Raw genomic sequence first — 57,112 nt, forward strand, 5'->3', positions numbered from 1 at the left:
CCAAAATCAGGAATCCCATAGGCATGAAATATCGATGCGAAACTCGCGATATGCACAGTGTTTGATATTTCTGACTTCGACTCAAAAACAAAATCAAAAGAACTGCCAACAAATCTGCCCCGGTTACGTTTATCATCGATAGAAGAACCGAAGGCTAGGCTTGTGACGAACAATCATATCAAATCAGCGACATGTTCAGTAATTGGCATAGCTATCGGTTTTTTTGTCGCGTCTTTCGTAGTTCGTTTCGTATCTTTAGAAACCCCGGTATATATGTGGGATTGGGGTTCATATTTTCGTCTCTACCAGAAATTTATGTCTTTGGTCTCCAATGGAGGAGATTGGATGACATGGCTAGTACAGTCTATCATTAACGACGACTACAATCTCTCTACACTACCTTTTCTATATCCATTCTATGTTTTCTTCGGCACGTCACGTATCGGCTATATCTTAGCTATCGTATTTACTTATATGCTTCCCGCAATTGGATTAGCATATATAATCTCGCGCTCATCAATTATCAAAACAGTTGAATTTCGACTACCATTGATAATCTCGTCATTCTCCATAGTGTTTTTTGCTCATCCACTTTGGTCGGCCACATTGAGAGGATACCCGGATATTGCGGGACTGATACCACTAGGTCTTGCAACTCTGCTTTTCAATACTTGGTTGCAACGCGGAGGACGTAATGCTGTCCTTTACGGTATTTTATACGGCCTTTTAGTTTGGCTCGCGTTTATGTTTCGTCGCTGGTACGCTTTCTCGTGTGTCGGGATTGGAGTGGCTACTTTTCTTATTCTCTGCCTTGAAATCTACTCATCACAAGAAAACAGAGCAGAATTATTAAAGCGTTCAATCACATTTGTGATATCCTCTTCTGCTGTTACTATAACTATCCTTTATTTTTTGCAGTTCGATATCGCGATCAGGTCAATAAGTACACCGCACGGACAGATGTTCTCTGCTTATCAAAGACCATTCTTGTTTCAGGCTCATCAGCTTATCATGACTCTTGGGTATCCGTTGTTTTTTGCGTTCATTGCTGGTGTAGCATTGGCACTGAAAAACAAGAACAAGACAATTTTATTTACTTCGATATGCAGCATATCAACTTATCTGATATTTTCTAGAACCCAAGCTCCTGGCTATCAGCACATATTACCTATCATTTTTTGGTCGTTGCCAGCAATGGCGTACAGCGTTGCCATATTGCTGTCTTGGGTTTGGCTAAGAACATCTTACGCCATTGCATCCGCACTATTGATCTATTGCGCCATCAATTTTTTTTCCGTCTTCATGCCGACTGTTAAAAAACACGTGGCTCCAATCTCCATACTCTTCAGCGCATCGGAAACGGCTCCTTTGGTTATGCCTGGATACAAAAACTTTCAGGCCATGATCAATGACCTAAAAGAAATCATACGTAACGATGACAAGGTTGGTATATTTGCGTCGAATGAAACATTATCTGATGCATTGGTTGAAGCTGCTGACTACAGTTTCCGTGACCATATTGCATGGGTCGCACAGATTGACCAACGAGACGGCTTCTGGCTGGACGGCATCATGGCAAAATACGCATTGACTACCAACGAGACGCTATACCACGTCAACCCAGATGGACAGCGTGTGATAGGACTTCCATCTGAACTATTACGAGGCGCAAAGGGGTTCGGGGCCAACTATACTAAGATTAGAGAGTACGCCCTGCAAAACGGCATCGTAGCGTTTCTATATGAGCGTAAAGTTCCGTACTCTCCACGCGAAGCTGAGGAGCTTACAAAGGAGTTCCAAGAGTTTTATCCTGAATGGAAATGGGATGGATATCGCTTTATTCTCACAGAGGTAGGTCAAAAGTTAAAGCGTGAGAAAGAAGAGGGTGGCTAGCAAACCAGCCATTCTTCTATTTCCTCAGAAACCTCGCGTAACAATAACCATCTATCAGCTTTCAACTGATCTTTGCGTATCCGCAATTTCCCGATTAGGCCAACAGGAGCCCCTTCTGGTCTTTTCTCACGCGGGACATATGGCGCACCCTCCCTGAATTCAGGGGGCATAACTCTCCTTTTGCCATTATTAATAATAGCATCTTTCGGAGGGGTGGCATCAACAGGGATGCTGTCCATATAGTAACTATGCTCAATTACTCGTTCCGCCTCAATCTCGCGATTTACCACAACGACCAGGTCTTTTGTTTGAGTGGTGAATTTCGCCGGAAGCTCTATTCGGCCAGGTAAAGCGTCTGATGCTAGGCCGTGTGGACGGGTTTGATTAAGATGAAAACCGCTGCGATTGGGACGATAGATCGGAAGTTTCTTCCTGTTTTCTCGCAGCGTAATGCGACACGTTTGAAGCGTTTGAGCTTCCCCATCATTTGTTCGATACGTGCGCGACCTCGGTAAAGTGCAACGGCAAAATATTTCGGAATATTGCGCCTGTTTGATCTGTAAGGGATCACAGGGATAGCCCCAGTTTTTCGCGCAGTCTCTCTGTTAACGTCGCTATCATAGCCCTTGTCAGCAATGATAGCGCGGTGCCTGATTTGAGGTCCAGTTTCCATGAGGCTTTTAAACTGTTTGCGATCGGAAGCTTCACCACCGGTCAGTTCAAACCCAAGGGGCTGACCATTTCGATCGGTTTTCAGATGGATTTTAGTTCCAAACCCTCCACGCGAACGCCCGAGCGCTTGACCTTTCTACCCCCTTTTGCACTGGCAGCAGAAACATGGGCGCGAATGACGGTGCTGTCAAACATAGCAATCAGATGAGCGCTTTCATCAAGCCCTGCCAAAATAGAAAACAGTCTTCGAAAGCACCCGCTTTACCCAAGCGATCAAAGCGCTTCCATATGCTGTTCCAATTACCATACCGTTCCGGCAGTGCTCGCCACGAGATATTGTGGAGGGTGAAATAATGTAGCGCTTCAAAGAATAGACAGTCATTTTTGGCTTTCGCGCCATCGGCTGGCAGACGGGCGCGGAAAACCTCCAGTGCCAGTTCATAGTCACTCTCTGTCATCTTGGTGCACATTGCCGACCTCCAAACACGTCGACAACATATGAATCACCTCAACTGATAATCTGGAACCCGAAAACCTATACCTGAGTCAATTCGTCCACATGGCCTAAACATAATGCAAACGGCCTCGCATCTGAAATCGCATGTATATAAAACTGCAAAATTCTCCTCCTTAATGTCCAATAGTCTATTCAAGGAGGCGGAAGAAAACCGTGACAAGTCCAGGACGTGCATATTCTTTTTTCCGCTTTGACTTGTGTAGGCGCCAATATTGCAGGAAGGCATAAACAGAGGCCGATGCCCATTAAATCCTGCTCCATTCCTCCATTTTCTCACTAATAATTTTCTTAAGAGTGGGAAACATAGGCGGTTGGGACCGGCCCGAGAGACGAACAATGCCAAATTGAGAACGATGTGAAACAGGTTTGATTGGAACCTCTACAAGCTGGCCCGAATCCATTAGCTCATGCGCTGGTGCAAGGACACCATAATAGACCGTTTCGCTATGTAATACAGTTTGCAGAAGCCCATCTATGGCATCTGAATGAAACGTTACACTCTCGTCCGGATGGGCTTGTGGTCCATACATAGCAACCATATTTCGTATCTGTTCAGGCGCGAGCATCGTGGTTGCCAACGGCCAAGGACCCAGATCAGAGAAGCTGACATTTTCACGTTTAGCAAGCGGGTGTTCCGAATTGGCAAGAAACCCGGCGCGCAATTCTGGCAGCAATTCTATGCTCAAATCTGCGGTAACCGGTACTCCTTTGATTTCAACGACAAGCATATCAAGTGTTCTATCGCGCAAAGCCTGAACCTGTAGCGGGATGGAGCCGCGCATAAGTAAAATATGCAATGATGGATTTGTTGTCGAAAACCGGCTGAGCAATGGAGCCGTCAGCAACGCGCTTGGCGTGGAGCCAAGACCAATTCTTATGCGTCCTGCGCTGCCTTCATGTTGTTGTTTGACAACGCGGTAAAGTTCTTCGGTTTCGAAAATCACTCTTCGTGCATGTTCAAGAACCACATGGCCGAAGGCGGTTACTTCGCAGCGTTTGCCAATGCGGTCGACAAGCTTCATGCCGAGTTCAGCTTCAAACTGCCCGATACTTCGAGAGAGGGCCGGTTGTGTCAGACTGATGTGCTCGGCCGCTCGCGTAAAGGAGCCTTTCTCCGCAAGAGCAATAAAATGTCGTAGCTGCTGGATGTTCACGTAATTTTCCTAAATTAACATGAGTATTATGCATGATAATCAAATTTACTATGCATTGGACAAATAGAAAAGCAACCCGTAGCTAGCGGAATAGAGAACAAAATCTATGGGGCAAATATGCAGGATATCAGAGAGCTGATCGAACGCGACGCTGGTGAATTTATTGCGATCAGGCGTGATCTGCATCAGCACCCGGAACTTGCTTTTAAAGAAACCCGAACTGCGGGCATTGTTGCTTCCCTTTTGGAAGGGTGGGGCTACACAGTTGAGCGCAATATCGGCACAACGGGGGTTGTCGGGCGGCTGCGTCATGGTGGTTCAACGGCGTCAATTGGACTGCGTGCTGATATGGACGCCTTGCCAATCTTTGAAGAAACCAATCTGCCCTATGCCAGTGTGAATGCCGGTGTGATGCATGCCTGTGGTCACGATGGTCATACAACAATGTTGCTTGCTGCCGCTAAAGCAATTGCTGAGCGTCGTAACTTCAATGGCACCGTGAATCTCATTTTCCAGCCGGCAGAAGAATATGGCCGCCCCGACAGTGGTGCAGCACGCATGGTTGCCGATGGGCTATTTCAAAAATATCCGTGTGATGCCGTTTTTGGTATTCACAATATGCCGGGCGTCCCACAGGGACAGTTGCAGTTTTACGATGGCGCGATGATGGCGTCTTCGGACAGCGTTTTTATTACCATCGAAGGCCGCGGAGGGCATGGCGCTCTGCCAAATAGAACAGCCGATCCGATTGTCGCGACGGCATCAATCGTTATGGCATTACAGACGATTGTGGCACGCAATGTTAATCCGCTTGATACGGCTGTGGTAACAGTCGGTGTTATGCAGGCCGGTGTAGCGAACAATGTAATTCCTGAGACGTCGAGAATAGAACTGACGGTGCGCTGTTTCAAACCAGATGTCCGGGATCTTCTTGAACAGCGGATCACCGATCTTGTAACATCACAAGCGCAGAGTTTCGGCGTGAAAGCCACCATTGATTATTGTCGCGGTTATCCTGCGCTGCTGAATTCTCCGAACGAGACGGAGTTTGCTCGTGACGTTGGAGAAAGCTTTGCTGCTGAAGGCAATTTCGTTCGTCAAACGACGCCGATGACCGGCAGTGAAGACTTTGCTTTTATGCTCGAAGAATGCCCCGGCTCCTATCTTTTCCTGGGCAACGGTGATCAGGCAGGCCCACAAAGTTGCGCTCTGCATAACCCCCACTTTGATTTTAATGATGCAAATATCGTCGAAGGTGCCGCTTATTGGGTCACGCTCGCAGAAGCGTTCCTGAATCGCAAAGCAGGCCACGAAATCTGAGTAGATTACTACATCCATTGGAGGACAATGATGAGCGCTTCTGCAATACACAGAGCGACCCCTGGGGCAGTCAATTCGATTGATCAGGAGTATAAGCCGCCGGTTAAGGCAATAGCTGCGGCAGTCGCAGGGAATGCACTCGAGTTTTACGATTTCATCGTCTATTCGTTTTTCGCAGTCTATATCGGGCAGACATTTTTCCCGTTGGGCAGTGAAACAGCCAGCCTGCTTGCCTCTGTCGCCGTGTTTGGCGTTGGCTTTTTTACGCGCCCGCTGGGCGGCGTTTTGATTGGTGCATTTGCTGATAAAGCAGGACGTCGTGCAGCCATGATTTTGACTGTGACCCTGATCACGGTGGGCACGCTTGGACTTGCGGCAACGCCGGGATATGAAGCCATCGGGATGGCGGCGCCAATCATCGTTTTGATGTGCCGCCTGTTACAGGGGTTGGCTTTGGGCGGTGAAGTAGGCCCTGCCTCGGCAATGCTGATTGAGGCTGCCCCACGCGAAAAACGTGGCCTTTACGCAAGCTGGCAGATCGCAAGCCAAGGCATCGCTGTTGTCGCTGGTGGTCTTATGGGCGTTCTGGTTTCGTGGTATCTGCCACATGAAGATCTGGTGTCCTGGGGCTGGCGTATTCCATTTCTGGTATCTCTCGCTCTGATCCCATTGGCAATCTATATCCGCCGTGCATTGCCTGAAACTCTGGAAAAGCCGAGCGAAAAAAGCGGGACACAGATCGTTACATCGGTCTTTTCTGATCATGGGCGTTACCTCGTTCTCGGCGTTCTGGCGATTATTTCGACCACCGTATCAACCCAGGTCGGTAACTTCATGACGACCTATGCGATTCAGACGTTGAAATTGCCTGCAATCCTTGCTCAGGCCGGAACTGTTCTCGGCGGAACGATGACATTTCTGTTTGCGCTGGTTGCTGGCTATCTGGCTGACAAATATGGTCGCAAGGGTGTCATGATCTGGCCCCGTATCATTTTGATGCTGGCAATCATCCCGTTGTTTTTCTGGCTCTCTGTATCCAAAGATGCGACAGTTCTGCTGATCGTGACCGCCTCTGTTACTTTGCTGACTGCAATGAGCGGTGCCGCGAGTTTGGTGGCTATTCCTGAGATGATGCCGATCGCCTTGCGTGCAACGGGTGTTTCCCTGATCTATGCGATTGGCGCGACGCTTTTCGGCGGAACAACACAGTTCATTATAACCTGGCTGATCGGTATTTTTGGTGCCGTTGCGCCTGCATATTATGTGGTTGCAACCAGTATCATATCGCTTATCGCAATGTTTATGATGCCGGAAACCCGTGACTTTGACGTAAAGCGGTAAGGCAACAACATCTAAAAATGGACAGAATGGCTTAGTTGGTTTAGCCATTCTGTTTCATGTGCTGTGATTATTCGTATGAGAAACGTCATCGCAGTTTTCCGATAGATATTCGTTATGCGATGCGACCTTCAAAGGTGTGGATTTGAAACAGCGTCTGCGCGCCGTTCTCTGCGAAATCGAGGCTGACCTTAAAACGGCGGGGGATCGTGGTAAGGTCGCCGACTATATCCCGCCTCTTGCACGGGTTGATCCTTCAAAGTTTGGCATAGCGATTATGCTGCATGATGGCACATTGATTTCTGCCGGAGATGCTAAAGAAAAATTCTCAATTCAGAGTATTTCCAAGGTCTTTGCGCTCACACTGGCACTTGGAAAACTAGGTGACAGTATCTGGAGGCGTGTCAGCCGTGAGCCATCCGGCGATCCCTTTAACTCAAGTATCCTGCTCGAACTGGAAAAGGGAATTCCGCGCAATCCGTTTATCAATGCCGGTGCAATTGTTATTGCCGATCTGTTGCTCAGCACGCATAAGCCCCGTGAAACCATTGGCGAGATCGTTCGTTTTGTTCAGTCAGCAGCAGACGATCATGACATCTATATTGATGAAAATGTAGCCAAGGCGGAAGACCTTACTGGCTTCAATAATGCTGCACTTGCCAATATGCTAAAGGCCAATAACAATCTCGATAATATACCGTCTCATGTGCTGGGTGTTTATCATCACCAATGTGCACTGGCGATGTCGTGTGAACAGCTCGTCCGTTCTGCGCTTTTCCTTTCCAGCTCCGGTCGAGACCCGATCAGCAAACACCGCATTGTCAGCGTCGAGCGTGCACGCCGCATAAATGCCCTTATGATGACCTGTGGCCATTATGACGGCTCTGGTGATTTCGCATTCCGGGTTGGCGTGCCGGCAAAAAGTGGCGTGGGTGGGGGGATTCTGGCGGTTGTGCCCGGTATCGCTTCAATAGCTGTTTGGTCTCCGGGACTCAACCAACATGGCAATTCATTATTGGGAACGCGTGCTTTGGAAATCTTGTGCTGGGACATGAATTGGTCGGTGTTTGGCGGTGTTTAAACGATTGTGATGGCAAGCACCCGATCTCGCCATCAACGTTCCGGACGATTATGTTGTGCGCGATATGCACTGACGCTTAGGTGAAAGTCATGCAGCGAAGGCGAACAACGGCGGCTTTCCCCTGTCTGAGCGTCCTGGCGCAGCAGATCGCCTGTTCACTTTGGTGTCCGAAGGATGTGGCCCATCCGCTCGCGTATAAATCGCTGGTCCAGTTCGAGATGATGAACCGAAAATTAGTGCCAAAAGCTCTTCACTAAACAGGGGCAAGCCCACAGAAATGCTCTGCACTTTTGCTGAAAATATTGCATATAAAAACAGCCGCCCTTGCGAGGCGGCTGTCATTCTGAAAATTCAAATTGCTATCATCGGTACGGCGAATAGCACTGCTGGCGAGGCCCATTATATGGCTGGAACGTGTTGTCCGAAGCGCGATAGGACTTATAGCGATTATAGCACCACTGAACATGGTTGTTGCTGTAACGATATACCGGCTGCGGTGCCGGCTGGTTCGCAATTGCGCCGCCAATGATTGCACCAGCGCCGAACGCTGCCAGCGGATACCACCAGCCATCATTGTGACGGCGGTAGCCGTTACGATAATGGTTATAGCCACGATGGCCGTTCCAATAACCCGGACGCGGGCGATGATTGTCATTCCAGCCGGGACGTGGGCCAGGACGGTGACCATTCCAGCCCGGACGTGGACCGGGGCGGTGGCTATTCCAGTTGCCGTTACCGTGGCGCCGCCAGCGATCATCCCGAACATTGGCAATGTTATCGCTACTGGCGATTTGTGCAGTGGGCAGGACCGGCGATGCGGAAACAGGAGCAATCGCCCCCACTAAAAATGTTGCGCCAATCAAGCCGACCATCATTTTTTTCAGTGAATTAATCATATTCTTCTCCACTTCAACTGCAAACATCATGATTGATGGTTGATGAACCTGCGCTGAATAGTAGGGATAAATATATAGCGGCCCAAAGGCCTGACAAGGAACCGCGAGAAATCTGCGCAAACCTTTTTGTGTAGATCTGCATAAGACGTTTTGATTGCAACAGGCTGTTGAGGCAGAGGCATTTTGACATCTGGCAGTATACCTACAAAAACGTCATATGCTGCGATCATGAAAGAAAGCTCTGCATCCCCCCTTCCCGAAAAATCCGGCGACGGATACCGCCCAACGCATTTTCTGCCCATATCGTCAAACGATCAGCCTGTCGATTGGCTGATCACTGACGGTTTAACGGATTACGAAGAAGCGCTCGCCTTTATGGAAGCGCGTGTCGCAGCCATTCGCGAAGGGACAGCAAATGAGCTGATCTGGCTTGTTGAACACCCTTCACTCTATACCGCAGGCACCAGCGCAAATTCCGAGGACCTGCTGACACCGGATCGCTTTCCAGTGTTCAACACCGGGCGCGGTGGCGAATATACTTATCACGGTCCCGGCCAACGGGTGGCCTATGTCATGCTCGATCTGAAGCGTCGCCGCGAAGATGTGCGCGCATTTGTGACGGCGCTAGAGCAATGGATCGTCGAAACACTTGCACAATTCAATATCAAAGGCGAACGGCGCGCAGATCGCGTTGGCGTCTGGGTTGTTCGCCCGGAAAAGCCTCTGCTTGCCACTGGTGGCATGTGCGAAGACAAGATTGCCGCGATCGGCATCCGCCTGCGCCGCTGGGTGAGCTTCCACGGCATTGCCATCAATGTCGAGCCGGAGCTCGAACATTTCGGCGGCATCGTACCGTGCGGGATTGCTGATTACGGCGTGACAAGCCTCGTCGATCTGGGGCTACCGGTGACGATGGGCGATGTCGATGTGGCATTGGGCAAAGCTTTCGAAAGCGTCTTTGGCCCTCGTCAGACCAAATAATCAGACGCTCTTCACGCGCCGCTCGCGCATAAACACATAGAAACCTGATCCCACGATAATTGCGATTCCGAACCATTTGGAGGGCGTTGGGAAATCGCCGAAGACAATCAAACCGACCAGAACCGCATTGACGATCTCCAGATACTGGAACGGCGCGAGCATCGACGCCGGTGCAAGCTTGAATGCCTGCACCACCAGAAGGTGACTGACAGTGCCGATTGTACCCAGCAAAAGCAGAAGCAGCCAGGGCTGTAGACTATGCGGCAACGAAAAACCTAAGTCTTGCACGCCCATAGCCGTGCCGAAAACCATAAACAGCCCCGCAATCAGCGATCCACCGATACCGGCGTAAAACTGCATCACGACCGGGCCTTCTTTCGCACCATATTTCCGGTTCAGGATCAGATAGATCGCAAAAGTTACAGCCGTTGCGAGAGGCAACAAGGATACTGCGCCGAAAATCTCGAAGCTTGGCTGAATAACGATCATCGTCCCGATCAGGCCGATACCAACAGCGCTGAAACGACGCCAGCCGACTTTCTCCTTGAGAAATACCGCTGAAAGCAGCGTCAGGATCAACGGCTCGGCAAAAAACACCGCCATGGCATCCGCCAGAGGCATATATTTGACGGCAGTGAAGAAACACGTTCCGCCAAAGCCCATCAGTGCGCCGCGCACAAGATTGCCGACAAGATGCGTGGTCCGCAGCGCTGCGATCCCGCCCATCACAACAAGGATCAGGAACATTAGCCAGGATTGAATGAAAAAGCGCATAAAGGTGACGGTCGCCGGCGGCATATTATCCATCATCGCAAGCCATTTGCCGATGGCATCCATAAGCGGCAACAGCAATACCGAGAGCACCATGATCGCCATGCCCTTTACATGCGCTTCTAAGCCGCCTGCCGCCCTGCCCTGCATCTCGCTACTCGCAATTTTCTCAACTCCATTGCGCTTACGCGAATGCCATGCCCGTTTCCATCCTAATTCGATTACGAAAAGCGCCCGGTTTGACTTTCGCCACGTTTCTGGTGCAAATCTGTTGCGCTGCGAGCAAAATCATTTGATAACTCCGGGCAAAAGCGGAACGTAAGGCGAACTTTGTTCGCATTGCGGGTATTCTCATGGCATTATCATTGTGATTCGCAGACAACTTATTTCGTGCCGTTCAGTGGGGACGGTTCTTTCGGTTTCAGACAGAAAGCTTTTCGGACAAAGATGGACGACAGCAACGATCTCTTTTCCAGAGTAGTCAACAATGCCCGTGAACGGCAGATGGAGCAGCAGCCCAAAAAGGCGCCTGCATCGACGCCTGTTGCGCCAACGGCGACGCCATCATCTGCACCGAAGCCAGCACCTGCTGCAACCAAAGCTCCACCTGTTTCATCAGGCGGCGATGATTATAACGCCTCCTCCATTCGCGTTCTCGAAGGCCTTGAGCCGGTTCGTCTGCGCCCCGGCATGTATATTGGCGGCACCGACGAAAAAGCCCTGCATCACCTCTTCGCAGAAGTCATCGATAACTCGATGGACGAAGCCGTTGCAGGCCATGCCAATTTCATCGAAGTCAGTCTTGATGCCGAAGGCTTCCTGACTGTGAGCGATAATGGACGCGGCATTCCAGTGGACGAGCATCCACAGGTGCCGGGAAAATCGACGCTTGAAGTGATCATGACCAAGCTGCACGCAGGCGGCAAGTTTGACGGCAAGGCCTATGAAACCTCCGGCGGTCTGCATGGTGTCGGTGTCTCAGTGGTTAATGCGCTTTCCGATGTTCTGGAAGTTGAAGTCGCCCGCAATCGCCGTCTTTATCGCCAGCGCTTCTCGCGCGGCATTCCACAAGGCGGCCTTGAAGATGTCGGCGAAGTGCATAATCGTCGTGGCACGCGCGTCCGCTTTCATCCCGACCCGGATATTTTCGGAAAGGCTGCACATTTCGATCCGCACCGGCTTTACCGCATGGCGCGCTCGAAAGCCTATCTGTTTGGCGGTGTTGAAATCCGCTGGAACTGCGATCCATCTCTTCTTGATCCAAAAAAAGAAACACCCGAAAAGGCTGTTTTCCACTTTCCCGGCGGCCTGAAAGATTATCTCGCAGCCTCACTGGGTAAAGAGCATCAGGTGACGCGCGAGATTTTCTCGGGCCGCACCGAAAAGCAGGGCGGGCATGGCGCCGTTGAATGGGCTGTGTCCTGGTATGGCGGCGATGGTTTTGTCAATTCCTACTGTAATACGATCCCAACCGGCGATGGCGGCACGCATGAAGCAGGCCTTCGCATTGCATTGACGCGCGGCCTTAAGGCTTATGCAGAACTGACTAACAACAAGCGCGCCTCAATCATCACAACGGATGACGTGATGACATCGGCTGCTGCCATGATGTCAGTTTTTATTCGCGAACCAGAATTTGTTGGCCAAACCAAAGACAAGCTTGCGACGGTTGAAGCGCAGCGCATTGTCGAAAATGTTATCCGCGACCCGTTTGACCACTGGCTGGCGGCTTCACCGCAGGAAGCTTCGCGCTTGCTCGACTGGGTTGTTGATCGCGCCGAAGAACGCCTGCGTCGCCGTCAGGAAAAGGAAACCGTCCGCAAGAGTGCGACACGAAAGCTGCGCCTTCCGGGCAAGCTTGCAGACTGTACGCAGAATGCGGCGGCAGGTGCAGAACTTTTCATCGTCGAAGGTGACTCGGCCGGCGGCTCCGCCAAGCAGGCACGCAATCGTTCCAATCAGGCGATCCTGCCACTGCGTGGCAAGATTCTCAATGTGGCCAGTGCTGGCCGTGAAAAACTGACAGCCAACCAGCAGATTGCCGACCTCGTACAGGCACTGGGAGCAGGTACGCGCAAAAATTATCGCGAAGACGATCTGCGCTATGATCGCGTGATCGTCATGACTGATGCTGACGTTGACGGCGCGCATATCGCATCGCTGCTCATCACGTTCTTCTATCAGGAAATGCCGGACCTCATCCGCAACGGCCATCTTTATCTGGCAGTCCCGCCACTTTATCGTTTGAGCCAAGGCGGCAAAGTCGCCTATGCGCGCGACGATGCGCACAAGGATGAACTGCTTCGCACGATGTTCACCGGGCGCGGTAAAATCGAAATCGGCCGTTTCAAAGGTCTTGGCGAAATGCGTGCCGATCAGCTGAAAGAAACGACCATGGACCCAAAGAAGCGCACGCTTCTGCGCGTTCATGTCGATGAAGATTACGTTGATGAAACGCGCAGCACTGTTGATGATCTGATGGGTACAAAGCCGGAAGCACGCTTCCGCTTCATTCAGGATCGCGCTGCATTTGTGGAAGAGCTTGATATTTAAGCTTTTCGCCAGCCAGATCACAAAAGATAAACGTCAGCGTGTTATGCACGCTGACGTTTTTTCTATATGTTTCAGCTTTTCACATCGATGCCGAGCTTGGTTTGAATGTCATCGATCGACTCTTTAACGAAGAATGTCAGATCAGTGCTCAGCGTCACAATACGCGTTCCGGTGCCATATGCATTGTAAGACAGGACGTGATTGAAGTTGACGGCAACACGCTCGCCACTGACATCCGTAAGCATAATCCACATAAGCCCCTCCTGCTGAAAAATGATTCCTTACAGAGGATAGGCGCATATGCCCAAATGACAATGAAACTTTACAAGACGATCCGCATACGGACTTTTTCAACCGTTCGGCCAAAGCACTCCGACCATTCTTCGCTGCGGTGATAGATCCTGAACCCTGCTTTTTCATAAAGCCCGATTGCTGGAAAATTATCGGCATGGGTGCCAATTTCGGCTTCCACAAAACCATCAAGAACAATCTGTGCCATCAGTGCGTCAAGCAGGGCGCCGCCCACTCCCTGACCGTGAAAGGCAGGGGCAATCCAAAGATCAGAAACATAGTTTGTTTTCGGGACGGGAGCGCCCCAGCCGCAAATCTCGCCGCTTCGCTCCGCCAACAGAACACCATCGGTATTTTCGCGCAAATCGCGAAGGAATTTGGACTGAAGTTCTGACCGTCTTTCATCCGTCAGAACAATCTCACGCGCTGCGGTTTGCCATGCGCGCACCGCAATTTCAGCCATCAAAACAAATTCGCCAGACATAGAGCGCTGTGCGTCCACTTGGACGCACAAAGGTCGCTCTAATTTTTTATATTCTGGCTTCGATCCTCTTGAAAATCGATCCCGATTTTCGGATCGAAGCCGGGCACGGCGAATAAGAGTTTCAGATTTTACCACCACTTCTTTGGCGTAAAGCGTCCCGCAGCCTGCTCGATTGCACTTGCTGCCTGGAACAATGTTTCTTCCTCAAACGGACGGCCAATCAGCTGAAGCCCAAGCGGCAGGCCCTGATCGTTGAGACCCGCAGGGACTGCGATGCCCGGCAGACCAGCCATGTTGAGCGTGATAGTGAAGATGTCGTTGAGATACATCTTGACCGGATCGTTTGCGAGTTCCTTATCGCCAATGCTGAATGCAGCAGAAGGCGTAACCGGCGTCAGGATTGCATGAACGCCGCTTGCAAAGACATTTTCAAAGTCTTTCTTGATCAGCGTGCGAACCTTCTGCGCGCGCAGATAATAAGCATCGTAATAGCCAGCTGACAGAACATAGGTACCAGTCAGAATGCGGCGCTTTACTTCCTTGCCAAAGCCAGCGGCGCGGCTCTGTTCGTACATGTCGGCAATATCCTTGCCCGGTACGCGCAGCCCGTAACGCACACCATCATAACGTGCGAGGTTAGACGAAGCCTCTGCAGGTGCCACAATATAATAGGCAGCAAGCGCATATTTGGTGTGCGGCAGCGATACATCAACGACTTCCGCACCCGCATCCTTGAGATACTGAACGCCCTGCTGCCAAAGCTTTTCGATTTCTTCTGGCATGCCATCCATACGATATTCTTTTGGAATACCGATTTTGAGACCTTTCAGCGATTTGCCGATCGCTGCTTCATAATCCGGCACAGGCAGATCAACAGATGTCGTATCTTTGAGATCAAGCGATGCCATGGATTTCAGCAGGATCGCAGCATCACGTACATCGCGAGCAATCGGACCAGCCTGATCAAGCGACGATGCATAAGCAACGACACCCCAACGCGAAACACGGCCATAAGTCGGCTTGATACCCACTGTGCCTGTGAAGGCTGCTGGCTGGCGGATCGAACCGCCGGTATCGGTCGCCGTAGCGCCTGCACAAAGATGTGCAGCAACAGCCGCCGCTGAACCACCCGAAGAGCCACCCGGCACCAGATCAACATCTGAGCCGTTTGCGCGCCAAGGGTTTTTCACAGGGCCATAATAGGAGCTTTCGTTGGACGAGCCCATGGCAAATTCGTCCATATTGAGCTTGCCCAGCATGACCGCGCCATCAGCCCAGAGATTGGCGGTGACGGTCGATTCGTATTCCGGCTTGAAACCATCAAGAATATGCGAGCAGGCCTGCGTGTGCACGCCTTTGGTCGCGAACAGGTCTTTCACACCAAGCGGAATACCTTCGAGAGCACCGGCCTTGCCTTCGGCAATGCGTGCATCCGATGCTTTTGCCATTTCGCGCGCCTTTTCAGGCGTCAAAGCGACATAGGCATTGAGCTTGTCATTGGCGGAATCAATAGCCGCAATATAGGCTTCTGTCAGTTCGGTCGCGGTGAAGGCTTTAGCCTTCAGCTTATCGCGCGCTTCGGCAATAGTCAGTGCGGTCAGTTCGCTCATCATCAAATCCTGTAAAGTCACGCCTCAGCAAGACGCTTTTCAAAAAAGGCGCTGTATTCGGAGTCAGGATAATCCAGAACCACTCCGCAACGCGCAAAACCCGAATTTTCATAAAGCCGCCAGGCCGGATCAAAGCCGGGGCCGGTACCCGTTTCAAGCACCAGCCGCGAAACACCCTTGGCTCTTGCCAGCTCGACAATTGCAGCGACAAGATGCGAGCCGATACGCTTGCCCCGGACTTCCGGGCGGGTGAACATGCGTTTGAGTTCTCCCACACCGTTATCGTGCATCTTCAGCGCACCACAGCCGACGGCCTTGCCATCTTCATCCCGTGCGACGAAAACCGTCGTATCCGGCTCAGCCATCTGTTCAACAGTCATCTTGAACTGGAACTCGAGAGGCGAAAGCGGCAGCATATGCGCGTTCAATGCTCTAACAAGATCACGCACATCATCCTGCAATGGGGTCTCGACGGAAACCCGAACAGCCATCGACTTACTCCACGACCTTTGGCACCACGAAGAAATTGTCTTCGGTCACAGGCGCGTTGGCAACAATGGCATTGGCGATATTGCCGTCCGTCACTGCATCTTCACGCAGACGCATCTTCATCGGCGTTACAGAAGTCATGGGTTCAACGCCCTCAATATCGACTTCGTTCAATTGCTCGACAAAGCCCAGAATTGCATTGAGTTCACCGGTCATGCGCTCGGCTTCGTCTTCATTGACGGCGATGCGCGCAAGATTCGCAACGCGCTTGACGGTGGAAATATCGACGGACATCCTGTTCTCCGCAAATTTATAATTTAGGGCAGCGAACCGCCACCCTGAAAAGGTTCTTTTACCGGCTATAGCGGTGCAGGTTGGGAAGCGCAACATTTCTTGCGCTTCCATCCGCAGTTAGAACGTGTGGACAGTGCCGGCGTCAGCGACAAGCACCTTCGTTTCTTTATAGTCAGACATTGCCGCAACAAACTTGTCTGCGGTCTTTTCAATGAATGGGAACGAGGCGTAATGGCATGGCAGAACGGTTTTGAAATTGAAATAGCGCTGGCACGCAAGCGCTGCCACAGCACCACCCATCGTAAAACGATCTCCGATAGGCACAATGCCGATTTCTGGCTGGTGCAGTTCATTGATCAGCGCCATATCGGAGAAAATGTCCGTGTCACCCATATGGTAGAGTGTCGGCGCATCCTCAAAATGGAATACCAGACCGTTCGGATTACCCATTGATTGCGTGATGCCATCTTCAGTCATCATGGCGGAAGAATGCAGCGCATTCACAAACGTTACGCTGAACCCCTCGCGAACAATGGTTCCCCCTGTATTACCCATGCTGAATTTTTCCAAACCTTGGCGGCCAAGCCAACCGGTAATTTCGGGGTTCGCAATCACAGTCGCACCGGTTTCTTTGGCAATCTCAACAGTGTCACCAATATGATCGCCATGACCGTGGGTGAGCGCGATATGCGTGACGCCCTTGGTCGCTTCTTTGAAATCAATGCCTTTAGCGCCTGGGTTTCCATGAATGAACGGGTCGATCAGAATGACCGCCTTATCTGTCTCAACGCGAAAGGCAGCGTGGCCCAACCAGGTGATTTTCATTGTGTTTCTCCTTGCGGCTCGATTTTCAGTTTCAAAACAGATATTACGGCTCAATTCCATCAGGCAATATGAAGCCTGATCAAAATACTATGAGGACCTATGGCCGTCGTTGAGATCGAAGACATTTTGGAAATTCTGCAACCCGGCCAGACAATTGCCGGGCTTGATCTTGGCACCAAAACGATTGGCCTTGCTGTTTCCGATCTTGGCTTGTCATTCTCCCATCCCCGCCCCGTTATAAAACGCACAAAGTTCACAATCGATGCACAGGTGCTGTTAAAAGCGCTCGAAGCAGACAAAGTCGGCGTCATTATTATTGGCCTGCCGATGAATATGGATGGCTCAGCCGGGCCCCGCGTTCAGGCAACCCGCGCCTTTGTGCGGACCATGCAGCCGCTGACCGATCTGCCCTTCGTGTTCTGGGACGAGCGCCTGTCGACGGTCGCCGCTGAACGCGTGTTAATCGGTATGGATGTCTCTCGCGGGAAACGGGCCGAACGCATCGATTCGGCCGCGGCTTCCTTCATTCTGCAAGGCGCGCTTGATCGTCTGCACCTGCTTCGCTCATCGCCTTATGATGATGACGATCACGACGCCGGATAAAGCTGATCAAGGATCCGATTGGCGTCGTGGCGCGCATCCAGCATGCCATAGGTTGAGCGCCATTGTCCGCCCAGACGGGTTTCAATAAAGGCGTCTGCAATATCATCAGCCCCGAGATTTCGCAGTTCGGCTGCAGCTGCGGCATAGGCAAGCTGCTCTGTCAGAAGACGCGCAACACCCTGATCGGATTCGGTCAATTGCAAAGCAGCCTGAAGCACATCAATGGTACCCTGCCCGCGCACGCCAAGCTTTTCGCTAATCCAGTCCAGCACTTCATCAAATAAAGATGGGGCACGCGACAGCACGCGCGCCACATCAAGCGCCATGACATTGCCCGAGCCTTCCCATATTGCGTTGACTGGGGCCTCGCGATAGGCGCGCGCAAGATTGCCATCCTCAATATAGCCATTGCCGCCGAGGCACTCCATCGCTTCGTAAAGCAGTGACGGGGCAATCTTGCAGACCCAATATTTAACAACCGGTGTCATGCAGCGTGCAAAAGCCGCTTCCGCACGGTCCGTTGCAGCCATATCGAATGCGCGCGCAAGGCGCATGGAAAGTGCTGTCGCACCTGCAACATCCAGCGCCATATCAGCAAGAACCCGGCTCATCAGCGGCTGTTCGATCAGAGGCTTATCGAAAACAATGCGATGGCGGGCATGGTGAATAGCCTCCGCCAACCCCGAACGCATCAGACCGGCAGAGGCAACCGCACAATCCAGCCGCGTCAGCGTCACCATATCCATAATGGTTTTAACGCCTTCGCCGGGATTACCGACCAGATGACCGATAGCGCCATCAAATTCGACTTCTGCCGAAGCATTGGACTTATTGCCGAGCTTGTCTTTGAGACGCTGGAAGAAAAAGCCGTTGCCAGCCGCCCCATTGGTCAATCGCGGCAGCAGGAAGCATGAAAGCCCCTCCTCCGCCTGCGCAAGCACCAAAAATGCATCGGACATGGGCGCGGACATAAACCACTTATGTCCGCTCAATGTATAAGTGCCATCCTCATTGCGTTCGGCGCGGGTCGTGTTGGCGCGAACATCGGTACCGCCCTGCTTTTCGGTCATGCCCATGCCAAGCGTGATACCCTGCTTGTTGAATGCAGGCTTTTGCGAGGAATCATATTTGCGCGACAAAATCTGCGGCGACCATAGCTTGTAAAGATCAGGCGAAGCCATGACAGCCGCAAGCGACGCATTGGTCATCGTCAGCGGACAAAGATGCCCGGCTTCAAGCTGAGCAGTCAGAAAGAAACGGGCAGCGCGCGCCTGATGGCGGCGTCCGGCTTCTGCAGGATTGGCCTCCCAGATCGAGCAATGCAGGCCCTGCGCAATCGAACGACGCATCAGCGCATGATAGGCCGGATGATATTCCACCAGATCAATGCGACGCCCCTGACGGTCATGACTGCGCAGCTTTGGCAGTTCCGTATTGGCAAGACGCGCAAGATCCTGCGCTTCTGCCGACATGACAAAACGACCGTTGCTCTCCAGATCGGAATGCAGTTCTTTTGGGAAACGTGCTGCAATCTGCATGAGAAGCGGATCGCCCAGATATGCATTCGTGCCCGTCATAAACGGGGTCTGGTTGGTAACTTCATGCGTTTTCACAGGCTGATCCGTTTGGTTTGTTCAATTCAATGATCTCAATACAAGCATTTTAATGCCTGCTGATTTAACATTCTATGCTTTCTTGCGTTCCAATTTCCTAACATTTTCGCACACACATGCAATTTCTGCGCAAAACAACACAGGTTTTTCTTTGTGAATCGGCCAAAGCCATTATAAGGGCGGTTACTGTCCAGCTTTCGCGGCTCTAAACGCCGGTTCTAAACGCCGGTTCTAAACGGATGACTTGCCATGACCCAACAACCGGCCTCTCCGATTTTTCCTCATCGCCATCTGCTTGGCATCAAGGGGCTATCGCCCCTGGACATTAATTGTCTTCTTGACCTTGCAGATCAGGAAGTGGCTGTTTCCCGACAGTCCGAGAAGAAAAAATCCGTGCTGCGTGGTCGCACCCAGATCAACCTGTTCTTTGAAGCATCGACGCGAACGCAATCATCGTTCGAACTCGCCGGAAAACGGCTGGGCGCAGACGTGATGAACATGTCGGTCGGCAATTCGTCGGTCAAGAAGGGCGAAACGCTCATCGACACAGCCATGACGCTGAACGCCATGCAGCCGGATATTCTGGTCATACGCCATGCATCTGCGGGTGCAGCCGCACTTCTTGCGCAAAAAGTCGGCTGTGCTGTGGTCAATGCAGGCGATGGCGCGCACGAGCACCCGACACAGGCACTGCTTGATGCGCTGACAATCCGCCGTGCCAAGGGTGACATTGGCAATCTTATCGTTGCCATTTGCGGTGACGTACTGCATTCGCGCGTTGCGCGCTCAAACATCCTGCTGCTCAATGCGCTTGGCGCACGCGTCCGCGTTGTTGCCCCGTCAACCCTGCTGCCTGCTGGCATCGCTGACATGAGTGTTGAAGTTTACAACACGATGGAAGAGGGTCTCAAAGACGCCGATGTCGTGATGATGTTGCGTCTGCAACGCGAACGTATGGCGGGTTCATTCGTGCCTTCAGTGCGCGAATATTTCCACTTTTATGGCCTCGATAATGAAAAGCTCAAATATGCCAAGCCTGACGCTCTGGTTATGCATCCCGGTCCGATGAACCGCGGCGTCGAGATTGCATCCGATGTGGCAGATGGACCGCAGAGCATGATCCAGCAACAGGTTGAAATGGGCGTGGCTGTGCGCATGGCAGTGATGGAAGCTCTGCTTGATCCGCGTCGCGCAGAAACCGCAGGAGAACGCGCATGAGTGCGATCCTTTTTGAAAATGCCCGCATTGTTGATCCATCGCGCGGGCTGGATGAACACGGCAGCTTGCTCATTCAAGATGGCAAGATCACCGCAAGTGGTGCTGATGCCCGCAATCAGGGCGCACCGGAAGGTGCGGAGGTCGTCGATCTGAACGGCATGGCAATCCTGCCCGGCCTGGTCGATTCGCGCGTCTTTATCGGCGAACCGGGCGCTGAACATCGCGAAACGATTGCTTCTGCCAGCCGTGCCGCCGCAGCGGGTGGTGTAACCTCCATCATCATGATGCCGGATACCGATCCGGTGATCGATGATGTAGCGCTGGTCGAGTTCGTCAAGCGCACGGCGCGCGATACCGCGATCGTCAATGTGCATCCGGCAGCCGCCATCACCAAAGGCTTGCATGGCGAGGAAATGACGGAAATCGGCCTGCTGCGTGATGCCGGTGCGGTTGCCTTCACGGAAGGCCGCAACACGCTTATCAATACACAATTGATGCGCCGCGCTCTGACCTATGCGCGCGATTTTGATGCGGTGATTGCCTGCGAAACCCGTGACCCCTATCTCGGCGCCAATGGCGTGATGAATGAAGGCCTTTTTGCAAGCTGGCTCGGCCTTTCGGGTAGCCCACGCGAAGCAGAAGTCATCCCGCTGGAGCGTGACCTGCGTTTGGCCGCTCTCACCCGCAGCAAATATCACGCAGCCCAGCTCTCCTGCGCCATGTCTGCGGATGCGCTTCGTCGTGCGAAAGACCTTGGCACCAAGGTAACAGCCGGTGTTTCAATCAATCACCTGTCGCTGAATGAAAACGACATTGGTGAGTTCCGCACCTTCTTCCGTCTGTCACCGCCTCTGCGCAGCGAAGAAGATCGTCTGGCGATGGTTGAAGCAGTCAAAAATGGCACAATCGACATTGTCGTTTCGGCACATGATCCGCAGGACGTTGACACCAAACGCCTGCCTTTTGCCGATGCTGAAGCTGGCGCGATTGGTCTGGAAACACTACTGGCGGCGGCGCTTCGCCTGCACCACAACGACAGCATTCCGCTGCTGCGTCTGGTAGAAGTGCTCTCAACCGCTCCTGCACGTATTTTCGGGCTGGATGCCGGCACATTGATGCCCGGCGCAAAAGCCGATCTTGCAATCGTCGATCTTGACGAACCATGGGTGGTTCGCGAAGAAGACCTGCATTCGCGCTCGAAGAACAGCTGCTTTGAAGGTGCCCGCTTCCAGGGACGCGTGAACCGCACTATAGTCGGCGGCAAAACAGTTTATTCAGTTTAAAAATTTCAGATCAGCCGTCTTGATTTCAGGCGGCTTTTCTTCTCAACTGGTTTTAATAAAGTGCATATGGGGAACTTCATGACCGAAACAGGTCTGTTCAGTCTGGTGTCGCTGGGGACACTGATTTTCGGTTACATTCTCGGCTCCATTCCTTTCGGGCTTGTTCTGACCCGGCTTGCGGGTCTGGGCGATGTGCGTGCAATCGGGTCCGGCAATATTGGTGCAACCAATGTTTTGCGCACCGGCAACAAAAAGCTCGCAGCCGCAACACTCATTCTTGATGCGCTCAAAGGCACCGTTGCGGTGCTGATCGCATGGCGGTTTGGCGAAGCGGCTGCAATTGCCGCGGGTTTTGGTGCCTTCATCGGCCATCTTTTCCCGGTGTGGATTGGTTTTAAGGGCGGCAAAGGTGTCGCAACCTATCTCGGCATTCTGATCGGTCTCGCATGGCCCAGCGCACTGGTTTTTATCGCGGCATGGATCATCACCGCCCTTCTCACCCGCTATTCTTCGCTGTCAGCACTGGTGGCAAGTCTTATTGTTCCGATTGTGCTTTATATGCGTGGTGATCCGGCAATTGCCGGCTTGTTTGCCGTCATGACATTGATCATCTTTATCAAGCATCACACCAACATCTCGCGGCTTTTAAGCGGCACCGAGAGCAAGATCGGCAAAAAGGGATGACAGAAAGCGCGAATTCGAAAAATGGAATTCGCCTCTCAGATCGGCAGCGGCTCAACTGGCTGCGTCTTATCCGCACTGACAATATCGGATCGGTGACGTTCCGTGATCTGATTTTGTTTTGCGGATCAGCCGCCAACGCGATTGAACGGCTGCCAAGCCTCAACATTCGTGGCGGCGGCTCGCGAACTATACGCGTCACACCGCTCGAAGATGCCGAGCGTGAGCTTGAAGCCATTGAGCGCATCGGCGCGCGTCTTGTTGGCATGGGCGAACCCGACTATCCGCAACAATTGAAAAACTGCGAAGCGCCTCCTCCGCTGGTCATCATCAAGGGTGATGTCAATGTGTTTCGCAAACCGCCCATAGCGATCGTTGGCTCACGCAATGCGTCAGTCGTCGGCGCACGTTTTACCGAAAAAATTGCACGTGATCTGGGTGATGCAGGTTTCGCTATTGTCTCCGGCCTTGCACGCGGCATTGATGCCGCAGCGCATAAGGCAAGCATGCAAAGCGGAACGGTGGCTGTGCTGGCTGGCGGCCTTGATAAGCCCTATCCACCCGAAAACCTGCCGATTTATCGTGCCATTCCTGAACATAGCGGCGCGCTGATCACCGAAATGCCCATGGGGGCTGAACCACGCTCGCGTGATTTCCCGCGCCGTAACCGCATTATTGCAGGCCTTTCACTCGGTCTCATCGTGGTTGAAGCAGCGGAGCGTTCGGGTTCGCTCATCAGTGCCCGTATGGCTGGTGAAATGGGCCGCACAGTCTTTGCCGTGCCCGGCTCACCGCTTGATCCGCGTGCACGCGGCACCAATGCGCTTTTGAAGCAAGGGGCAACACTGGTAACGCATGCCGATGATGTCATTGAAGCCCTTGCTCCGCTGACAGGCGGCGAAACTATGCGCAACAAGACGGATCAACCTGATCTTCTCAAACAGTTTGAGGAACCACCAGAGCACCGTCAGGCAGCAACCACGGATGAAGAGCGAGACATTCTTATGAATGCGCTCGGACCGGTCCCTGTCGATATTGACACGCTTGTCAGACACACGGGCCTGGAATCGGGCAATGTACAATTCATTCTGCTGGAACTCGATCTTGCCGGGAGGCTATTACGGTATCCCGGCAATCAGGTGGCGCTTATGCCTCAATAAAAATAAACGGATAATTATTGAGCATTCTCGCAAAGGCGGCGCTCGTCCCGCGCTTCCTGCAATGCCATATCCATCATATATGCCAGCATATGCTGATTATTTTTTTTGGCCATAATGATCAGTTCTTCAAGCATCTGTTCAATATACATGATTATCTCCCCGCGCGTTGCTATCCGTTGAACCATTCTTGCCCCCAAGATCGTTCGGTTTCATGCTTATGAAAACCACCCTTCTGGCGCTTGCCCGTTGGATATACCCCAACGCAATACTATCATTTGGTTTATAATTAACAAAAGCAATTTTAAGTTGTATTTATCGATTTTTCGCTCGTCGCTCTTGACCAAACGCAAACCGCTGTTCATGTGAAAGGCAAATATTTGAACGCGATAAAAGGATAATCCATCCGTAAGCATCGCGAATCTGGGCAGTTTTAATGAACGTCGTCGTAGTCGAATCGCCTGCCAAGGCAAAAACCATCAATAAATATCTAGGCTCGAACTATAAGGTTCTGGCCTCGTTTGGTCACGTGCGAGATCTACCAGCTAAGGACGGATCGGTCCGTCCGGATGAAGATTTTGCAATGTCATGGGAGGTAGACAGCAATTCCTCCAAGCGTCTGGCAGACATTGTCAAAGCGCTCAAAGACAGCGATGCATTGTTTCTTGCAACTGACCCTGATCGCGAAGGGGAAGCCATTTCGTGGCACGTGCTGGAAGTTCTTAATCAGAAGAAAGCGCTCAAGGGCAAAACGGTCAAGCGTGTTGCATTCAATGCGATCACCAAAAAGGCCGTTCTGGATGCTATCGCCAATCCACGCGATATTGATGAGCCGCTGGTCGATGCCTATCTAGCGCGCCGTGCCCTCGACTATCTGGTTGGCTTCAACCTCTCTCCGGTTTTGTGGCGCAAGTTGCCCGGCGCGCGTTCTGCGGGCCGTGTGCAGTCTGTGGCGCTGCGTCTGGTCTGTGATCGCGAATCCGAGATTGAACGCTTCATTCGTGAAGAATACTGGAATATCGCTGCTGCGCTTAAAACCCCGCGCAACGATGCTTTCACTGCGCGGCTGACCGTTCTTGACGGCAAAAAAGTCGGCAAGCTCGACATCAAGAATGAAGAGCAGGCAACTGCCATCCGTACCATGCTGGAAGGCGCAAGCTTCAAGGCCATCTCTGTCGAGGCCAAGCCAACCAAGCGCAATCCCGGTCCTCCATTCACCACTTCAACACTTCAGCAGGCCGCATCCGGCCAGCTTGGCTTCTCGGCATCGCGCACCATGCAGGTTGCACAGCGCCTTTATGAAGGTGTGGATATTGGCGGCGAAACTGCGGGTCTCATCACCTATATGCGTACCGACGGCGTACAGATGGCTCCAGAGGCGATCAGTGCCGCCCGTGATGCTATTGGCAACAATTTCGGTGCAAAATACGTTCCCGAAAAACCGCGCTATTACTCCAGCAAGGCCAAGAACGCACAGGAAGCGCACGAAGCAATCCGTCCAACGGATTTCTCGCGTCATCCAAAGGAAGTCCGCCGCTATCTCGACGAAGATCAGGCACGCCTTTATGAACTGATCTGGAAGCGCGCCATTGCCAGCCAGATGCAGGCTGCCGACATTGAACGCACGACCGCCGATATTGAAGCCATTAACGGCGCAAAATCGGCGATGCTGCGAGCCAATGGTTCGGTTACGAAGTTTGACGGCTTCCTTGCTGCTTATACAGACCATCGCGAGGAAGAAGACGAGGACGAAGATAGCGCAAAGCTGCCTGAAATCCGTTCTGGTGAGGCCATTTCACGAGAAAAAATCGATGCGACCCAGCATTCGACCGAACCGCCGCCACGCTATTCGGAAGCTTCGCTTATCAAGAAGATGGAAGAGCTTGGCATCGGCCGTCCATCGACCTATGCCGCCACGCTCGCAACGCTGCGCGACCGCGAATATATCACCATCGACAAGCGCAAGCTTATACCGGAACCCAAAGGCCGTCTGGTAACATCGTTTCTTGAAAGCTTTTTCAAACGCTATGTCGAATATGATTTCACGGCGGATCTCGAAGAAAAGCTCGATCTGATTTCCGACGGTAAGCTTTCCTGGAAAGACGTGCTGCGCGATTTCTGGCGCGATTTTTCCGGCTCTATTGATGACATCAAGGAACTGCGCGTTACCAACGTGCTTGATGCACTCAATGAAGAACTCGCGCCGCTCGCCTTCCCTGATCGCGGCGATGGCAGCGATCCACGCACATGCCCAACCTGTGGCACCGGCCAACTTTCGCTCAAACTTGGCAAATATGGTGCATTCGTTGGTTGCTCAAACTATCCTGAATGCAAATTCACCCGCCAGCTCGGCGGTGACGGCAATGGCGAAGCAGCAGCTTCTGATGAACCGAAGTCGCTCGGCAAAGACCCGTTTACCGGTGAGGAAATTACGGCACGCACAGGACGTTTTGGCCCCTATATCCAGCGCGGTGAAGGCAAGGAAGCCAAGCGTGCCAGCCTGCCTAAAGGCTGGTCAGTTGATACAATCGATCATGAAAAGGCCGTGGCACTGTTGTCGCTTCCACGCGATGTTGGCCAGCACCCAGAAACCGGCAAGATGATTTCAGCAGGCATCGGGCGCTATGGGCCTTATGTCAGCCATGACGGCACCTTCGCCAATCTCGAAAACGCCGAAGAGGTATTTTCAGTTGGTCTTAATCGCGCCGTTGCGGTTCTTGCAGACAAGCAATCCAAAGGCCCCGGTCGCGGACGCTCGACACCGGCAGCCCTTGCAACGCTTGGCGATCACCCCGATGGCGGTCCCATCACCGTGCGCGATGGCCGTTATGGCCCTTATGTCAATTGGGGCAAGGTCAATGCCACACTGCCAAAAGGCCAGGAGCCGACCAGTGTGACACTGGAAGAAGCGCTCGCTTTGATTGCCGCCAAGGCTGGCAGCACCAAGACCAAGAAGGCGCCGGCCCGCAAAACCGCCGCAAAAACTGCGACCGCTGAAAAAAAGACAGCAACGAAAAAGACCGCCGCAAAAAAGCCTGCTGCAAAATCAAAAAGCAAGGCGAAAGCGGCAGAGGAGTAAGACTTGGCACGCCGTTTCCCCAAATCCGATACCGGACGATCCGCACGGACCGAACGGCGTGCAGCAACAGCAAAACGCAACGAGGCAAAGTCGGCTGATCCCATTGCTCATTTGCCGACGCGTCAGGACGTCCTCAAATTCATTGAAGAAAACCCGGACCGCGCTGGCAAGCGTGAACTTGCCAAGGCGTTCAATATCAAGGGCGATGCACGGGTTTATCTTAAAAACCTGCTGCGAGAACTTGCAGACGATGGATTGCTCGAAAAGCGCGCACGCCGATTGTCCCGCCCCGGTTCTCTCCCCCCGATCGCCACGCTCCACATCACCGGCCGCGACAATGATGGCGGCCTCGTTGCCCGTCCGAGCGACTGGGATGAGGCCGAATATGGCAAGCCGCCTGTCGTTCTGATCCGCCGCACACGCCTTAACAAATCATCCGATGGACCGACGGTTGGTGTTGGTGACCGCGTCTTGGCGAAGATTTTCCGCAACAAGGAAAATGAAGGTCCGGAATATTCGGCCCGCGTCATCAAGGTTATAGACCAGAGCAGCAATGCGGTTCTCGGCGTTTTGCGCCGGCTGAGCAGCGGCGAGTGGCGGCTTGAACCCGTTAACCGCAAGCAGCCGGAAGTGCAGCTTGACCCGCAATCGCTGCTCGACGCCAAAAGCGGCGATCTGGTCGAAGTCGAACTTCAGTCTTCACGCCGCTACGGTCTACCGAGTGGGAAGGTGCGTCAGGTCGTAGGCTCTGTCGATAGTGAAAAAGCGCTTTCGATGATCGCGATCCATGAACACGAAATTCCGCATATCTTCCCAGAAGACGTGATCCGCGAAGCCGAAAATGCCAAGCCTGCAACGCTGGAAGGCCGCGAAGACTGGCGCAAAATTCCGCTCGTCACTATTGATCCGGCCGATGCAAAGGATCACGATGATGCGGTCTATGCCGAGCCGGATACCGACCCGACCAATCTGGGCGGCCACGTCGTCATCGTGGCGATTGCCGATGTTGCAGCCTATGTGCGTCCCAATTCAGCACTCGACCGTGAAGCATTGAAGCGCGGCAACTCAGTCTATTTTCCCGACCGCGTTGTGCCGATGCTTCCAGAGCGCATTTCCAATGATCTGTGCTCACTGCGTGAACTGGAAGATCGCCCAGCACTTGCTGTGCGCATGGTTTTCGACGCCAATGGTCACAAGAAGTCTCACAAGTTCCATCGCATCCTGATGCGTTCGGCTGCAAAACTCGCCTATGCGCAGGCACAGGCCGCGATTGATGGCGCAACCGACGAGAAGACCGCACCGATACTCGACATGATCCTCAAGCCGTTGTGGGCTGCATATGGCGCTCTCAAACGCGGTCGCGATGCGCGTGAACCGCTTGAGCTGGATTTGCCTGAGAAAAAAATCATTCTGGCACCCGATGGCAAGGTGGACAAAGTGGTCGTGCCTGAACGGCTTGATGCGCATAAGCTCATCGAGGAGTTCATGATTCAGGCCAATGTTGCAGCGGCAGAAGTGCTTGAAGCGCATCGCCAGCCACTGATCTTCCGCATTCACGATGAACCCGCCCTTGCGAAGCAGGAATCCTTGCGCGAGTTTCTGCGCACGCTTGATATGAACCTGGCCAAAGGCGCCGCTCTCAAGCCGGCACAGTTCAACCGCATTTTAGAGGCTGTTGAAGGCACGGATCATCAGGATCTGGTCAATCAGGTTGTGCTGCGCACGCAAAGTCAGGCGATTTACAGCCCTGATAATATTGGTCATTTTGGCCTGCATTTGCATAAATATGCGCATTTCACTTCGCCCATCCGCCGTTATGCCGATCTGATCGTGCATCGGGCTTTGATCAAGGCTCTGAATCTTGGCAAGGATGGCCTGACCACCGATGAAGAAGCCCAGCTTGAAGAAACAGCAGCACTGATTTCATCCACGGAACGCCGCGCGATGCTTGCCGAGCGCGAAACCGTGGACCGTCTGATCGCACATTTCCTCGCCGCCCATCTGGGCGATGATTATGAAGCCCGTGTTACCGGAGTGACGAGGGCCGGATTGTTTGTGTCTCTTGCGACATATGGCGCAGATGGGCTTGTGCCTATTTCAACTTTGGGTGATGAATACTATCTTTACGATGAAGCCAATCATGCAATTGCCGGTGAAAGAAGCGGAAAAGGCTTCCGTCTCGGTGATACGGTGACGGTAAGGCTTGTGGAAGCGCTCCCTGTTGCGGGGGCACTTCGTTTTGAGATGGTTTCGGAACCGCATTCCCTGCCGATGTCGACGCGTTCGCATCATAAGGCAAGCAAAGGAATGCGCGGGCGCAAAGGAAAACCTTCGGGCGTTTCGCGCTCTAAGAGCAGAGGTCGCAGATGAGCATGCTAGAGGCCAGTTCCACAGACAGTCCAGTTCAGGTTTTCGGTGGCGAAAGCCCGAAAGCCGCACGACCGAGCCGTGATTTGAAGCAAGCCATGTGGCGTGGCTTCAAATCCCGCTGCCCGCATTGCGGCGAAGGAAAGCTGTTTCGTGCGTTTGTGAAACCGGTCGACCATTGCTCCGTCTGCGGTGAAGATTACACAGAACAGCGCGCCGATGATCTGCCGGCCTATCTGACGATCCTCATCGTCGGCCATATCGTGGTTGCGGCTTTCATGGGCGTGGAAGCCACCACCAATCTATCGCTGTTGACCCATATGGCCATATGGGGGCCGATGATCGTTCTGTTGAGCCTGCTCCTGCTACAGCCTGTCAAAGGCGCGACAATCGGGCTGCAATGGGCTTTGTTCATGCACGGATTCGGTGGACACGGCGAAGGCGATTACAGCGACGTCACATAACAAGCGGTTCTACCGTGACAGCCTGCGCCCCTTCAAAGCCGACCTCTCCCAAGCCAGCATTGCGGCCCTGCGATGCCGCATCCTTGGTGTTGATTGACCGCACAGGCAACACACCGCGTATTCTTATGGGGCGGCGCCACCCCAGTCTGGTTTTCATGCCGGGAAAATTCGTCTTCCCCGGCGGCAGAGCCGATGCGGAAGATGGTGCCATCGCCGCCGCAAGCGAACTGACAGAGGATGACACACAGAAACTGCTTTCCGGCATGGGTGCTCGGGCAACATTGCGTCGGGCACGCGCGCTTGGGCTTTGTGCCATCCGCGAAACATTTGAGGAAACGGGGTTGCGGATTGCACGCCGCGTCACAGCCGAAGCCACAGCCGAAGCCTCGTCTCGCAAACAACTGTCATCAAACACCATAATAATGCCTGATAATAAGGATTGGTGTGCATTCCTTGAGCGTGGCGCATTGCCTGCACTTGGCGATCTGCGCTATTTCGCCCGTGCTGTGACACCACCAGGCAATATTCGTCGATTCGATACGCGATTTTTCATCGCATTTCGCGACAGTTTACCGGGACTGGAAAGCTCAGCACTTGTCCCAAGCGGAGAATTGGAAGATTTGGATTGGGTCGCCATTGATGATGTTGATAAACTCGACGTTGCCCGCATTACGCAAGCCATTCTGAAGGAAGCACGAATGCTGCTCTCGCAAAGCCGGTTTGACCTGCCCGTCACTCTTCCTGTGGCGCAATACAGCAAGCGGCATGGCCGCTTTGTGCGTGAAGTGATCTGACCTTATGAATAAAGAAATCTATCCTGCTGAGAGCATTCCTCAGGAACCAAACGGCAGGAACCCTCAGGGGCAGTTGCATTGGCGCTCGCTTGCCGCAGCGATCGCTACGATCAGCGCTATGGGTGCCGCTATCGGGCTTGGCATTCCGCTTTTGAGCGTGCTGCTTGAAAGCCGCGGCTATTCCGCCAGCCTTATCGGGGCAAACACTGCTGTTGCGGGCCTTGCATCGATTGTTGCAGCGCCGCTTGCCGCACCGATTGCTGCCCGCCTTGGTGTGGCCAAGGCCATCGTGTTGATGCTGGTCATCGGCAGCATCGCTTTTGTCGGATTTCACTTTCTGCAACCGCTTTGGGCATGGTTTGCTCTGCGAATCGTGCTGCATTTTGCGTTGACGGTGCTGTTCGTTCTGTCCGAATACTGGATCAATGCCTCCGCACCGCCCGAAAAACGGGGATTGGTGCTCGGAATCTATGCGACATCGCTCTCGCTCGGTTTCGCATTTGGCCCCTGGCTGTTCTCGAAAATTGGCAGCGCCGGTGGCCTGCCCTTCTATGTCGGCTTCGCAATCATCCTGATTGCTACAATTCCGGTGCTTATTGCATGGCGCGACAGCCCGGATTTTGAGGAAGGTGAGCACGTTCCCTTCCTGCCCTTCATTTTTGCTGTTCCCACGGCAACAATGGCCGTGTTTGTGTTTGGCGCCGTTGAAACGGGCGGCTTTGCGCTGTTTCCGGTGTTCGGCGCAAAGGTCGGCTATACGGAGGGTGATGCAGCGCTCTTATTGACCATGATCGGGCTTGGCAATGTGCTTATGCAAATTCCGCTTGGCATCGTCAGCGACCGTATTTCCGACCGCCGTAAACTGCTGCTGTTTTGTGCCGTAACCGGGCTCTTGGGCATGATCGCGCTGCCTTATCTTATGAGCAACTGGTATCTGATGGCAGGGGTTTTGTTTCTATGGGGCGGCGTTGTCGCCGGACTCTATACTGTTGGCCTCGCCCATCTCGGCTCTGAACTCACCGGACGCGAACTCGCATCCGCCAACGCCGCCTTCATCTTTTGCTATGCCATCGGCATGTTGGCAGGGCCACAAGTGGTCGGTGTGGGCATGGATGCCATGGGTACAAAGGGTTTTCCGCTCACTCTTGGCATGTTTTTTGCGGCTTTCGCACTCTTTGCTGCGATTAGGCTTGTTCAAAGAAAGAAGCGGGGTTGACTTTTCCCCCTTAATCCGTAGTGTCGCGCCGAATTTCCGCTTCTGGCCAACTGGCGAGACTCGCAGCGGTTTAATCATGAAAGAGCAGGTATTTCGATATGGCCAAGGCTACGACCATCAAGATCAAGCTTTTGTCGACCGCTGACACCGGCTTCTTCTACGTAACGAAGAAGAACAGCCGCACGATGACGGATAAGATGACAAAGACAAAATACGACCCGATTGCGCGCAAGCACGTCGAGTTCAAGGAAACGAAGATCAAGTAATTCGTTTCCGACGCCAGTCCACTGGCAGGAATCAAAAAGCCGTCTCTTTCGAGGCGGCTTTTTTGTTGGCTTTTATTCAATATCATGCAGCCGACAGGACAACCCTGTTGCGGCCTTTTTTCTTGGCCTCATAAAGAGCTGCATCGGTGCGTGCGAAAAGCGCTTCAACACTATCCCCCCCCATCAGCCGCAAGGCTGCAATCCCGATGCTGATCGTCATGGTGATCTCATGCTTGCCGCGCGCAATCACAAAAGGCTTCGCAGCGATTGCCTCACGCAGACGCTCCGCGACGGCCGCAGCAGATGCAAGATCCGTATCGGGAAGCACCACAGCAAACTCTTCGCCGCCATAGCGACACATTACATCCATGCCGCGAATTTGCGTGCGCAACCGCGATGAGAATTCACGCAGTACATCATCACCGCCATCATGACCGTATTTGTCATTGACGCGCTTGAAATGGTCGAAGTCCACCATGATGACTGATAATGGCCGCTCACGCCCCATAGCGCGAGACAATAGCACCGGCATGTGGGTATCCAGATAACGGCGGTTATGCAGCCCAGTGAGGCTGTCCGTGACCGCCATGGTGATTGTACGGTTCAAGCTCTGCCGCAAAAGATCATTATAACATTTACGTTTGATCTGCGTCCGCAGCCGCGCATAAAGCTCAAGCTTCTCCAGCGGACGCATCACATAATCATTCACCCCCAGTTCAAGCGCACGCACCACCAGAGAGCCTTCTTCTTCATTCACAATAAGAATGATGGGAACAAGCCGCGTGCGTTCAATGGTGCGCATCTGAGAGCAGAGCCGCAAAGGATCGTAATAGATGAAGTCTGCCGAAATGACGATGCTGTCATAGTCGTTCTCGATCGCCTTGATGAGAGCGTCATTGGCATCATGCGCAACATCAACAAAATAATCTTCGCCCAGAATCAAGCGCAGCCGAGCGGCTGCCAGCTCGTTCTCATCGACCACGAGAATGCGCGCTGCGTCCTCACCGGCCCCAAAGCGACCGGAAAGTTTCGCCGCAAGCAGAGCTTCCACTTCCGTATCCGCCACAGTGCCGGTGCGCTGAAACAACTCGTCAGACACCATTTTAAGCCGGGCAAGGCTTTTCACACGTGAAAGAAGTTGGGAATCCTTGACCGGCTTGGACATGAAATCGTCCGCTCCCGCCTCAAGCCCCATGATCTTGTCTTCCGCACTGCTGAGCGCGGTCAGGATGATAACAGGAATATTGGTCGTTCGCGGATCATCCTTCAAACGACGACAAACCTCAAACCCCTCAATACCCGGAATCAAAACATCGAGAATGATCACATCAATCTGACCACCAAGACAGATTTCAATCGCCTCAGCACCATTATTGGCTGTAATAACTTCGTAATACTCGCTCAGCAGCAGCGCTTCGAGCAGCTTTACGTGTGTTTCCTCAGCGTCAACGACGAGAATTCTTGCTGTCATAATACACTGCCCCCAATTCCCGCCCCCTCTGTGCCCTTATAATAAAGACCGCTCTAAGCGTCTCCCAAATATGATTTTATGGTTTCGATAAAACGCGGAACCGAAATAGGTTTTGATATATAAGCCTCGCAGCCGCCCTGCCGGATGCGCTCCTCATCTCCCTTCATCGCAAATGCCGTGACCGCAATCACCGGAATATGCTTGAGTTCGTCATCATCCTTAAGCCACTTGGTGACTTCCAGACCGGAGACTTCAGGAAGCTGAATATCCATCAAAATGAGATCGGGCCTATGCTCGCGGGCAAGATCAAGCGCTTCAAGACCATTCCGGGTCCTGATGGTTTCATATCCGCTGGCTTCGATAAGATCGCGAAACAACTTCATATTGAGTTCGTTGTCCTCGACGATCATCACAGTTTTAGTCATCGAATATTCCCTGGCCTAATTCTTATCCGTCGCAAGACAGGTTGATCTGCCCATTACACCCCTATGGAATTCCTGAGTTTAAGCGCATTTCATTGACGAAAGGCAAATATTCCTTCCATCTTGCATTGAAGCACTGAAGCGTGGGGGATAAAAGCAAGCATATTCGAAGAATGGAGACAGCCCATGAAGACGCTCATGAGCAAGACGGATGCGGAAAACGTTGCAGTTGAAGCGCTGATGTGGCTCGCACAAGACAAGGAACTGATGTCCCGCTTTCTCGCTTTGACCGGTATAGAGGCTTCTTCAATCCGCTCCGCGGCCCAGGAGCCCGGCTTTTTGGCTGGCGTTCTGCAATTTTATCTTGGACACGAACCCACACTGATGCGTTTTTGCCAGGAAACCGCGCGTGACCCGGTGACAATTGAAAAAGCAGCGGTACTTCTGCCGGGCGGACTAAACCAACATTTTTAATAAAAAGCCCCGCAAAAACAGGGCCTTATCAGTTCTATCGCTTAGAGCGCGTTTCGATCTGATTGAATCAGATCAACGCTCTGATCCCTTATTTTAACGCGCATCTTTGTCCGAAAACTGTTTCACAGTTTCCGGGATGCGCTCTAAAAGAAAATCAGGCGCTTGCAGCTTCGGTGTGCGACACGCTGAGAACACTCAGCTCATGCGTCTTTCCGTCACGTGCAACCCAAGACATGGACTGTCCCGGCGTAAGACCAATCAATGCTGTACCAATTGGTGTCAGGATAGAGATTCGACCCTGCGCAATATCGGCCTCGCCCGGATAAACCAGCGTGACTTTACGCTCATGTCCATCATTGGAGCGGAACTCGACCGTCGACCCCATGTGAACGACATCTGCCGGCAATTTCTTGAACGGAACCACCTTGGCGCGGTCCAGTTCCTGCAGTAACTCCTCAGCAACCTCCTCCAGTTTTTCGGAGACGTTGCCGGCCAGAATTGTCAGCCGTTCGTGATCAAGATCACTGACGACGATCTTTGGCTTTTTGCGATTCTTTGCATTCATGACGATAGCTCACTGCTGCCTAATGATGATTGTCCTCCGTAACTCGACTGGCCCGGAGCAACTGTTTGAATTTTTAAAGAAAGCGCTTTTAGTAATTCCGCTTGAAGGTGAGCGGCAAACCGTCCCCCAGAATCCTCTGCGCTAAGCAGGACTCGAGGGTTGCTATCCCGTGATCGGCTGAACCCGATGGAGTATGGAAGCAAAACGATTGTTCATACTGCTAAACTTGGTGATATCTTTGCCAATGTCAAGTGCAGAGCGAACAGGATAGCAGAGTGACGATAGCATTATCGTACATTGGTGCTATAAACGATGTTCCTTTTATGTTCATCAAACCGCACACAGCCATGACCGAGCCATTTGCCGTTAACAGTCCAGAGTTCGGCTTCTGCCGCGATTGTCTATCGCTGCAAAAGGCTGAGTCTGCGCGGCGTTGCCGTAGTTGTGGCAGCCCGCGTCTGGTGCGGCATACCGAACTTTACAAACTCTCACTCGCCCACGTGGATTGCGATGCGTTTTATGCTTCGGTTGAAAAGCGCGACAATCCCGACCTTCGCGATAAGCCGCTCATTATCGGTGGCGGCAAGCGCGGTGTTGTTTCCACGGCCTGCTACATAGCCCGCATTCATGGCGTACGCTCTGCCATGCCGATGTATAAAGCTCTGGAAGCCTGCCCACAGGCTGTCGTCGTCACACCGAATATGGAAAAATATGCACGTGTCGGACGTGAAGTTCGCCAGCTGATGCATGATCTCACGCCGCTCGTCGAACCCATATCCATTGATGAAGCATTCCTTGATCTTGGCGGCACAGAAAGACTGCACCGTGCGCCTGCGGCGATCATACTGGCGCGCTTTGCCAAGCGAGTCGAAGACGAGATCGGCATCACGATCTCTGTGGGGCTGTCCTATTGCAAATATCTGGCCAAAGTCGCATCAGATCTTGAAAAGCCCCGTGGGTTTTCTGTCATAGGCGAGGCAGAGGCACTTGAATTTCTGCGCGACAAGCCAACAAGCATGATCTGGGGGGTTGGAAAATCCTTCAATGCGAAGCTTGAGAGCGACGGTATTCGCACCATAGGCCAGCTTCAAACCATGGATGAGGGCACACTTATGAAAGCCTATGGCACAATGGGCCAGCGGCTTTTCAGACTGTCGCGTGGACAGGATAGCCGCAAAGTTGAACCTGAACATGATATGAAAAGCGTTTCGGCTGAAACAACGTTCAACAAAGACCTTTCTGAAGCGAGCGACCTCGTGCCTGTGCTACGAGCGCTGTCGGAAAAAGTATCTCGACGCCTGAAGTCCGGCAATATTGCGGGGCGCACGATCGTGCTTAAACTCAAAACTCAGGACTTCAAACTGCGCACGCGAAATCGACAGCTGGCGGACCCGACAAAGCTTGCCGACCGTATTTTCCGCACAGGTCTGCAGCTTCTCGAAAAAGAACTGGATGGGACCAAATTCAGATTGCTCGGCATTGGCGTTGGTGAGCTCTCCACGGATGACCGTGCCGATCCGCCAGACCTTGTCGATACGCAGGCTACAAAGCGTGCTGTCACGGAAGGCGCTATTGACCGTCTGCGCAACAAGTTTGGAAATAATGCGGTGGAAACAGGCTACACGTTTTCCAAAGGCAGCCTTGCACGTCCACAGACTCCGCCGGATCGCGATCCAGAAGATTAGCCCCTTTTCACAATACCTTTAGGAAAGTGCTGGAGAAAAGTCTCTCACGCGCCGGTAACGCCTTGACGAAGCGCATCTCTATCAATATTGGAACTTCTCAAGAGAGCATTTGCTGATTTGACATGCCTCTTACGGATGGCCTCATGGCGGAGTGGTTACGCAGAGGACTGCAAATCCTTGCACCCCGGTTCGATTCCGGGTGAGGCCTCCAACCTTTTCTCAATTTCATTATAAGACATTGAAAGTGCTTTGATATTTCTCAAGGTGTGGCAATGCGTTCACCTTGCACCCCTCAATTCTCCTTCTTCTGCCCTGCTTCGAACCTCTGCAATATCTCCACCACAAGGCGTATGTCATCGCCAAAAACTCACACTGTAATTAATCTTATTCTCACATGATAAAACAGTTTATATTTTTTAAATAAAATTTCGCTCGACATTGAAGGCAATGAAACAACTATTTTGATCAGCTTCGTATATGATTGGCGCGAGCACAGCCATAAGTGCAGCATCTATTTGTAATTAAAGCCGGACATCAAGTAACGGCCGCTAAATTGGTTACTCTGAACCGCCTCTGATTTGCTGGATACCTAAAATTTTGAGAATTAGGGTCTATGAAAAGGAAAAGGATATGGTGCTCGCCTGTGAACTCGTCATCGGTTTACCTGCAGGCAAAGTTCTTGCTGATTGGGCTTGTGACGCCGACGTGGCCTCACATATACCGCCTAATCGAAAAGGCGCGTGATAAATCTAACCTGCTCTGAACATAACGCTTGAGAAATAATTCTTCCGTCACTCGTTATTTGGGCGACAAATTCAGAATCTAAAAGCGTGTTCTTCAAAATATACCATCCACCACGGGGACGAATGAGCCCCTCCGCCAAATAAAGACTTCCATTGCGTGAAATCACATTGGCTTCCCAAGCCCTCCCCAAGCATCGTTGCGCGGAACTGAGATCGCCCGCACCTAATGCTGCGCGAACCCGCGTAGACGAAAATTCTGACTGCAACAGAATAACATCGACACTCATGTTATACTTTGCCGCCAATTCCTTTAGCGCGGCACAATCTCCCCTCCTGCCCGCGCCGAAGCGGAAATTCTCGCCCACAATCACATGAGAAACATCAAGCTTTTTATGAAGCACGTCGTAAACGAAAGCCTCGGGCGTCAGTGAAGCAAACTCTTTATCAAATGTTGGCTCGAAAATATAATCAACACCCAACATTTCAGCTCTTTGGTGCTTCTGCTCGGGAAGCGCCAGTCTTCCTATGGCCATATCAGGATTGAAGAACTGGCGCGGATGCGGTTCCACCGACATGATTGCCACCGGGCATGTTTGCCCTGCAATTTGCCTTGCCTTTCGGATGAGGAGTTGATGGCCTAAATGAAAGCCATCAAAATTTCCCAAAGCAATCACACCTCGCGCCAGACAACTGCCTGTCAGATTGCCACTCCGCACAATCTCAATTGGCTTTATGACAGACTTAGAAACAACGGCGCTTTCAGTACCCATATTTCAGCCCCAATGCCTAGCGTGCCCCGCGCACGAAGCTTTCGCCCAATGCCTGCGGAAGACTGGCCTTTCGCCCTGCAATTAACAGCACCAACATCACCATAACGAATGGCAGCATCTGAATAATATCGGTCGGCACATTGACGCCTGCGACCTGCAAAGCTGTCGTCAGAGAAAGGCTCGCACCAAAGAGAAGCGCCCCGCCCAACACCCACAATGGCCTGCCTCGTGCCAGCATTGCTAAAACGATCGCAATGAAGCCATTGCCGTGGCTCATAAACGGAATGAATACACCTGCAACTGCTACCGACATAAAAGCACCGCCAAGACCGGCAAGCGCTCCCGTTATCAATACGGCGGTGCTGCGGGTCCGTACCACATCTACGCCTGTTGCATCCAATGCCGCAGGCTTGTCACCAGCCGCCTGCAACGCCGTACCCCAATGAGTCATTCTATAAATCCAGGCAAAAACAGCGACCAGCGCAACAGCCAGATACACAATCGGGTTATGGTTAAACAGGATAGGGCCCAGCACCGGAATTTCAGAAAGTGGCCATATCGGCCATTTGGCAGCACCGTCCAGACGAGGATAACTACGCGAAAACTGCACAAAATGCAGAAGAGCAGTCAGCCCTTGCACTGCAAGGGTTAGCGCAATGCCTATAACAATCTGATTGAGGCCTAAGCGCACACAAAGCAAAGCCATGAATGCAGCAACAAAGGCACCAGCTGCAGCGCCGCCGATAAACCCCAGCCCCATATTGCCTGTGCTCCAAGCAACAAGAAACCCTGCATAAGCACCCGCAAGTATCATGCCTTCAAGACCAATATTAAGCACGCCTGCCTTCTCGGAAAGCTGTTCCCCAAGTCCGGCCAGCAACAGTGGCGTTCCCGCAGCGATCGCCCCAAGAAACAAAGTGATGATGAAACTTTCAGTAAAAAGTGACATATTCTTTCCTTAGATCTTCGCACGGTACTGACGGCGTTTGTCGATATATTCAGCAAGTGCCAGCGTAATCAGCAAAAGAGCAACGATAACCAGCGAGAAGAAACTGGGCACGCCCAAACGACGAGCGGCACTCTCACCGCCAATTGTCAGTGCTGAAAACAGAAAGACATAAGCGATTGAGCCGAAACCATTCAGGCGAGCGAGGAAAACCAGCGGCACGACAGTGAGACTATAAGCCGGGTTCCAGTCTGCACGCACATTCCCCTGCGTTCCCAAAATATCGACAGCACCCGAAAGGCCGGCAAGACCAGCAGAGATGGCGAAAACCGCAATGGTCAGTTTAGGCACAGAGAGGCCGGCATGAACAGCCGCGCGCGGATTGGCACCCACCAGACGCAACTTCATACCAAAAGAAGTGCGCGTCATCATCAGATGCATCGCAATGATGACAACCAGGCCAATGATCAATCCTGTCGATATGGTCGTGTCAAACAGCTTAGGCAGTCGTGCATCAACCGGCAATGTGCGGGTTTGTGGCGTTGTGGTTGCCGGGTCAAGAAATGCCAGTTTGACCAGAACATTGGCAAGCGAAACACCCAGAAAGCTCATCATCAAGGTTGTGATGATTTCATTGATACCATGCCAAGCCTTGAGCATGGCAGGCAAAAGCCCCCAAAGAGCACCAATCACCAGACCTATAATCAGACCCACAGCCAGATTAAGCCAGATCGGAAGCCCCGCCGCATGCATCAAAGGCGTTGTTGCTGCAACAATAACGGCCGCGAGCAAAAACTGCCCGTCACCACCCAAATTCCAGATGCCAGCACGAAAAGCGACTATCAGACTCGCAGCAATCAGGAGAAATGGTCCCATACGGGTAAGCGTCGCCGACAGGCCTGAGGGAGACAATATGGCTCGCTCGACAACATAGGCGTAATAACTTAACGGATTGACGCCCATGGCAAGAAGGATAAGCCCGCCAAGAACCAGTGCGGCAATCAGCGGGCCAATGCTGACAGCCAGTATTTTCCCCAAGCCTGCGAAGGGCGAACGTAGAGTTGGGCTTACCATTCCAACCGTGCCAGCCTGTTGATCGCTCATTCTTCTTCTCCGGTACTCATCAGGCGACCGATTGCGTCGCGCGCGCCCACACCATTCTGAACCGTGCCAACAAGCCTGCCCTGATCAATAACGGCAACGCGATCAGCAAGCTCAAGAAGCTCGTCGAGGTCTGTCGAGATAAGCAAAACTGCTTTGCCAGCATCTGCTGCATCGCGGATGCGCTGGCGTGTGGCACGTATATTTTTCACATCAAGCCCATAGGTCGGCTTTGCAAAGATAACCGCATCGGCAGATCCGGTCAGTTCGCGTGCCAGCAGGACTTTTTGAATATTGCCACCCGACAATGTTCCAACAGGCGTAAGAACATCCGGTGTGCGAATATCAAAGTTACGCACGTGCTCCTGAGCCTGTGACCGAATGGATTGCGGCTTTTCAACACCCTTTTTCCAAAAAGGAGAGGCGCCAATATCCTTGAGCAGAAAGTTGGTTGCGACAGCGAATGCCCCAACGGTCCCCTCACCCAGCCGGTCATCCGTCACATAACGCAAACCGGCTGCACGGCGTTCTCCCACTGTAAGCGCGCCGATTTCTGCACCATGCAGCATTACGCTTCCTGAAGAAGCTATTTGTCCGGCCAAAGCTTCCGCCAATTCTTTCTGACCATTGCCATCGATGCCGGCAATACCCAGGATCTCCTTCGATCTGAGCACGATTGAAACGTCGCGAACCGGAATACGGCCCGCGTTTGAATTCAGCTTTGAAACCTCCAACACCACAGAACCCAATTCTCGGACAGCACGATCGTTGATGGCGCTATCATCGGTTGCAGACTGGCCAAACATCAGACGGATGATATTGGCCGTATTCTGCCGATCACTATTGGCATTGAGTTCCTCAGGCGTAATGGAACCGGCATTTTTACCAAGGCGCAAGACCGAAATCCTGTCGCCATAGGCAAGCGCTTCATTGAGCTTATGCGTAATGAATATCACCGCCAGCCCTTCGGCAACCAATCGCCGCATCAACTGCCCGAGAGAAACGGCTTCGTTGGGCGTTAGCATGGCAGTTGCCTCGTCCAGGATGAGACAGCGACTGCCGCGCATTAAAGCGCGCAAAATCTCAACCTGCTGGCGCTCGCCAAGCGAAAGGCTGGAAACCAGTGCAAAAGGATCAACACGCAGACCGATACGGCTTGCTGTTTCATTGATACGCTTTGCAAAGCCGCTGCGATCAGGTTTCCGCCACCATTTACCACCAAGGGTAAAGTTATCAACGACAGTCAGACTTGGTACCAGCATGGAGTGCTGAAACACAGTTCCTATCCCCAGTGTAAGAGCGTGGCGGGGCGATGTTATGTGAACTGCTGAGCCGTCAATTTCGATCACACCATCATCCGGCTGCTGAAGCCCCGACAACATACCGACCAGAGTCGATTTTCCAGCACCGTTTTCACCAAGCAAAACATGAACTTCGCCCGGCCATATATCTGTGCTCACATTATTATTGGCGATCACTCCGGGAAAGCGCTTGGTTATACCACGCAGCCCCACAAATGGCTTCGCAGTCGAATTCGGTGGAAAGGCTACATTTTCTGCTGACGCCTGCATCTCACTATCCTTCATGCAAATCCGTCCCATCACATCGTGCTGGATCGACTAAAAACGCGATCCAACACGGCTTTCGTGAACTGCTGACGTCATCAAACAACCCAGTTTAATGGCAGTATGACAAACGCTAGCAAGACGATTTTAAGAGCAGGCTGGCTCACTTGGAGGCGACAGTTTTTACCAGTGCATGAACACTGTCTGCGTCAAACTTCGGCTCTACCTTGATAGCACCCGAAACAACGTCAGCCTGAAGAGCTTCCATTTCTTTCCAGACATCATCCGGTATGTTTTTAGTCTTCAGAAGCCGAAGACTACCATCGCTGAGCTTGATATTGTAGTTGTGGCTACCGTATTTCCCGTCCTTAACGTCCTTGATCATCGCGGTATAAACCGGCGTCAGATCCCATATAACCGAAGAAAGAAGATTGCCTTTGTCAATCGACGTTTTATCGCCGATCACATCGATAAAGTAAGCTTTTCCGCCATCGGTGGCTGGCGTCGTTTCAACAGCCTGCAACATACCGAAACTCGAACCATTACCTTGTCCAAAGATAATATCAGCGCCCGAAGCGATAACGGTTTCAGCCACGCGCTTACCACCGGCAGCATCAGCATAGGCAGCCGGTCCAATCACGGCATAGCGAACTTCAACGGCTGGATTTTCGGCCTTAACGCCCTGCGCAAATGCCACGGACATATTGTTCCACGATGGTGGTTCACCAGAGACAACAATACCAACAACTTTGGTTCTGCTCATCTTGGCGGCCAGACGGCCCGCAAGATACGCGCCGTCACTGCCCGCTGCGGTATAATCGGCAATCTTGCCTTCAGCGAGCTTGTCCGGACTATCAACAATAGCGACTGGAATATTCATTTCAGCACCGATTTCCGGTGCGGCTGTATTATAACCGGATGCGTGCGCGATCAGCAGACCAGCGCCGTCTTCAGCAAGTTCGCGCAGTGTCGGACGAACATCACCATAACCCAGGTTTTCGGCAACAATCACCTTCACACCAGCGGCCTCCCCTGCTGCCTTCGCAGCATCAACACCTTGCTGATTCCAACCCATATCGGTTCCCATCTCCGGGGCCAGGATAGCGATGGATGTAATTTCCTCGGCCAAAGCGCTGCCAGCCATCCAGCCACTCAAGGCGAGAGCCAGTGCAGCACTGCTGACTGTTCCTGCTATTATTTTTCTCATTTTATTGTTCCCACTTATAGATTTTTGTTGACTATTTCTTCAATCCCGGATGATTTTTGAAGTATAACCGGGAGAACTTTTTCAAAATGAAAACTCACCTCACCTTTCTTGCTACAGCAATTCTTGGATTAAACGCGGCATCTGCCACAGCCAACAGCCAATCGCTTGACATTACGGTTGAAAACAGTGGCAAATCCGCATTGGTCTGCTCTGCTTCCATCGCACATTGGTTTTCAGCCGACCTTGGTGAAGTCGCCCCAGGCGCCAGCCGGTCATTCAGTTTTGGCGTCGATGTAAAAAACGGGAACGTTTTCCAGCTCAATACAGTCGGCAACGAAATGGCGGTGCAACGCATCTGGTGTGGCCATAAAGGGAACGACTGGGCAACACGGGCAGAAATTCCGATTGAGCGACATTCGGGCATTATCCCAAAACCAGTCCATTTGCGCTGCGCAGCGGATACAGCGACGACCCGGTGCACGGCCTTGTAGCAGACCGCATTCAAGCTGACTTTTAATTCACCACAGCCGTGCATCTGACGCCTCAGTTCCCGAAGGGAGGCTTTTGAGGCAGACTGATCAGATGATCTCAGTAGCTCAAAAGCTGCAACCCCGATTGACAGTGCGAGAATACGATAGCATGATCATACCGTAATACAATAATGAAAAATCAACTGAGGGTGATTTTACGGTTTTTCTTTCATCTATCTGTATTTAAAAAGAAAAATCTGAAATGGCATCAGGAGCACTCACGAGAGAGTAAAAAATGCGCACTGCAATTGTGACTGGAGCAAGCCGTGGATTGGGTAGAGCTTTTGCAATAGGCCTGGCAAAAGACGGATTCGCACTGAGCCTTTGCGCTCGTGATCACGCAGCATTGGAAGAGACCGCGGAGCTTGTCCGCGCAGCTGGCTCGCCGCAGATTGTTATCATTGCTGCTGATCTTTCGCAGGCAGGCGTAGCTGAAAAAGTCGTCACCGAAACGCTCGCAGCAACAGGACGAATTGATGCTCTGATCAACAATGCGGGCGCAACCAAGCGTGGCGATTTCTTATCGCTGACAGATGAAGATTTCCATGAGGGATTTGCTCTCAAATTCCATTCAACCGTTCGGTTTTGTCGTGCCGCATGGGATGCGCTGTCTCAGAGCAAGGGCAGTATCATAAACATATCAGGGGTTGGTGCACATACACCTGAACCGGATTTTACCATCGGCGGATCGGTCAATTCGGCGCTTATCAACTTTACAAAGGCAATTTCCAAACGTGCGCAGGGAACAGGCATGCGCATCAACACGCTTTGTCCCGGCCACATCGTGACTGATCGTTTAAGCCAGCGGATCGAAGTATTGTCCAAAGAACGCGATATTTCCATTGAAGCAGCACGCGAAGAAATCCGCGAGGCACAGGGCATCCAGCGTTATGGCGAGGCAGATGAAGTGGCAAGCGTGGTGCGCTTCCTGTGCAGCCCAGCGGCTGCTTATGTGCATGGAACAGTCATCAATGTCGATGGCGGCGCAACACCGGGGATATAGAGCGCAAAATGAAAATGCCGGGGCACAGCCCCGGCATCGTATTTCAGGCATCAGCCTCTTCTGCAATGCGTTCCCGCAGAATAGCAATTGCAACCTTACCCGCGTTCATAACGTGATAAGCCGCCGCCTTGCGCGCTTCCTTGCCACGTCTGGCCGCAAGATGGCCAACCACCTCTTCAAGTTCAGCCAGACTTTCGCGCGTCCGTCCCGGCGCGCCCAGCGATGTCGCCCGCAAAACCATAACACGTGCGTTCAACGATGACAGCGTATGACCAAGCGCTTCATTATGCGCGCCAAAAATCAGGCAATCATAAAAAGCGTTCTTGGCTTGCAAGCGTTCTAGTGGATCGGTGATTTTGTCACCTTGCTTGAGCACTTCAAAAGCAGCTTTGAGCGCTTCTATATCCTCATCGGTTGCATTGCGAGCAAACAGCTCACAGGCAAGTCCTTCAAGTTCAACACGAACCTGATAGATACCTTCAGCCTGCTCTGGCTTCAAGCGTGCCACAATCGGCCCGCGATGCGGTACGACCTCAACAAGGCCTTCGCTTTCAAGCTGACGAAGTGCCTCGCGCACAGCTGTACGGCTAACACCTGTCATCTCACACAGATCGCGTTCGGTAATGCGCTGACCTGCCGTAAAATACCCCACTGCAATCGAATTGCGAATGCTTTCCGTCACACTATGACGAACTGGTGCAGCAGCCTTGACGACTTTAAAATCAATAGGCGGAGTTTTTCCGTTCATGGATATAGTCATAAGTTTATACCCCTTTTGGTACATGGGGAGCGATATTACCGTATTACTATACGCTAATTGCTTGTTTTGAAAGCATTAGATTTCCGACAATGCCTGTTTGGCGTGCAAAGCTTCAATTTTGTGCTGCTTCTATAACCGCCATCGCAGCCGCAACGCCCGCGCCCACATTAATCCCCTCGACACCCGCGGCCTTGAGACCTCCAGCAATTGCCGCAACGGATATAAGAGAATAAGTCGGTCGAGCAGTTGGTCCCATATGGCCGATCCGGGTCAGTTTTCCGAGTGTTTCACCACGACCGGATGAGAACACCACCCCATAAACATCACGGATCGAAGCGCGCAGCTTCGCTTCGTCAATGCCTTCAGGAATCGCCACGGCTGTGCAGGTTGCAGATGCTATCTCTTCACGAGCGGCCCAGAGTTTCAGCCCTGCCGCCTGCACCCCCGCCCGACAAGCCTTTGCTGTGAGTGCATGACGTGCCCACACATTTTCCTCGCCTTCATCCAAATAAATATCAAGCGCCGCACCAAGCCCATTGATCTCGGAAACCGAAGGCGTAAAGGGAAATGAGCGCTCTGCCTTATATGCGTCTTTCCAATCAATAATCGAAAGAATTGAAGCACGGGGCACCTCAGGATTGGCTGCCATTTTCTCCCATGCCGCATCGCTCACATGCAGCAGTGTCAATCCGGGCGGACAACCCAGACATTTATTTGGGCCAGTTACAAAAATATCGGCAAATGATGTCTCTGGCAAAACATCCATTCCGCCAAAAGCCGAAACGGAATCCACGATGAACAGTTTGCCTGCAGCTCTTACAACAGCACCAATTTCCGCAACCGGATTGACCGTGCCAGAGGGAGTATCGTGATGACAAATCGAAACCACGGCAACATCTGGCCGCTTCTTTAAAAAATCCGCCACAGCATCTGCTGTCAGCACTTCATTATAGGGTACAGTCAGTTCAACGACTTCCTTTGCATAACGTGCCGCCCAATAGCCAAAGCCTTTGCCATAAACACCCGAAACGAGATTAAGCACGACATCGTTCCGGGTAATCAGTGAGGCAGCAGCCGCTTCCAGTCCAAGCACCGGCTCGCCCTGAAGGATGACCGGCGGCGTATTCGTATGAAAGGCGCGTTGCACCTTTACATTCACCGATTCGTAAAATGCCAGAAACGCCGGATCATAATCATAAAGAACAGGCCGAGACAGCGCACGCAGCACTGCCGGATAGGCATCCACAGGGCCTGTTGTCAGCGTGAAGATTGGATCAGCAATTTTCCCTAAGCTCATATCACTCTCCCATTGATGTTTGTGATTTTCGTGTGTTTGCAAGAAAAGCCGCGCCATCAACAGCATCTTCGACCGTTTCAAGCGAAGCGATCAGCATATCGGCATCCAGATCGATACCGCGCCAGCTAATCTGCGCTCGAAGTTTTGCTGCAAGATCGGCATCCGTCATCGGATAATCCAACCCACCTTTGGCGGCATCAATCCTGTGCTGAATTTTGCGTCCGTCCTGCAACAGAAGACAAACTTCAGCAGCTTCGAATGTAAAAGAAGGATCATCCAAAAATGAAAGCTTTGACGCCAAATCCTTCAACTTCGGATGCTGCACCGCGTGATCGGAAAAGGCCTCAAGATCGGCCCTGCCCCACAGCAAACTCACCGCAACAGCATGCTGCGCGCTCACCTGCGAAAGCCTTCCCGTGGTGACATTCGGGCGATCTGTGCGCTGCCGCAGCAGGGGATGACCGGTTAAAACTATCGAAGCAATATCGTCGGCGTGAAAATCTCCTTTCGCATGAAGTGTAAGGCACGCCTCAATAACCGGATTAAGAACAACACCACATGGATAAGGCTTGAAAGAGTTTTTTAGAATCTCCCAGCGGCTTCCCAACCCATCTGTAAGAGCTGAAAAGTCCGGGGCATCTGCGTGCAGTGCGAGAAAGCCTCGCGGTCCCTCAAGCGGTGATGCGGGCCCAGTATAGCCGTTGGCGGCCAGCAACGCAGACATCAAACCAGCACGCGCGGCCTGCCCCACCGAGAGGCTTTTTGACATCGTACCAAGTGTTTCGACAGAACCTGCCCCCTGTGCGAGTGCATGTCCTAAAGCATCGACAAGCTCCGCAGGAGAAAGCTCCAGGATACGACCAGCAGCAAGTGCTGCGCCAAATACACCGCACGTCGATGTGATATGCCAGCCACGCGCATAGTGAACGGGGTGCAAAGCATTCCCCAGCCGACAAGTGACTTCCGCTCCAAGAACGAAAGCTTCAATAAGCGCATGCCCTGATACCGGCTTTCCCTCCAAGGCCAGCGTCTCGGCTAATGCGAGGACAGCGGGTGCAACAGGGGCAGACGGGTGAATAACTGTCGGAACATGGGTATCGTCGAAATCAAAAATATTGGCTGATGCTGCATTAATATAAGCCGCCCAAAGCATATCAGCGCGTTCTGAACGTCCGATAAGGCTTGCCGTTGCAAGCCCGGAAAAAGCTGGCAGCATTGCCACCAGCTTCTGGACTGCAACCTCATTTGAACCGCCTATCGCCGTGCCCACCATATTAAGCAGCGAGCGCCGACCGGCGGCGCGCACGGCATCAGGCATTGCCGGTGGCGAATGAACAAACTCGGCTATTGTAGCGCTCAAATCCGCCATATCAGATGCCAGCCGCTTTGCCGCGCACCTGCGTATCCGCCCACTGCTCCAGCGGACGAATAATCGCAGTCATATCTGCATCCGGCCCTAGATCAGCTTTGGTAATGGAAAACAGCATGCGCACGGCATTACCTACCAGCATAGGCACACCAAGACGTTCGGCTTCCTCAAGGCAAAGGCGAATATCTTTAAGCGAAAGCGCGATTGCGAAGCCAAAATCAAAACTGCGTGGCAGCACAAAACGCGGAATTTTATCGACACTTGCCGATGTACGACCCGAACCGGCATTGAGCACTTCGATCATAACATCAGCATCAAGTCCGGCTTTTGCCCCCATCACCATCGCCTCAGAAGTGATCGCAAGGGCTGCCGCAGAGCAAATATTGTTGATGAGTTTCATCACCTGCGCCTTGCCGGGCTCTTCGGCGACACGGATCACTTTACCAAGCGTCAAAAGCATCGGCTCAACAACGCCGAAATGTGCAGATGGACCAGCAGCCATCAAGGCAAGCGTTCCCTTCTTCGCACCTGCAACACCACCAGAAACAGGGCAGTCTACCAAGGCGATTCCAGTTTCAGACAGGATTTCGGCCAAATCCATTTCGGCCTTCGGCCCAGTCGTAGAAAGATCGACAACGCGTTTCACGCGCCCAGGATTTTCTGCAATGGAACGTCCGACAGCCAGAACAACTTCAGGTGTTGGAAGGGACAAAAAGACAGTTTCAACGCGGGCACAAAGCGCTTCAAGACTATTGGCAGCATCTGCACCGGCGTCGGTCAGAGCCGCAACCGCAGCCTCTGCACGATCATTGACCACAAGCTTATAGCCTGCACCAATAATACGCTCTGCCATTGGGCGCCCCATATTGCCTAGCCCAACAAAACCCACTTCAGACATTCCACTCTCCTGTTATCGTGGTCCCGCTGTCACGCAAAAGACCAGCCATTATCTACCGGTATTGCCGCACCATTGATGCCTTCGCTGGCAGAGCCACAAAGAAACAATGCAAGTGCGGTCACCGTGTTCATTGGAATAAACTTTCCACCCGGCTGGCGGGTTGAAAGAAAGAGGTCTGTTGCCTCTTCTTCGCTTAAGCCCTTTTCAACGGCCAGTGCACTGATCCGCGCACGGGCAGAATCTGTCGCCATCAGTCCTGGGCAAATAGCGTTGCAGGTGATTGCAGTTGAAGCCAGTTCAAGCGCCACAGTCCGCGTAAGCCCAATCATTGCATGTTTGGTGGTGACATAATCAGCACGCTCCGCAAGCGCGATCAGACTGTAAACCGAGGCCATGTTGATGATCCTGCCCCAGCCGCGCTTTTGCATGTCCGGAAGACAAGCCCGGATCAACCGAAATGGAGCGGAAAGATTGACTTCCAGCGCCCGATCCCAATCAGCATCCGCAAGCGATTGAACCGGTGAAATTTTACGGATAACAGCATTGTTGATGAGAATATCGATGCTGCCTAAATGTTCTTTAGCATGCACCACAAGCTCATCGGCAGTACCCTCTTGCGATAAATTTAGCGCTACAGCGCCGACTGGCTGGCCCGTCTCGTTGGATAAAGCCTGCGCAACATCAACCACTTCCGGCCGAATATCCGTAAGAAAAACGCGGTTTTTTGCCTTTGCAAATACACGAGCAAGCTCAAGTCCCAACCCAAGCGCCGAACCTGTGATCAGCACACCGCATCCTGTATCCGAGCTCATTTTGCCAGCTCCTGCCACTTGAGAACTGGCTCTTCATCCAATCGAACCACAACGCCTTCAAGCGCATCTGAGGGCGCGCAATAAGCACGCATTACCGCTGGATCATGCCCGGGCACAATATGATCAAGGGTTGGCGCCAGCTCAATCAGCCGGGCATAGCCACGAATGAGTGCTGCCTCGTCAAATAGCACAGGAAACGGATTCTCACGCTCCATATTGGCATAAAAATGCGTCGCATCAGACGCCAGAACAACCCAGCCGCGTTTGGTATAAACGCGAACTGCCTGCAAACCTGCACTATGGCCCGGCACAGAATGCAGCCATATGCCCGATGCGAGTTCCTTATCCCCACGATGAAACTCAATTCTGCCAGCATAAAGAGTGCGGATATAGTCGACGATGTTTTCAACATCGAACGGCGCACGTGCTTTTGGATCGCACATACATGGGCCTGTCGCATGCCCTGCCTCATTGACCTGAAGATGGAAGTGCGCTGACGGAAAATCGCCGAGCGTTCCGGCATGGTCGTAATGGAGATGCGTGAGTATCACCTCGCAGACCTGTTGAGCATCAACATCCATCAGCGCAAGTGCATCAACGGGACGACGCAAAAGCGTGCGCCCCCGCGCATCGGCTGCTTGCTGACCAAACCCCGTATCAATGACATAGACTTCGTCGCCCCGACGCGCCAACCAGATGAAATAATCCAGATTTTCGCCCGACTCATGCGGGTCGGCATGAAGAAAATTATCGTGTGCCATCCGCCCGCCATGTGTGGCGTAACGAAGTGCGTAAAGCTCAAAAGGCACAGGTTTGCCGTTAAATTCTGCTGCTGGAGCCGCCATCATTTGCCCGCTTTACGTTGATGTCTGCCAAAAACTGCCGAACTTTGTTTTCAGTATGACCGTAATCTTGTCATACAATCTATTGACAGGTCAAGCCCGGCATGTCTAACCTTGAGGAAATCAGGACGGCAAAATCAATCTGACGGAAGACGACAAGAACGAAGCAGCCGTACTGTCCACCTTAACGGAGAGATGCATGACTCGTCCCGAATTTAGCGGTGAACAATTCCAGAAAGGGCTGAAGGTCAGACGTGAAGTGCTTGGTGACGGCTACGTAGCGCCTTCGCTTGCCAGTGCGGACGATCTGACTGCGCCATTGCAGAAGCTGGTCACTGAATGGTGCTGGGGTGAAATCTGGACCCGTCCGGGGCTGGAGCGCAAAACCCGCAGCTTTCTCAACCTCGCAATGCTGACCGCATTGAACCGTCCGCATGAAGTAAAGATTCATGTTCGCGGCGCTCTGAATAACGGCGTTACGGAAGAAGAAATCGTCGAAGTTATTCTTCAGGCTGCAATCTATTGTGGCGTACCAGCCGCCCTCGATTCTATGCGCGTTGCAACGGAAGTCATCCGTCAGATGCGCGAGGAAAAGGCGGCAGGCGCCTAATCGAAATACCGGAAACGCTCAATAAAAACGGGGAACACCCGCGATTCCAATTGTAATAGGAGGCCCATGTGACACAGGGAACAGCAGCAAAAATCGCAACTCAGCCACATCGGTTGAAGACCGGCGAAGAATACAAAGAATCGCTCAAAGACAATCGCCAGATCTGGGTTGGCGGTCAGAAACTGAATTCCGTTTATGACGAACCCGCACTCGCGAAAGGTATCGACCTTCTCGCATCGATGTTCGACGATCAGTTTACTGAAGAACATGCCGACGCCACCACCTATTATGATGAGAAGGCAGGCGCAGTCCTAAGCCGTTCATGGCAGATTCCACGCACCAAAGAAGATCTCGCTGCGCGTCGCCGAATGATCGAATACACGTCGCTCAAGACCGCAGGTACCTTTGGGCGCCCACCGGATCTTGCACCATCGATTGTTGTTGGCCTTTATGCCTATCTGCCGACCTTCAAGAAAAAGAAATCGCTTATTGAAGGCATCGACCCGGACTTTGCAGAAAATATCGAACGCTACATGGAATATGGTCAGAACAACAATCTGACCGCCTCGGAAAGCCTTGCAGGGCCACAAGCTGATCGCTCGTCACCAAAGGCTTCGGAAGCTTCGCTGCTCAAAGCCCGCAAAGTTACCAAAGATGGTGTTTATATCTATGGTGCAAAAACTGTAGGTTCGATTGCCGCACAGGCAAACGATATTTTCTTCACCAATCTAGGCGGCATTCAGGAAACGCCAGCAGATGCCTGCATATGGGGTTCGGTTCCAATCGACACGCCCGGGATTAAAATGATCTCGCGTGAAATGGTCTCGCAGCCATTGTCCAACAAGTTCGACCATCCGGTTGCAAGCCTTGGCGAAGAAGCCGATCAGTTCATCGTGTTCGATAATGTCTTCGTGCCAAAAGAACGCCTGTTCAATCTCGGTGATCCAACGGCAATGAGCTATTACGGACCTGTCTGTGTGTTCGCTCACTGGCATGTCCTGACCCGTCTTGCGGTGAAGGCAGAGCTTTTTGTCGGCGCTGGTCAGATGGTTCTCGATTATCTTGGAACCGGCAAAATCCCTGCCGTCCAAATGATGCTCGGGCAGCTCGTTGAATATGCACAGACACTTCGTGCATTTGTGACCGCTGCAGAAGCACTGGCAGTACCGACAGAAGGCGATGTCATGCGTCCGGACGTTGGCATGCTGACCGCCGGTCGTCTTTATTCAATCGAAAATTACCCGAAGATCATCCATATCCTTCAGGAAATGTGTGGTCAGGGACTGGTGATGCGCTTTGGCAAAAAAGCGTTTGACAACCCGGAAGTTGGTCACTTCCTGCATGAGCTACTGCCCGGACACGGTGTTTCAGCCATGGTCAAGGAGCAGTTGATGAACTTCATCTGGGATATGACATCCGGTTCTCTTGCCGGCCGCGTTGCGCTGTTTGAAAATGTCAATGCAACGCCTGCACCTGCTCTTCGCGCAAGGCTCTATAACGAAGTCAAACGCGATGGTTATGTTGCTCAGGTGAAGAAAATCGCTGGCATCGAATAGGCCCCACATGCCCCGTCCGTGAAAATCGGGCGGGGCTTTTTCTTTCGGGAATATTGGAGATTGCGATGGATCACGCCACGCTTGTCGACCAGTTTTATGAAGCCTATGCGTCACGCGATGCGGAAGGTGCTGCATCCCTTTATCATGCGGATGGCTGGCATGAAGAAGTTGCGATGGGAAAGCGTCGCGAAGGACACACAGCACTTTCAGAAGGATTGACCGGTTTTTGGCGTATGCTGCCAGATGTTGCATGGGAACGCCGCGGTTACATTCGTTCAGGCAATCAGATTGCTGTTCCTTACCACATGACCGGAACCTTCACGCCACGCGGAGAAGACACCACACCGCGTAAGATCGCCCTTGATGGTCTGCATATTTTTGAAGTCAGCGACGGATTGCTGAGAGGCACAAAAGATATGTGGGATCTGGACCTCTTTAAAGCGCAGACGAGTTGAGACGATGAACGAGCTGGTAACAAAAGACGGCATCGCAATCGGCGAACTGATTTCAAAAGGTGACATCAGCGCAACCGAAGTACTTGAAGCGAGCATCGAACGAATAGAACGCCTTAATCAGAAACTGAATGCCGTTGTTCATGCGCATTTTGACCTTGCCCGACAACAAATCAAAAACGGACTGGCAAAAAGCCCGCTTTCTGGCGTACCGATGCTTCTCAAAAACACGGGCTTCGAGGCCGAAGGCATGCTCCTGTCGAGCGGTTCGGAGTTGCTGCGTAATGTGGTTAGCAAGCGCGATTCTACAATTACGGCTCGTTACAAAGCTGCCGGAATGGTCATTCTGGGTAAATCCAACACGCCCGAATTCGCGCTGAGTTTCACGAGCGAGCCAGAGGCTTTCGGTCCAACCCGAAATCCATGGGATTTAAACCGTACGGCTGGCGGATCATCTGGTGGTTCCACCGCGGCCGTTGCAAGTGGCATGGTGCCGCTTGCCAACAGTTCCGACGGTGCAGGATCGACACGACTTCCCGCAAGTCATTGCGGCTTATTCGGGTTCAAACCATCACGGCTTGTTAATCCCATTGGCCCGGTTGCCGCAGAAGCCATCGGTGGCATGTCCACGCCCCATGCCGTCACATGGTCCGTGCGCGACAATGCGGCGATGCTGGATATTTCTGGCGGCGGTGATCTGGGCGATCCATGGGCGTCGCCCCAAACGTCCGGCAGCTATCTCTCAGCGCTGGACATGACGCCACCGCGCCTAAAAGTAGCAATGATTATCAATGCGCCTGACGGCAGTCCAATTGCACCGGAAATGATCGAAAGCGTTCGCGAAACAGCAAAATTGCTGCAAGACCTTGGCCATAACGTAGAAGAAGTGGCAGATGCGCGCTATGATGCGGAGACTCTTAAAACCGCGTGGCGGATCGTTGTTGGCACCAATGTCGCGCTCGGCGTGACAGGTGGCGATGCCACATCAGCCAACATAGCCAAGCTAGAGCCAGTCAATCAGGAGTGGGTGCGTGAAGCACTGGCCATACCCGCTACGCGCTATCTTTGGGCGATTAATCAGCTTCATACCTCTTCACGCACACTGGCGAAATTCTTCAATCAGTACGACATCATGCTAACCCCTGCCGCGGCCGAACCAGCTCCCCTTCTGGGTAAGCTTGCAGGTAAAGGCCAAAACATTGATGCGTTTTACGATCAGTTCTGGTCCCACTCTCCCTTTACTGCTGTGTTCAACGCGTCCGGTTGTCCCGCAATGTCTGTTCCACTCGGCATGAGTCCATCAGGCCTGCCGATTGGCTCGCATATCGGAGCGGGTTTTGGAAAAGACGCATTGCTCTTTTCACTGGCAGCAGAGTTGGAGCGTGCAGCTCCGTGGACTAACCGCCGTCCAGCGATTTTTGGCTAAGGAAAGCACTATGAAAAATTCAGAAATCCTTGCCCTCAACGCACGCGAGATCGCTGCTGCCGTTAATGCCAGGGTACTTTCCGCCCGCGCGGTCACAGACGCCTGTCTCGAAGCAATCGCCGAGAAGGATGGCCCGATACAGGCCTGGGAATATCTCAATGCCGAACAGGCACGCGCTAACGCTGACCATATTGACAGCAATAACATTACTGGAGTTCTCGCCGGCGTTCCGATTGGCGTAAAAGATGTGATCGACACGATCGACATGCCCACCGGCTATGGCACACCAATCTATAAGGGTTTTCAACCGCCATGGGATGCGCCTGCGGTACAAATTGCGAAGAATTCCGGTGGCCTGATCCTGGGCAAGACAGTCAGCACCGAGCTTGCCATGGCAAGCCCAAACAAAACGCGCAACCCGCATAACCCGGCACACACGCCCGGCGGCTCGTCTTCCGGTTCGTGCGCCGCCGTCGCAGCAGGCATGATACCACTGGCATTCGGCACGCAAACATCAGGCTCAGTTATCCGCCCGGCAAGTTTTTGCGGCGTGACTGCATTCAAACCAACCTTCGGCGCGATCAATACCGTTGGCATAAAGGTCTTGTGCCACGGGCTTGATACGCTGGGCATCATTGCACGTAATATTGGCGATGCATCGCATTGTGCAGCCGCACTGAGCGGGCGATCTGAACTCGCCGACCTCACGCCACCAACTCGCCCCCGTATCGGCGTACTGCTCGGAACACGCCTCGACAAAGCTGAAGACTGCGCAATTGAGACGGTTAACCGGCTCGCGCGCATGGCTGAAGCAGCAGGCGCTCAGTTGACAATCATTCCGGCACCCAGCTGGTTTGACGGTATTTTCGATCTGCATGAAGCCGTTATGGGCTGGGAAGTCACACAGTCCCTTGCTTCCGAAATCAGCCACAACTGGAACGAGTTGACACCCGTTACACGTACAATGCTCGAGGATCAGGGGCGCATCGATGAAGCACGCTACCGCTCAGCAATGAACGAAATTCCGGGCATCCGCAATATGATGGACGCTATTCTATCTCGCTTTGATGCTGTGCTTACACTGGCCGCTCCCGGCGAAGCCCCTGAAGGCATGCCAACCGGCAATCCTATATTCAATCGCCTCTGGAGCGTTTTGCAGGTGCCGCTCATCTGTCTTCCGGCATCCAAAGGACCAAAAGACATGCCAATCGGCGTTCAGCTCGTCGGCGCACGCGGCGCAGATCACCGTCTCGCCTCGGCAGCACTTTTCCTGGAAAACACTATCGCTGCAAAAGGAGGCACATTATGAGCCATCCCCAGACTGATCCGTTAACTGATGATTTTCGCACGGCAATGCGGCAACTTGCAGCGACCGTTAACATCATTACCGCAGGAGAGGGCGAAACCCGGCGTGGGCTCACGGCCACAGCTGTTTGTTCAATGTCGATCACACCACCCTCCATGCTCGTCTGCGTCAATCGCTTTGGCGAAGCACACAAGGCGATCACAATGGCTGGCAATTTCTGCGTCAATATCCTTGCCGATGCGCAGCGGGAAATTGCCATGCGCTTTGCCGGCCAGATCGGCGAAATAGGCGAAGACAAATTCGCACCTTATAGCTGGACCCGTCTAGCAACAGGTGCACCTGCACTTGATTTGGCCATGGTCAATCTTGATTGCGAAATTTCATCTGTATCTGAGACAGAAAGTCATTCAATTTTCATCGGAAAGGTGAAAGCCATTCGTTTTGGCCCAGAGACTTCGCCGCTGCTTCACTACAATCGCAACTTCTTTACGCTGGCCAATCAGACAGCGCTGTAAACCATTCAACTAAGGGAACCAGCTGCAACCACAATAAAAAACAAGATGTAAGGTTTTCCCAAACCAAAGCACTTGTGGATGCAGCAATCAAACAAACGGGCAAATGCCCAACGGAGGTATCTAGCATGTCTATCAGTGACGCACAGTTCTTGAAGGGCTGGAGACAGGTGCTCGAAATGTGCAACCTGAAAGCTGGCGAGCAAGTTACAATCCTGACCAGCGACGATAGTAACAAACAGATTGCCTATATTGCCAAGCTCGCCGCTTCTGATCTTGGCGCTGTCGTCACCGAACTGAACCTTGCGCCCGTGAACAGCGAAAAAGCTATATCGCCCGATAAATCCGGTTATATCGGCAAGACCCCGTTGGATGGCAACATCGCAGCCCTTGCCTGTCTCAAGGCCTCTGATCTTGTCATCGACACTTTGCAACTGTTGTTCTCTAAGGAACAGGAGCAAGTGCTGAAGACCGGCACGCGCATGTTGCTCGCAGTCGAACCGCCTGCAATCATGATGCGTCAGATTCCCCGCCCGGAAGACAAGCTGCGCGTTCTTGCTGCCGCCAAGAAAATTGGTGCGGCCAAAGAAATGCATGTCACATCAAACGCTGGCACGGATTTCCGTTGCCGTCTTGGTCAATATCCGGTGCTGACACAATATGGCCTTGCCGACGAGCCGGGCCGTTGGGATCATTGGCCCAGCTGCTTCTCCGCACGTTGGCCGGATGAAGGCAGTGCCGAAGGCACAATCGTTATCGACGAAGGCGACATTCTGCTACCATTCAAAAAATATGCGCGTGCTCCGATCACTGTCACCATTGAAAAAGGCTTCATTGTTGACATAAAGGGGGGCTATGATGCTGAATTCATGCGCAAATT

54 protein-coding genes, 1 tRNA gene and 1 pseudogene (1 of these 56 cut by a window edge) are annotated in these 57,112 nt (G+C 52.5%); 29 read left to right on the forward strand and 27 right to left on the reverse strand.

What is annotated here, in order from left to right; translation table 11 throughout:
• The first annotated feature begins 57 nt into the window (after positions 1-57).
• Complete coding sequence (locus OPR82_RS19800; RefSeq protein ID WP_265986611.1) at positions 58-1,893, forward strand: hypothetical protein; 1,836 nt, start codon at positions 58-60, stop codon at positions 1,891-1,893.
• Positions 1,894-2,254: 361 nt separating this feature from the next.
• Here OPR82_RS19800 and OPR82_RS22835 read toward each other — a convergent pair.
• The 3 genes and pseudogenes from OPR82_RS22835 to OPR82_RS19810 form a co-directional block, all read right to left on the reverse strand.
• Positions 2,255-2,683, reverse strand: a pseudogene (locus OPR82_RS22835) (IS5 family transposase); the annotation flags it as partial.
• 82 nt (positions 2,684-2,765) lie between these two features.
• Complete coding sequence (locus tag OPR82_RS19805; protein ID WP_265986612.1) at positions 2,766-3,035, reverse strand: transposase; 270 nt, start codon at positions 3,033-3,035, stop codon at positions 2,766-2,768.
• 292 nt (positions 3,036-3,327) lie between these two features.
• The gene (locus tag OPR82_RS19810; RefSeq protein ID WP_265986614.1) at positions 3,328-4,236 is read right to left on the reverse strand and encodes a LysR family transcriptional regulator; all 909 of its coding nucleotides are present in this window, start codon (positions 4,234-4,236) and stop codon (positions 3,328-3,330) included.
• Between the two features lie 117 nt (positions 4,237-4,353).
• Here OPR82_RS19810 and OPR82_RS19815 point away from each other — a divergent pair, with 117 nt between their 5' ends.
• The 3 genes from OPR82_RS19815 to OPR82_RS19825 all read left to right on the forward strand — a co-directional run bounded on the left by OPR82_RS19815 (position 4,354) and on the right by OPR82_RS19825 (position 7,975).
• Positions 4,354-5,556 carry a M20 aminoacylase family protein gene (locus tag OPR82_RS19815; protein WP_265986615.1) on the forward strand — a complete coding sequence of 401 codons (1,203 nt, stop codon included), beginning with the start codon at positions 4,354-4,356 and terminating at the stop codon, positions 5,554-5,556.
• Positions 5,557-5,586: 30 nt separating this feature from the next.
• The gene (locus OPR82_RS19820; protein ID WP_265986616.1) at positions 5,587-6,897 is read left to right on the forward strand and encodes an MFS transporter; all 1,311 of its coding nucleotides are present in this window, start codon (positions 5,587-5,589) and stop codon (positions 6,895-6,897) included.
• A gap of 142 nt (positions 6,898-7,039) precedes the next feature.
• Positions 7,040-7,975, forward strand: a complete 936-nt coding sequence (locus OPR82_RS19825; protein ID WP_407673280.1) for a glutaminase — start codon at positions 7,040-7,042, stop codon at positions 7,973-7,975.
• Between the two features lie 362 nt (positions 7,976-8,337).
• Here the strand turns inward: OPR82_RS19825 and OPR82_RS19830 are convergent, their stop codons facing one another.
• A complete protein-coding gene (locus OPR82_RS19830; RefSeq protein WP_265986618.1) occupies positions 8,338-8,871 on the reverse strand; it encodes a BA14K family protein in 534 nt (177 codons plus the stop codon).
• Positions 8,872-9,099: 228 nt separating this feature from the next.
• On the opposite strand from OPR82_RS19830, the gene lipB reads away from it, so the two are divergent.
• Positions 9,100-9,852: a lipoyl(octanoyl) transferase LipB gene (gene lipB / locus OPR82_RS19835; protein WP_265986619.1), complete on the forward strand. Its 753-nt coding sequence runs from the start codon at positions 9,100-9,102 to the stop codon at positions 9,850-9,852.
• Here lipB and OPR82_RS19840 read toward each other — a convergent pair whose 3' ends face one another.
• Positions 9,853-10,773, reverse strand: a complete 921-nt coding sequence (locus OPR82_RS19840; RefSeq protein ID WP_265986620.1) for a DMT family transporter — start codon at positions 10,771-10,773, stop codon at positions 9,853-9,855.
• Positions 10,774-11,070: 297 nt separating this feature from the next.
• On the opposite strand from OPR82_RS19840, the gene parE reads away from it, so the two are divergent.
• Positions 11,071-13,176 carry a DNA topoisomerase IV subunit B gene (gene parE, locus OPR82_RS19845; RefSeq protein WP_265986621.1) on the forward strand — a complete coding sequence of 702 codons (2,106 nt, stop codon included), beginning with the start codon at positions 11,071-11,073 and terminating at the stop codon, positions 13,174-13,176.
• Positions 13,177-13,247: 71 nt separating this feature from the next.
• Here the strand turns inward: parE and OPR82_RS19850 are convergent, their stop codons facing one another.
• The 6 genes from OPR82_RS19850 to OPR82_RS19875 form a co-directional block, all read right to left on the reverse strand.
• A complete protein-coding gene (locus tag OPR82_RS19850; RefSeq protein ID WP_265986622.1) occupies positions 13,248-13,430 on the reverse strand; it encodes a hypothetical protein in 183 nt (60 codons plus the stop codon).
• Positions 13,431-13,498: 68 nt separating this feature from the next.
• On the reverse strand, positions 13,499-13,951 hold the full coding sequence (locus tag OPR82_RS19855) for a GNAT family N-acetyltransferase (protein ID WP_265986623.1): 453 nt from the start codon (positions 13,949-13,951) through the stop codon (positions 13,499-13,501).
• Positions 13,952-14,079: 128 nt separating this feature from the next.
• Positions 14,080-15,561, reverse strand: a complete 1,482-nt coding sequence (gatA, locus tag OPR82_RS19860; protein WP_265986624.1) for an Asp-tRNA(Asn)/Glu-tRNA(Gln) amidotransferase subunit GatA — start codon at positions 15,559-15,561, stop codon at positions 14,080-14,082.
• Between the two features lie 17 nt (positions 15,562-15,578).
• On the reverse strand, positions 15,579-16,052 hold the full coding sequence (locus OPR82_RS19865; RefSeq protein ID WP_265986625.1) for a GNAT family N-acetyltransferase: 474 nt from the start codon (positions 16,050-16,052) through the stop codon (positions 15,579-15,581).
• A 4-nt stretch (positions 16,053-16,056) separates the two neighbouring features.
• Positions 16,057-16,344: an Asp-tRNA(Asn)/Glu-tRNA(Gln) amidotransferase subunit GatC gene (gene gatC, locus OPR82_RS19870; protein ID WP_265986626.1), complete on the reverse strand. Its 288-nt coding sequence runs from the start codon at positions 16,342-16,344 to the stop codon at positions 16,057-16,059.
• Positions 16,345-16,461: 117 nt separating this feature from the next.
• Positions 16,462-17,169, reverse strand: coding sequence for a metal-dependent hydrolase (locus OPR82_RS19875; protein WP_265986627.1), 708 nt, complete (start codon positions 17,167-17,169; stop codon positions 16,462-16,464).
• 99 nt (positions 17,170-17,268) lie between these two features.
• Between OPR82_RS19875 and ruvX the strand changes: the two genes are divergently transcribed.
• Positions 17,269-17,772 carry a Holliday junction resolvase RuvX gene (gene ruvX / locus OPR82_RS19880; RefSeq protein WP_265986628.1) on the forward strand — a complete coding sequence of 168 codons (504 nt, stop codon included), beginning with the start codon at positions 17,269-17,271 and terminating at the stop codon, positions 17,770-17,772.
• Here ruvX and OPR82_RS19885 read toward each other — a convergent pair.
• Positions 17,757-19,385 carry an acyl-CoA dehydrogenase family protein gene (locus OPR82_RS19885; RefSeq protein WP_265986629.1) on the reverse strand — a complete coding sequence of 543 codons (1,629 nt, stop codon included), beginning with the start codon at positions 19,383-19,385 and terminating at the stop codon, positions 17,757-17,759. The genes ruvX and OPR82_RS19885 overlap by 16 nt on opposite strands.
• Positions 19,386-19,634: 249 nt before the next feature.
• Between OPR82_RS19885 and OPR82_RS19890 the strand changes: the two genes are divergently transcribed.
• From OPR82_RS19890 to dprA, 4 genes are all read left to right on the forward strand, one after another.
• Positions 19,635-20,603 (forward strand): aspartate carbamoyltransferase catalytic subunit, encoded by a 969-nt coding sequence (locus tag OPR82_RS19890; protein WP_265986630.1) that lies wholly within the window; start codon positions 19,635-19,637, stop codon positions 20,601-20,603.
• Complete coding sequence (locus tag OPR82_RS19895) at positions 20,600-21,886, forward strand: dihydroorotase (RefSeq protein WP_265986631.1); 1,287 nt, start codon at positions 20,600-20,602, stop codon at positions 21,884-21,886. The genes OPR82_RS19890 and OPR82_RS19895 overlap by 4 nt, the downstream gene beginning before the upstream one ends.
• 78 nt (positions 21,887-21,964) lie before the next feature.
• Positions 21,965-22,570 (forward strand): glycerol-3-phosphate 1-O-acyltransferase PlsY, encoded by a 606-nt coding sequence (gene plsY / locus OPR82_RS19900; protein WP_265986632.1) that lies wholly within the window; start codon positions 21,965-21,967, stop codon positions 22,568-22,570.
• On the forward strand, positions 22,567-23,727 hold the full coding sequence (dprA, locus tag OPR82_RS19905) for a DNA-processing protein DprA (RefSeq protein ID WP_265986633.1): 1,161 nt from the start codon (positions 22,567-22,569) through the stop codon (positions 23,725-23,727). The genes plsY and dprA overlap by 4 nt, the downstream gene beginning before the upstream one ends.
• 14 nt (positions 23,728-23,741) lie before the next feature.
• Here dprA and OPR82_RS19910 read toward each other — a convergent pair whose 3' ends face one another.
• The gene (locus tag OPR82_RS19910) at positions 23,742-23,876 is read right to left on the reverse strand and encodes a hypothetical protein (protein WP_265986634.1); all 135 of its coding nucleotides are present in this window, start codon (positions 23,874-23,876) and stop codon (positions 23,742-23,744) included.
• 284 nt (positions 23,877-24,160) lie between these two features.
• Here OPR82_RS19910 and topA point away from each other — a divergent pair, with 284 nt between their 5' ends.
• From topA to rpmG, 6 genes are all read left to right on the forward strand, one after another.
• Entirely contained in the window at positions 24,161-26,803 is a 2,643-nt protein-coding gene (gene topA / locus OPR82_RS19915) for a type I DNA topoisomerase (RefSeq protein WP_265986635.1), read from the forward strand.
• Between the two features lie 3 nt (positions 26,804-26,806).
• Positions 26,807-29,173: a ribonuclease R gene (gene rnr, locus OPR82_RS19920; RefSeq protein ID WP_265986637.1), complete on the forward strand. Its 2,367-nt coding sequence runs from the start codon at positions 26,807-26,809 to the stop codon at positions 29,171-29,173.
• Complete coding sequence (locus OPR82_RS19925; protein ID WP_265986639.1) at positions 29,170-29,634, forward strand: DUF983 domain-containing protein; 465 nt, start codon at positions 29,170-29,172, stop codon at positions 29,632-29,634. The genes rnr and OPR82_RS19925 overlap by 4 nt, the downstream gene beginning before the upstream one ends.
• A gap of 155 nt (positions 29,635-29,789) precedes the next feature.
• Complete coding sequence (locus OPR82_RS19930; RefSeq protein ID WP_265986693.1) at positions 29,790-30,428, forward strand: NUDIX hydrolase; 639 nt, start codon at positions 29,790-29,792, stop codon at positions 30,426-30,428.
• A gap of 73 nt (positions 30,429-30,501) precedes the next feature.
• Positions 30,502-31,644 (forward strand): MFS transporter, encoded by a 1,143-nt coding sequence (locus OPR82_RS19935; protein WP_265986695.1) that lies wholly within the window; start codon positions 30,502-30,504, stop codon positions 31,642-31,644.
• 98 nt (positions 31,645-31,742) lie between these two features.
• Positions 31,743-31,910 (forward strand): 50S ribosomal protein L33, encoded by a 168-nt coding sequence (gene rpmG, locus OPR82_RS19940; protein WP_140903472.1) that lies wholly within the window; start codon positions 31,743-31,745, stop codon positions 31,908-31,910.
• A gap of 82 nt (positions 31,911-31,992) precedes the next feature.
• On the opposite strand, the gene OPR82_RS19945 is transcribed toward rpmG, so the two are convergent.
• Positions 31,993-33,381, reverse strand: a complete 1,389-nt coding sequence (locus OPR82_RS19945) for a PleD family two-component system response regulator (RefSeq protein WP_265986642.1) — start codon at positions 33,379-33,381, stop codon at positions 31,993-31,995.
• A 53-nt stretch (positions 33,382-33,434) separates the two neighbouring features.
• Positions 33,435-33,806 (reverse strand): response regulator, encoded by a 372-nt coding sequence (locus tag OPR82_RS19950; protein ID WP_265986643.1) that lies wholly within the window; start codon positions 33,804-33,806, stop codon positions 33,435-33,437.
• A gap of 183 nt (positions 33,807-33,989) precedes the next feature.
• Between OPR82_RS19950 and OPR82_RS19955 the strand changes: the two genes are divergently transcribed.
• Complete coding sequence (locus OPR82_RS19955) at positions 33,990-34,277, forward strand: DUF3572 domain-containing protein (protein WP_265986644.1); 288 nt, start codon at positions 33,990-33,992, stop codon at positions 34,275-34,277.
• 154 nt (positions 34,278-34,431) lie between these two features.
• Here OPR82_RS19955 and rnk read toward each other — a convergent pair whose 3' ends face one another.
• The gene (gene rnk, locus OPR82_RS19960; protein WP_265986645.1) at positions 34,432-34,842 is read right to left on the reverse strand and encodes a nucleoside diphosphate kinase regulator; all 411 of its coding nucleotides are present in this window, start codon (positions 34,840-34,842) and stop codon (positions 34,432-34,434) included.
• Between the two features lie 347 nt (positions 34,843-35,189).
• On the opposite strand from rnk, the gene OPR82_RS19965 reads away from it, so the two are divergent.
• On the forward strand, positions 35,190-36,527 hold the full coding sequence (locus OPR82_RS19965) for a DNA polymerase IV (RefSeq protein WP_265986697.1): 1,338 nt from the start codon (positions 35,190-35,192) through the stop codon (positions 36,525-36,527).
• A gap of 137 nt (positions 36,528-36,664) precedes the next feature.
• A tRNA-Cys gene (locus OPR82_RS19970) sits at positions 36,665-36,738 on the forward strand.
• A 513-nt stretch (positions 36,739-37,251) separates the two neighbouring features.
• Here the strand turns inward: OPR82_RS19970 and OPR82_RS19975 are convergent.
• The 5 genes from OPR82_RS19975 to OPR82_RS19995 all read right to left on the reverse strand — a co-directional run bounded on the left by OPR82_RS19975 (position 37,252) and on the right by OPR82_RS19995 (position 42,859).
• Positions 37,252-38,040 carry an adenylyltransferase/cytidyltransferase family protein gene (locus tag OPR82_RS19975; protein ID WP_265986646.1) on the reverse strand — a complete coding sequence of 263 codons (789 nt, stop codon included), beginning with the start codon at positions 38,038-38,040 and terminating at the stop codon, positions 37,252-37,254.
• A gap of 16 nt (positions 38,041-38,056) precedes the next feature.
• A complete protein-coding gene (locus OPR82_RS19980; RefSeq protein ID WP_265986647.1) occupies positions 38,057-38,989 on the reverse strand; it encodes a putative B6 ABC transporter permease subunit 1 in 933 nt (310 codons plus the stop codon).
• Between the two features lie 9 nt (positions 38,990-38,998).
• Positions 38,999-40,090: a putative B6 ABC transporter permease subunit 2 gene (locus OPR82_RS19985; RefSeq protein WP_265986649.1), complete on the reverse strand. Its 1,092-nt coding sequence runs from the start codon at positions 40,088-40,090 to the stop codon at positions 38,999-39,001.
• The gene (locus OPR82_RS19990; RefSeq protein WP_265986651.1) at positions 40,087-41,658 is read right to left on the reverse strand and encodes a putative B6 ABC transporter ATP-binding protein; all 1,572 of its coding nucleotides are present in this window, start codon (positions 41,656-41,658) and stop codon (positions 40,087-40,089) included. The genes OPR82_RS19985 and OPR82_RS19990 overlap by 4 nt, the downstream gene beginning before the upstream one ends.
• Before the next feature lie 157 nt (positions 41,659-41,815).
• A complete protein-coding gene (locus OPR82_RS19995) occupies positions 41,816-42,859 on the reverse strand; it encodes a putative B6 ABC transporter substrate-binding protein (RefSeq protein ID WP_265986653.1) in 1,044 nt (347 codons plus the stop codon).
• 86 nt (positions 42,860-42,945) lie between these two features.
• Here OPR82_RS19995 and OPR82_RS20000 point away from each other — a divergent pair, with 86 nt between their 5' ends.
• Positions 42,946-43,350 (forward strand): hypothetical protein, encoded by a 405-nt coding sequence (locus tag OPR82_RS20000; RefSeq protein WP_265986655.1) that lies wholly within the window; start codon positions 42,946-42,948, stop codon positions 43,348-43,350.
• A gap of 274 nt (positions 43,351-43,624) precedes the next feature.
• Entirely contained in the window at positions 43,625-44,392 is a 768-nt protein-coding gene (locus OPR82_RS20005; protein WP_265986657.1) for an SDR family oxidoreductase, read from the forward strand.
• A gap of 43 nt (positions 44,393-44,435) precedes the next feature.
• Here OPR82_RS20005 and OPR82_RS20010 read toward each other — a convergent pair whose 3' ends face one another.
• The 6 genes from OPR82_RS20010 to OPR82_RS20035 form a co-directional block, all read right to left on the reverse strand.
• Complete coding sequence (locus tag OPR82_RS20010) at positions 44,436-45,140, reverse strand: GntR family transcriptional regulator (RefSeq protein WP_265986658.1); 705 nt, start codon at positions 45,138-45,140, stop codon at positions 44,436-44,438.
• A gap of 124 nt (positions 45,141-45,264) precedes the next feature.
• Complete coding sequence (gene ppaT, locus OPR82_RS20015) at positions 45,265-46,449, reverse strand: pyridoxamine--pyruvate transaminase (protein ID WP_265986659.1); 1,185 nt, start codon at positions 46,447-46,449, stop codon at positions 45,265-45,267.
• A gap of 1 nt (position 46,450) precedes the next feature.
• Positions 46,451-47,818 carry an MmgE/PrpD family protein gene (locus tag OPR82_RS20020; protein WP_265986660.1) on the reverse strand — a complete coding sequence of 456 codons (1,368 nt, stop codon included), beginning with the start codon at positions 47,816-47,818 and terminating at the stop codon, positions 46,451-46,453.
• A gap of 1 nt (position 47,819) precedes the next feature.
• A complete protein-coding gene (locus tag OPR82_RS20025) occupies positions 47,820-48,716 on the reverse strand; it encodes an NAD(P)-dependent oxidoreductase (RefSeq protein ID WP_265986661.1) in 897 nt (298 codons plus the stop codon).
• Positions 48,717-48,745: 29 nt separating this feature from the next.
• Positions 48,746-49,528, reverse strand: coding sequence for an SDR family NAD(P)-dependent oxidoreductase (locus OPR82_RS20030; RefSeq protein ID WP_265986662.1), 783 nt, complete (start codon positions 49,526-49,528; stop codon positions 48,746-48,748).
• Positions 49,525-50,376: an N-acyl homoserine lactonase family protein gene (locus tag OPR82_RS20035; protein WP_265986664.1), complete on the reverse strand. Its 852-nt coding sequence runs from the start codon at positions 50,374-50,376 to the stop codon at positions 49,525-49,527. Before OPR82_RS20035 ends, OPR82_RS20030 begins: the two co-directional genes overlap by 4 nt.
• A gap of 193 nt (positions 50,377-50,569) precedes the next feature.
• On the opposite strand from OPR82_RS20035, the gene OPR82_RS20040 reads away from it, so the two are divergent.
• From OPR82_RS20040 to OPR82_RS20070, 7 genes are all read left to right on the forward strand, one after another.
• Entirely contained in the window at positions 50,570-50,980 is a 411-nt protein-coding gene (locus OPR82_RS20040; protein WP_095448583.1) for a carboxymuconolactone decarboxylase family protein, read from the forward strand.
• A 68-nt stretch (positions 50,981-51,048) separates the two neighbouring features.
• Positions 51,049-52,536: a 4-hydroxyphenylacetate 3-hydroxylase N-terminal domain-containing protein gene (locus OPR82_RS20045; protein WP_265986669.1), complete on the forward strand. Its 1,488-nt coding sequence runs from the start codon at positions 51,049-51,051 to the stop codon at positions 52,534-52,536.
• Between the two features lie 65 nt (positions 52,537-52,601).
• Positions 52,602-52,991: a nuclear transport factor 2 family protein gene (locus OPR82_RS20050; RefSeq protein WP_265986670.1), complete on the forward strand. Its 390-nt coding sequence runs from the start codon at positions 52,602-52,604 to the stop codon at positions 52,989-52,991.
• A 4-nt stretch (positions 52,992-52,995) separates the two neighbouring features.
• A complete protein-coding gene (locus OPR82_RS20055) occupies positions 52,996-54,414 on the forward strand; it encodes an amidase (RefSeq protein WP_265986672.1) in 1,419 nt (472 codons plus the stop codon).
• 10 nt (positions 54,415-54,424) lie between these two features.
• Positions 54,425-55,723, forward strand: coding sequence for an amidase (locus OPR82_RS20060; protein WP_265986674.1), 1,299 nt, complete (start codon positions 54,425-54,427; stop codon positions 55,721-55,723).
• A complete protein-coding gene (locus OPR82_RS20065; protein ID WP_265986676.1) occupies positions 55,720-56,235 on the forward strand; it encodes a flavin reductase family protein in 516 nt (171 codons plus the stop codon). The genes OPR82_RS20060 and OPR82_RS20065 overlap by 4 nt, the downstream gene beginning before the upstream one ends.
• Before the next feature lie 125 nt (positions 56,236-56,360).
• Positions 56,361-57,112 carry the 5' portion of a M29 family metallopeptidase gene (locus OPR82_RS20070; protein WP_265986677.1) on the forward strand. Its footprint extends 292 nt past the window's final position, so only the first 752 of its 1,044 coding nucleotides appear in the window; the start codon lies at positions 56,361-56,363; its stop codon lies off the right edge, out of view.

This window comes from Ochrobactrum chromiisoli, from assembly GCF_026241335.1.
Lineage (GTDB): Bacteria > Pseudomonadota > Alphaproteobacteria > Rhizobiales > Rhizobiaceae > Brucella > Brucella chromiisoli.

What these genes read in the sequence shown, in the direction of transcription:
- OPR82_RS19975 (WP_265986646.1), bottom strand. Translation starts at nt 38,040, where the DNA reads ATGGGTACTGAAAGCGCCGTTGTTTCTAAGTCTGTCATAAAGCCAATT.
- topA (WP_265986635.1), top strand. Translation starts at nt 24,161, where the DNA reads ATGAACGTCGTCGTAGTCGAATCGCCTGCCAAGGCAAAAACCATCAAT.
- OPR82_RS19985 (WP_265986649.1), bottom strand. Translation starts at nt 40,090, where the DNA reads ATGAGCGATCAACAGGCTGGCACGGTTGGAATGGTAAGCCCAACTCTA.
- OPR82_RS20050 (WP_265986670.1), top strand. Translation starts at nt 52,602, where the DNA reads ATGGATCACGCCACGCTTGTCGACCAGTTTTATGAAGCCTATGCGTCA.
- lipB (WP_265986619.1), top strand. Translation starts at nt 9,100, where the DNA reads ATGAAAGAAAGCTCTGCATCCCCCCTTCCCGAAAAATCCGGCGACGGA.
- dprA (WP_265986633.1), top strand. Translation starts at nt 22,567, where the DNA reads ATGACAGAAAGCGCGAATTCGAAAAATGGAATTCGCCTCTCAGATCGG.
- OPR82_RS19875 (WP_265986627.1), bottom strand. Translation starts at nt 17,169, where the DNA reads ATGAAAATCACCTGGTTGGGCCACGCTGCCTTTCGCGTTGAGACAGAT.
- OPR82_RS20055 (WP_265986672.1), top strand. Translation starts at nt 52,996, where the DNA reads ATGAACGAGCTGGTAACAAAAGACGGCATCGCAATCGGCGAACTGATT.
- OPR82_RS19865 (WP_265986625.1), bottom strand. Translation starts at nt 16,052, where the DNA reads ATGGCTGTTCGGGTTTCCGTCGAGACCCCATTGCAGGATGATGTGCGT.
- OPR82_RS19840 (WP_265986620.1), bottom strand. Translation starts at nt 10,773, where the DNA reads ATGCAGGGCAGGGCGGCAGGCGGCTTAGAAGCGCATGTAAAGGGCATG.
- OPR82_RS19925 (WP_265986639.1), top strand. Translation starts at nt 29,170, where the DNA reads ATGAGCATGCTAGAGGCCAGTTCCACAGACAGTCCAGTTCAGGTTTTC.
- plsY (WP_265986632.1), top strand. Translation starts at nt 21,965, where the DNA reads ATGACCGAAACAGGTCTGTTCAGTCTGGTGTCGCTGGGGACACTGATT.
- OPR82_RS19805 (WP_265986612.1), bottom strand. Translation starts at nt 3,035, where the DNA reads ATGTGCACCAAGATGACAGAGAGTGACTATGAACTGGCACTGGAGGTT.
- gatC (WP_265986626.1), bottom strand. Translation starts at nt 16,344, where the DNA reads ATGTCCGTCGATATTTCCACCGTCAAGCGCGTTGCGAATCTTGCGCGC.
- OPR82_RS20010 (WP_265986658.1), bottom strand. Translation starts at nt 45,140, where the DNA reads ATGAACGGAAAAACTCCGCCTATTGATTTTAAAGTCGTCAAGGCTGCT.
- OPR82_RS19895 (WP_265986631.1), top strand. Translation starts at nt 20,600, where the DNA reads ATGAGTGCGATCCTTTTTGAAAATGCCCGCATTGTTGATCCATCGCGC.
- rnk (WP_265986645.1), bottom strand. Translation starts at nt 34,842, where the DNA reads ATGAATGCAAAGAATCGCAAAAAGCCAAAGATCGTCGTCAGTGATCTT.
- OPR82_RS19990 (WP_265986651.1), bottom strand. Translation starts at nt 41,658, where the DNA reads ATGCAGGCGTCAGCAGAAAATGTAGCCTTTCCACCGAATTCGACTGCG.
- OPR82_RS19855 (WP_265986623.1), bottom strand. Translation starts at nt 13,951, where the DNA reads ATGTCTGGCGAATTTGTTTTGATGGCTGAAATTGCGGTGCGCGCATGG.
- OPR82_RS19995 (WP_265986653.1), bottom strand. Translation starts at nt 42,859, where the DNA reads ATGAGAAAAATAATAGCAGGAACAGTCAGCAGTGCTGCACTGGCTCTC.
- OPR82_RS20005 (WP_265986657.1), top strand. Translation starts at nt 43,625, where the DNA reads ATGCGCACTGCAATTGTGACTGGAGCAAGCCGTGGATTGGGTAGAGCT.
- OPR82_RS19965 (WP_265986697.1), top strand. Translation starts at nt 35,190, where the DNA reads ATGACCGAGCCATTTGCCGTTAACAGTCCAGAGTTCGGCTTCTGCCGC.
- OPR82_RS19815 (WP_265986615.1), top strand. Translation starts at nt 4,354, where the DNA reads ATGCAGGATATCAGAGAGCTGATCGAACGCGACGCTGGTGAATTTATT.
- OPR82_RS19945 (WP_265986642.1), bottom strand. Translation starts at nt 33,381, where the DNA reads ATGACAGCAAGAATTCTCGTCGTTGACGCTGAGGAAACACACGTAAAG.
- gatA (WP_265986624.1), bottom strand. Translation starts at nt 15,561, where the DNA reads ATGAGCGAACTGACCGCACTGACTATTGCCGAAGCGCGCGATAAGCTG.
- OPR82_RS19830 (WP_265986618.1), bottom strand. Translation starts at nt 8,871, where the DNA reads ATGATTAATTCACTGAAAAAAATGATGGTCGGCTTGATTGGCGCAACA.
- OPR82_RS20000 (WP_265986655.1), top strand. Translation starts at nt 42,946, where the DNA reads ATGAAAACTCACCTCACCTTTCTTGCTACAGCAATTCTTGGATTAAAC.
- OPR82_RS19820 (WP_265986616.1), top strand. Translation starts at nt 5,587, where the DNA reads ATGAGCGCTTCTGCAATACACAGAGCGACCCCTGGGGCAGTCAATTCG.
- OPR82_RS20020 (WP_265986660.1), bottom strand. Translation starts at nt 47,818, where the DNA reads ATGGCGGATTTGAGCGCTACAATAGCCGAGTTTGTTCATTCGCCACCG.
- OPR82_RS19980 (WP_265986647.1), bottom strand. Translation starts at nt 38,989, where the DNA reads ATGTCACTTTTTACTGAAAGTTTCATCATCACTTTGTTTCTTGGGGCG.
- OPR82_RS19910 (WP_265986634.1), bottom strand. Translation starts at nt 23,876, where the DNA reads ATGTATATTGAACAGATGCTTGAAGAACTGATCATTATGGCCAAAAAA.
- ruvX (WP_265986628.1), top strand. Translation starts at nt 17,269, where the DNA reads ATGGCCGTCGTTGAGATCGAAGACATTTTGGAAATTCTGCAACCCGGC.
- OPR82_RS19955 (WP_265986644.1), top strand. Translation starts at nt 33,990, where the DNA reads ATGAAGACGCTCATGAGCAAGACGGATGCGGAAAACGTTGCAGTTGAA.
- OPR82_RS20040 (WP_095448583.1), top strand. Translation starts at nt 50,570, where the DNA reads ATGACTCGTCCCGAATTTAGCGGTGAACAATTCCAGAAAGGGCTGAAG.
- OPR82_RS19930 (WP_265986693.1), top strand. Translation starts at nt 29,790, where the DNA reads ATGCCGGGAAAATTCGTCTTCCCCGGCGGCAGAGCCGATGCGGAAGAT.
- parE (WP_265986621.1), top strand. Translation starts at nt 11,071, where the DNA reads ATGGACGACAGCAACGATCTCTTTTCCAGAGTAGTCAACAATGCCCGT.
- OPR82_RS20025 (WP_265986661.1), bottom strand. Translation starts at nt 48,716, where the DNA reads ATGTCTGAAGTGGGTTTTGTTGGGCTAGGCAATATGGGGCGCCCAATG.
- OPR82_RS19950 (WP_265986643.1), bottom strand. Translation starts at nt 33,806, where the DNA reads ATGACTAAAACTGTGATGATCGTCGAGGACAACGAACTCAATATGAAG.
- OPR82_RS20065 (WP_265986676.1), top strand. Translation starts at nt 55,720, where the DNA reads ATGAGCCATCCCCAGACTGATCCGTTAACTGATGATTTTCGCACGGCA.
- OPR82_RS19850 (WP_265986622.1), bottom strand. Translation starts at nt 13,430, where the DNA reads ATGTGGATTATGCTTACGGATGTCAGTGGCGAGCGTGTTGCCGTCAAC.
- OPR82_RS20030 (WP_265986662.1), bottom strand. Translation starts at nt 49,528, where the DNA reads ATGAGCTCGGATACAGGATGCGGTGTGCTGATCACAGGTTCGGCGCTT.
- ppaT (WP_265986659.1), bottom strand. Translation starts at nt 46,449, where the DNA reads ATGAGCTTAGGGAAAATTGCTGATCCAATCTTCACGCTGACAACAGGC.
- OPR82_RS20060 (WP_265986674.1), top strand. Translation starts at nt 54,425, where the DNA reads ATGAAAAATTCAGAAATCCTTGCCCTCAACGCACGCGAGATCGCTGCT.
- rpmG (WP_140903472.1), top strand. Translation starts at nt 31,743, where the DNA reads ATGGCCAAGGCTACGACCATCAAGATCAAGCTTTTGTCGACCGCTGAC.
- OPR82_RS20035 (WP_265986664.1), bottom strand. Translation starts at nt 50,376, where the DNA reads ATGATGGCGGCTCCAGCAGCAGAATTTAACGGCAAACCTGTGCCTTTT.
- OPR82_RS19890 (WP_265986630.1), top strand. Translation starts at nt 19,635, where the DNA reads ATGACCCAACAACCGGCCTCTCCGATTTTTCCTCATCGCCATCTGCTT.